Origin of the sequence: Pseudomonas sp. TNT2022 ID1044, from assembly GCF_028656895.1 — a bacterium.
Taxonomy (GTDB): Bacteria; Pseudomonadota; Gammaproteobacteria; order Pseudomonadales; family Pseudomonadaceae; genus Aquipseudomonas; species Aquipseudomonas reinekei.
In genome coordinates, this window is sequence record NZ_JAMDHB010000017.1 from 285,085 (window position 1) to 341,260 (window position 56,176).

The 56,176-nt window shown below is 58.6% G+C and carries 53 protein-coding genes, 3 tRNA genes and 1 riboswitch (2 of these 57 running past the window's edge); of the genes, 34 read left to right on the forward strand and 22 right to left on the reverse strand.

Going from position 1 to position 56,176, the window contains the following annotated elements:
• On the reverse strand, nt 1-514 hold the 5' end (the start) of the coding sequence (gene alaC / locus M5G20_RS20705; RefSeq protein WP_053155458.1) for an alanine transaminase. 704 nt of this gene lie to the left of the window's left edge; the window shows 514 of its 1,218 coding nt (coding positions 1-514); its start codon is at nt 512-514; the stop codon falls past the left edge of the window.
• 139 nt (nt 515-653) lie between these two features.
• Between alaC and M5G20_RS20710 the strand changes: the two genes are divergently transcribed.
• The 3 genes from M5G20_RS20710 (at nt 654) to M5G20_RS20720 (ending at nt 2,457) form a co-directional block, all read left to right on the forward strand.
• Complete coding sequence (locus M5G20_RS20710; RefSeq protein WP_273920593.1) at nt 654-1,316, forward strand: LysE family translocator; 663 nt, start codon at nt 654-656, stop codon at nt 1,314-1,316.
• A 67-nt stretch (nt 1,317-1,383) separates the two neighbouring features.
• Nucleotides 1,384-1,869 carry a GyrI-like domain-containing protein gene (locus tag M5G20_RS20715; RefSeq protein ID WP_273920594.1) on the forward strand — a complete coding sequence of 162 codons (486 nt, stop codon included), beginning with the start codon at nt 1,384-1,386 and terminating at the stop codon, nt 1,867-1,869.
• A gap of 99 nt (nt 1,870-1,968) precedes the next feature.
• Nucleotides 1,969-2,457 (forward strand): GNAT family N-acetyltransferase, encoded by a 489-nt coding sequence (locus M5G20_RS20720; protein WP_273920596.1) that lies wholly within the window; start codon nt 1,969-1,971, stop codon nt 2,455-2,457.
• Nucleotides 2,458-2,461: 4 nt separating this feature from the next.
• Here M5G20_RS20720 and M5G20_RS20725 read toward each other — a convergent pair whose 3' ends face one another.
• Nucleotides 2,462-2,968 carry a GNAT family N-acetyltransferase gene (locus tag M5G20_RS20725; protein WP_273920597.1) on the reverse strand — a complete coding sequence of 169 codons (507 nt, stop codon included), beginning with the start codon at nt 2,966-2,968 and terminating at the stop codon, nt 2,462-2,464.
• A gap of 141 nt (nt 2,969-3,109) precedes the next feature.
• Between M5G20_RS20725 and M5G20_RS20730 the strand changes: the two genes are divergently transcribed.
• The 3 genes from M5G20_RS20730 to M5G20_RS20740 all read left to right on the forward strand — a co-directional run bounded on the left by M5G20_RS20730 (nt 3,110) and on the right by M5G20_RS20740 (nt 5,191).
• Nucleotides 3,110-3,535, forward strand: coding sequence for a YybH family protein (locus M5G20_RS20730; protein WP_273920598.1), 426 nt, complete (start codon nt 3,110-3,112; stop codon nt 3,533-3,535).
• A gap of 72 nt (nt 3,536-3,607) precedes the next feature.
• Nucleotides 3,608-3,952 (forward strand): YciI family protein, encoded by a 345-nt coding sequence (locus tag M5G20_RS20735; protein ID WP_273920599.1) that lies wholly within the window; start codon nt 3,608-3,610, stop codon nt 3,950-3,952.
• 3 nt (nt 3,953-3,955) lie between these two features.
• Complete coding sequence (locus M5G20_RS20740) at nt 3,956-5,191, forward strand: RNA polymerase sigma factor (protein WP_273920648.1); 1,236 nt, start codon at nt 3,956-3,958, stop codon at nt 5,189-5,191.
• Nucleotides 5,192-5,368: 177 nt separating this feature from the next.
• Here M5G20_RS20740 and M5G20_RS20745 read toward each other — a convergent pair whose 3' ends face one another.
• The gene (locus tag M5G20_RS20745; RefSeq protein WP_273920600.1) at nt 5,369-6,223 is read right to left on the reverse strand and encodes a LysR family transcriptional regulator; all 855 of its coding nucleotides are present in this window, start codon (nt 6,221-6,223) and stop codon (nt 5,369-5,371) included.
• Between the two features lie 90 nt (nt 6,224-6,313).
• Between M5G20_RS20745 and M5G20_RS20750 the strand changes: the two genes are divergently transcribed.
• A complete protein-coding gene (locus M5G20_RS20750) occupies nt 6,314-6,748 on the forward strand; it encodes a multidrug/biocide efflux PACE transporter (protein WP_150733933.1) in 435 nt (144 codons plus the stop codon).
• A gap of 53 nt (nt 6,749-6,801) precedes the next feature.
• Here the strand turns inward: M5G20_RS20750 and M5G20_RS20755 are convergent, their stop codons facing one another.
• Nucleotides 6,802-7,560, reverse strand: a complete 759-nt coding sequence (locus M5G20_RS20755) for an SDR family NAD(P)-dependent oxidoreductase (RefSeq protein WP_273920601.1) — start codon at nt 7,558-7,560, stop codon at nt 6,802-6,804.
• Nucleotides 7,561-7,681: 121 nt separating this feature from the next.
• Here M5G20_RS20755 and M5G20_RS20760 point away from each other — a divergent pair, with 121 nt between their 5' ends.
• Nucleotides 7,682-8,578: a LysR family transcriptional regulator gene (locus tag M5G20_RS20760; protein ID WP_273920602.1), complete on the forward strand. Its 897-nt coding sequence runs from the start codon at nt 7,682-7,684 to the stop codon at nt 8,576-8,578.
• Between the two features lie 13 nt (nt 8,579-8,591).
• On the opposite strand, the gene M5G20_RS20765 is transcribed toward M5G20_RS20760, so the two are convergent.
• Nucleotides 8,592-9,614 carry a transporter gene (locus M5G20_RS20765; protein ID WP_273920603.1) on the reverse strand — a complete coding sequence of 341 codons (1,023 nt, stop codon included), beginning with the start codon at nt 9,612-9,614 and terminating at the stop codon, nt 8,592-8,594.
• A 272-nt stretch (nt 9,615-9,886) separates the two neighbouring features.
• Between M5G20_RS20765 and M5G20_RS20770 the strand changes: the two genes are divergently transcribed.
• Nucleotides 9,887-11,512 carry a methyl-accepting chemotaxis protein gene (locus M5G20_RS20770; RefSeq protein WP_273920604.1) on the forward strand — a complete coding sequence of 542 codons (1,626 nt, stop codon included), beginning with the start codon at nt 9,887-9,889 and terminating at the stop codon, nt 11,510-11,512.
• A 98-nt stretch (nt 11,513-11,610) separates the two neighbouring features.
• On the opposite strand, the gene M5G20_RS20775 is transcribed toward M5G20_RS20770, so the two are convergent.
• Both M5G20_RS20775 and M5G20_RS20780 read right to left on the reverse strand, forming a co-directional pair.
• Entirely contained in the window at nt 11,611-11,916 is a 306-nt protein-coding gene (locus tag M5G20_RS20775; RefSeq protein ID WP_130905159.1) for a PepSY domain-containing protein, read from the reverse strand.
• A gap of 166 nt (nt 11,917-12,082) precedes the next feature.
• Nucleotides 12,083-13,210: a glycerophosphodiester phosphodiesterase gene (locus M5G20_RS20780; protein WP_273920605.1), complete on the reverse strand. Its 1,128-nt coding sequence runs from the start codon at nt 13,208-13,210 to the stop codon at nt 12,083-12,085.
• A gap of 218 nt (nt 13,211-13,428) precedes the next feature.
• Between M5G20_RS20780 and M5G20_RS20785 the strand changes: the two genes are divergently transcribed.
• Entirely contained in the window at nt 13,429-13,755 is a 327-nt protein-coding gene (locus tag M5G20_RS20785) for a DUF2025 family protein (protein ID WP_273920606.1), read from the forward strand.
• An 85-nt stretch (nt 13,756-13,840) separates the two neighbouring features.
• On the opposite strand, the gene M5G20_RS20790 is transcribed toward M5G20_RS20785, so the two are convergent.
• Nucleotides 13,841-14,164: an antibiotic biosynthesis monooxygenase family protein gene (locus M5G20_RS20790; RefSeq protein ID WP_273920607.1), complete on the reverse strand. Its 324-nt coding sequence runs from the start codon at nt 14,162-14,164 to the stop codon at nt 13,841-13,843.
• Nucleotides 14,161-14,868, reverse strand: a complete 708-nt coding sequence (locus M5G20_RS20795; RefSeq protein WP_273920608.1) for a CTP synthase C-terminal region-related (seleno)protein — start codon at nt 14,866-14,868, stop codon at nt 14,161-14,163. Before M5G20_RS20795 ends, M5G20_RS20790 begins: the two co-directional genes overlap by 4 nt.
• 15 nt (nt 14,869-14,883) lie before the next feature.
• Between M5G20_RS20795 and M5G20_RS20800 the strand changes: the two genes are divergently transcribed.
• On the forward strand, nt 14,884-15,825 hold the full coding sequence (locus M5G20_RS20800) for a LysR family transcriptional regulator (RefSeq protein ID WP_273920649.1): 942 nt from the start codon (nt 14,884-14,886) through the stop codon (nt 15,823-15,825).
• 136 nt (nt 15,826-15,961) lie between these two features.
• Here M5G20_RS20800 and M5G20_RS20805 read toward each other — a convergent pair whose 3' ends face one another.
• Nucleotides 15,962-16,570 (reverse strand): TetR/AcrR family transcriptional regulator, encoded by a 609-nt coding sequence (locus M5G20_RS20805; RefSeq protein WP_273920610.1) that lies wholly within the window; start codon nt 16,568-16,570, stop codon nt 15,962-15,964.
• A 205-nt stretch (nt 16,571-16,775) separates the two neighbouring features.
• Between M5G20_RS20805 and M5G20_RS20810 the strand changes: the two genes are divergently transcribed.
• Nucleotides 16,776-17,834, forward strand: coding sequence for an MBL fold metallo-hydrolase (locus M5G20_RS20810; RefSeq protein ID WP_273920611.1), 1,059 nt, complete (start codon nt 16,776-16,778; stop codon nt 17,832-17,834).
• 47 nt (nt 17,835-17,881) lie between these two features.
• Here M5G20_RS20810 and M5G20_RS20815 read toward each other — a convergent pair whose 3' ends face one another.
• The 9 genes from M5G20_RS20815 to M5G20_RS20855 form a co-directional block, all read right to left on the reverse strand.
• Nucleotides 17,882-18,199 carry an XRE family transcriptional regulator gene (locus tag M5G20_RS20815; protein ID WP_273920613.1) on the reverse strand — a complete coding sequence of 106 codons (318 nt, stop codon included), beginning with the start codon at nt 18,197-18,199 and terminating at the stop codon, nt 17,882-17,884.
• A gap of 121 nt (nt 18,200-18,320) precedes the next feature.
• Nucleotides 18,321-19,292 carry a hypothetical protein gene (locus M5G20_RS20820; protein ID WP_273920614.1) on the reverse strand — a complete coding sequence of 324 codons (972 nt, stop codon included), beginning with the start codon at nt 19,290-19,292 and terminating at the stop codon, nt 18,321-18,323.
• A gap of 243 nt (nt 19,293-19,535) precedes the next feature.
• A complete protein-coding gene (locus M5G20_RS20825) occupies nt 19,536-19,790 on the reverse strand; it encodes a colicin E3-like toxin immunity protein (protein WP_273920615.1) in 255 nt (84 codons plus the stop codon).
• A 13-nt stretch (nt 19,791-19,803) separates the two neighbouring features.
• Nucleotides 19,804-20,055: a pyocin S6 family toxin immunity protein gene (locus M5G20_RS20830; RefSeq protein ID WP_273920616.1), complete on the reverse strand. Its 252-nt coding sequence runs from the start codon at nt 20,053-20,055 to the stop codon at nt 19,804-19,806.
• 10 nt (nt 20,056-20,065) lie between these two features.
• Nucleotides 20,066-21,259 (reverse strand): S-type pyocin domain-containing protein, encoded by a 1,194-nt coding sequence (locus M5G20_RS20835; protein ID WP_273920617.1) that lies wholly within the window; start codon nt 21,257-21,259, stop codon nt 20,066-20,068.
• Between the two features lie 175 nt (nt 21,260-21,434).
• The gene (locus M5G20_RS20840; RefSeq protein WP_273920618.1) at nt 21,435-22,148 is read right to left on the reverse strand and encodes an HNH endonuclease; all 714 of its coding nucleotides are present in this window, start codon (nt 22,146-22,148) and stop codon (nt 21,435-21,437) included.
• Between the two features lie 116 nt (nt 22,149-22,264).
• Nucleotides 22,265-22,828 (reverse strand): BRO-N domain-containing protein, encoded by a 564-nt coding sequence (locus tag M5G20_RS20845; RefSeq protein WP_443218314.1) that lies wholly within the window; start codon nt 22,826-22,828, stop codon nt 22,265-22,267.
• Between the two features lie 357 nt (nt 22,829-23,185).
• Nucleotides 23,186-24,433, reverse strand: coding sequence for a ribonucleotide-diphosphate reductase subunit beta (locus M5G20_RS20850; protein WP_150733622.1), 1,248 nt, complete (start codon nt 24,431-24,433; stop codon nt 23,186-23,188).
• A 547-nt stretch (nt 24,434-24,980) separates the two neighbouring features.
• Nucleotides 24,981-25,244, reverse strand: a complete 264-nt coding sequence (locus M5G20_RS20855; protein WP_273920619.1) for a DUF2790 domain-containing protein — start codon at nt 25,242-25,244, stop codon at nt 24,981-24,983.
• A 452-nt stretch (nt 25,245-25,696) separates the two neighbouring features.
• Between M5G20_RS20855 and acs the strand changes: the two genes are divergently transcribed.
• The 7 genes from acs to argR all read left to right on the forward strand — a co-directional run bounded on the left by acs (nt 25,697) and on the right by argR (nt 33,722).
• Nucleotides 25,697-27,652 (forward strand): acetate--CoA ligase, encoded by a 1,956-nt coding sequence (gene acs / locus M5G20_RS20860; RefSeq protein WP_273920620.1) that lies wholly within the window; start codon nt 25,697-25,699, stop codon nt 27,650-27,652.
• Nucleotides 27,653-28,334: 682 nt separating this feature from the next.
• Nucleotides 28,335-29,111 carry an ABC transporter substrate-binding protein gene (locus tag M5G20_RS20865; RefSeq protein ID WP_150733618.1) on the forward strand — a complete coding sequence of 259 codons (777 nt, stop codon included), beginning with the start codon at nt 28,335-28,337 and terminating at the stop codon, nt 29,109-29,111.
• A 92-nt stretch (nt 29,112-29,203) separates the two neighbouring features.
• The gene (locus tag M5G20_RS20870) at nt 29,204-29,893 is read left to right on the forward strand and encodes an ABC transporter permease (protein WP_075945348.1); all 690 of its coding nucleotides are present in this window, start codon (nt 29,204-29,206) and stop codon (nt 29,891-29,893) included.
• Nucleotides 29,890-30,588, forward strand: a complete 699-nt coding sequence (locus tag M5G20_RS20875) for an ABC transporter permease (RefSeq protein ID WP_273920621.1) — start codon at nt 29,890-29,892, stop codon at nt 30,586-30,588. The genes M5G20_RS20870 and M5G20_RS20875 overlap by 4 nt, the downstream gene beginning before the upstream one ends.
• Before the next feature lies 1 nt (nt 30,589).
• Nucleotides 30,590-31,702, forward strand: coding sequence for a M14 family metallopeptidase (locus tag M5G20_RS20880; protein ID WP_273920623.1), 1,113 nt, complete (start codon nt 30,590-30,592; stop codon nt 31,700-31,702).
• A gap of 27 nt (nt 31,703-31,729) precedes the next feature.
• Nucleotides 31,730-32,494, forward strand: a complete 765-nt coding sequence (locus M5G20_RS20885; RefSeq protein WP_007971015.1) for an ABC transporter ATP-binding protein — start codon at nt 31,730-31,732, stop codon at nt 32,492-32,494.
• Between the two features lie 247 nt (nt 32,495-32,741).
• Entirely contained in the window at nt 32,742-33,722 is a 981-nt protein-coding gene (argR, locus tag M5G20_RS20890; protein WP_273920627.1) for a transcriptional regulator ArgR, read from the forward strand.
• A 25-nt stretch (nt 33,723-33,747) separates the two neighbouring features.
• Here argR and M5G20_RS20895 read toward each other — a convergent pair whose 3' ends face one another.
• Entirely contained in the window at nt 33,748-38,772 is a 5,025-nt protein-coding gene (locus M5G20_RS20895; RefSeq protein WP_273920628.1) for a dermonecrotic toxin domain-containing protein, read from the reverse strand.
• A gap of 312 nt (nt 38,773-39,084) precedes the next feature.
• Here M5G20_RS20895 and M5G20_RS20900 point away from each other — a divergent pair, with 312 nt between their 5' ends.
• The 7 genes from M5G20_RS20900 to astE all read left to right on the forward strand — a co-directional run bounded on the left by M5G20_RS20900 (nt 39,085) and on the right by astE (nt 46,998).
• Nucleotides 39,085-40,305 carry an aspartate aminotransferase family protein gene (locus tag M5G20_RS20900; RefSeq protein ID WP_273920630.1) on the forward strand — a complete coding sequence of 407 codons (1,221 nt, stop codon included), beginning with the start codon at nt 39,085-39,087 and terminating at the stop codon, nt 40,303-40,305.
• 222 nt (nt 40,306-40,527) lie between these two features.
• Nucleotides 40,528-41,547: an arginine/ornithine succinyltransferase subunit alpha gene (gene aruF, locus M5G20_RS20905; protein WP_273920631.1), complete on the forward strand. Its 1,020-nt coding sequence runs from the start codon at nt 40,528-40,530 to the stop codon at nt 41,545-41,547.
• 73 nt (nt 41,548-41,620) lie between these two features.
• On the forward strand, nt 41,621-42,646 hold the full coding sequence (gene astA / locus M5G20_RS20910) for an arginine N-succinyltransferase (RefSeq protein WP_273920632.1): 1,026 nt from the start codon (nt 41,621-41,623) through the stop codon (nt 42,644-42,646).
• Nucleotides 42,643-44,112, forward strand: a complete 1,470-nt coding sequence (gene astD, locus M5G20_RS20915; RefSeq protein WP_273920651.1) for a succinylglutamate-semialdehyde dehydrogenase — start codon at nt 42,643-42,645, stop codon at nt 44,110-44,112. Before astA ends, astD begins: the two co-directional genes overlap by 4 nt.
• Before the next feature lie 164 nt (nt 44,113-44,276).
• Nucleotides 44,277-45,623: an N-succinylarginine dihydrolase gene (gene astB, locus M5G20_RS20920; protein ID WP_273920633.1), complete on the forward strand. Its 1,347-nt coding sequence runs from the start codon at nt 44,277-44,279 to the stop codon at nt 45,621-45,623.
• Between the two features lie 61 nt (nt 45,624-45,684).
• Nucleotides 45,685-45,975, forward strand: coding sequence for a hypothetical protein (locus M5G20_RS20925; protein WP_046042326.1), 291 nt, complete (start codon nt 45,685-45,687; stop codon nt 45,973-45,975).
• Between the two features lie 12 nt (nt 45,976-45,987).
• Nucleotides 45,988-46,998: a succinylglutamate desuccinylase gene (gene astE, locus M5G20_RS20930; RefSeq protein WP_273920635.1), complete on the forward strand. Its 1,011-nt coding sequence runs from the start codon at nt 45,988-45,990 to the stop codon at nt 46,996-46,998.
• A 110-nt stretch (nt 46,999-47,108) separates the two neighbouring features.
• On the opposite strand, the gene M5G20_RS20935 is transcribed toward astE, so the two are convergent.
• Complete coding sequence (locus tag M5G20_RS20935; protein WP_273920636.1) at nt 47,109-47,621, reverse strand: 6,7-dimethyl-8-ribityllumazine synthase; 513 nt, start codon at nt 47,619-47,621, stop codon at nt 47,109-47,111.
• A 102-nt stretch (nt 47,622-47,723) separates the two neighbouring features.
• Nucleotides 47,724-47,893: riboswitch (FMN riboswitch) on the reverse strand.
• A 196-nt stretch (nt 47,894-48,089) separates the two neighbouring features.
• On the opposite strand from M5G20_RS20935, the gene ltaE reads away from it, so the two are divergent.
• The 7 genes from ltaE to M5G20_RS20970 all read left to right on the forward strand — a co-directional run bounded on the left by ltaE (nt 48,090) and on the right by M5G20_RS20970 (nt 54,055).
• Nucleotides 48,090-49,094, forward strand: coding sequence for a low-specificity L-threonine aldolase (gene ltaE / locus M5G20_RS20940; protein WP_273920637.1), 1,005 nt, complete (start codon nt 48,090-48,092; stop codon nt 49,092-49,094).
• Nucleotides 49,095-49,240: 146 nt separating this feature from the next.
• Complete coding sequence (gene alaS, locus M5G20_RS20945) at nt 49,241-51,859, forward strand: alanine--tRNA ligase (RefSeq protein WP_273920639.1); 2,619 nt, start codon at nt 49,241-49,243, stop codon at nt 51,857-51,859.
• A gap of 91 nt (nt 51,860-51,950) precedes the next feature.
• Entirely contained in the window at nt 51,951-53,192 is a 1,242-nt protein-coding gene (locus M5G20_RS20950; protein ID WP_273920640.1) for an aspartate kinase, read from the forward strand.
• Nucleotides 53,193-53,380: 188 nt separating this feature from the next.
• The gene (gene csrA / locus M5G20_RS20955) at nt 53,381-53,569 is read left to right on the forward strand and encodes a carbon storage regulator CsrA (protein WP_002554426.1); all 189 of its coding nucleotides are present in this window, start codon (nt 53,381-53,383) and stop codon (nt 53,567-53,569) included.
• Nucleotides 53,570-53,631: 62 nt separating this feature from the next.
• Nucleotides 53,632-53,722 (forward strand) — tRNA-Ser (locus M5G20_RS20960).
• 108 nt (nt 53,723-53,830) lie between these two features.
• Nucleotides 53,831-53,907: transfer RNA gene (locus M5G20_RS20965), tRNA-Arg, on the forward strand.
• A 71-nt stretch (nt 53,908-53,978) separates the two neighbouring features.
• Nucleotides 53,979-54,055: transfer RNA gene (locus tag M5G20_RS20970), tRNA-Arg, on the forward strand.
• Between the two features lie 19 nt (nt 54,056-54,074).
• Here the strand turns inward: M5G20_RS20970 and M5G20_RS20975 are convergent.
• Nucleotides 54,075-54,596 (reverse strand): cell envelope protein SmpA, encoded by a 522-nt coding sequence (locus M5G20_RS20975; protein WP_273920642.1) that lies wholly within the window; start codon nt 54,594-54,596, stop codon nt 54,075-54,077.
• A gap of 319 nt (nt 54,597-54,915) precedes the next feature.
• On the opposite strand from M5G20_RS20975, the gene mgtE reads away from it, so the two are divergent.
• On the forward strand, nt 54,916-56,176 hold the 5' portion of the coding sequence (gene mgtE, locus M5G20_RS20980; protein ID WP_150733604.1) for a magnesium transporter. The gene runs 182 nt beyond the window's last position; the window shows 1,261 of its 1,443 coding nt (coding positions 1-1,261); the start codon lies at nt 54,916-54,918; its stop codon lies off the right edge, out of view.

Consider the following 56,176-nt stretch of genomic DNA (forward strand, 5'->3'; position numbering starts at 1 on the left):
GTTTAGGGATCGAGCCACGAATGGCCCGCTCCAGTTCCGCGAAGAAATCCACGCCCGGGACCAGCGGCACCGATCGCACCTGGGCGCCGGCAATCACGGCACCGTAAATGTGAATCGGATAGCTCGGGTTTGGCACCAGCACCGTGTCGCCCTGATCCAGAGTCGCCAGCATCAAGTGCGCCAGGCCTTCCTTGGAACCAATGGTGACAATGGCTTCGCTTTCCGGGTCGATGTCGACCTCGTAGCGTTCCTTGTACCAGTTGGAAATCGCCCGACGCAGGCGCGGAATCCCCTTGGACGTCGAGTAACCGTGGGTGTCTTCGCGCTGGGCGACCTGGACGAGTTTTTCGACGATGTGCGGCGGCGTGGCGCCGTCGGGGTTGCCCATGCTCAAGTCGATGATGTCTTCGCCACGACGTCGGGCGGCCATCTTCAGCTCGGCCGTGATGTTGAAAACGTAAGGGGGGAGTCGATCTATGCGCGCAAAGCGGCGCGGCGAACCTTGTTCGGCCATTGTTGCCTCGGATAACGTAAGCGCCCGGAACCGTCCGAGCGACGCTGGTCACTGCGGTGACCTGTGGCGGAATGTAAGGGCAGCTGTGGCAGACTGTCCAGCCTCAAAATAAACAATTTTTTCCGAAGGATAGGGTTAGATGGAATTCACCAGTGGCTTCTTGCTGAGCCTTTCGCTGTGCCTGGACATCGGCGTGGCCAACATTGCGATGATCACCCTGGCGATGCAGCGCGGCTATTTTCAAGGCTTTGCGCTGGGATTGGGCACCTGCGTCGGCGACCTGATCTACGCCGTGCTGGCCCTGGCGGGCATGACCGTGTTGCTGCAATACGAAACCGTGCGCTGGGTGTTGTGGATCGGTGGCTCGGCGCTGCTGGTGTACTTCGCGGCGAAGATGATTTATTCGGCGATCCACCATGAAGCGCTGCTGGCGGAGACGGCAGAAGTCGGGCACAACTCCCATCGCAAAGAGTTCTTTCGCGGGATCTTCCTGGCCATGTCGTCGCCCAGTGCGATTCTCTGGTTCGCTGCGGTGGGGGGCACGTTGATCGCCCGTTCCGGTGGCGGTGACGCCCTCAGTTCCGCGCTGTTTCTCGGCGGTTTTCTCTGCGCGGGGATCCTCTGGTGTGTCGGCCTGTGCTTTGCCGCAAGCCACGGCGGCAAGTTGCTCGGCGACAAATTGCTGCGCTACTCCTACATGGCATCGGCGGCGATCTTCTGCTATTTCGCGGTGTATGTGATTCTATCGGGCTACAACGAGTTTGTTGGCACAGGCGCCGCCGAGCAGTTGCACGCACTCTAACCGGGCGAACCGGGTTTGGCTTCTATACTCCCAGCCGAACCCACTTTTTAGCTTCAGGAGTCGAGTCATGGATGAGCAAACACGCGTCGAAGTGTCCGAACCCCGTTTTGAGCACGGGCATTTCCTGCTGATTGCCGGGCTGGGTGGCCGATTTACCCAGGATACAACCCAAGGCATTCCCGCACTCTGGGAGAAATTCATTCCGGAGATGGGCAGGATTCCTGGTCAAAAAAGCGAAGTAACCTACGGCATCTGTTGCAATCCGGATGGCAAAGGGGGATTCGAGTACATCGCCGGCGTCGAGATCGACAAGCTCGACGACCTGCCAGACAAGTACCGTTGGATCGAGATTCAGGCTCAGCATTACGCGGTGTTCGAGCACAAAGGTTCGCTGGATCAGTTGCCCGCGACCTTTCAGTACATCTGGAAAACCTGGTTGCCGCAGTCCGGTAAAGAGGCGGCGGACGCCCCGGAGTTCGAACGCTACAGCGAAGATTTCAACCCGAAGCTCAACACCGGCAAGCTGGAAATCTGGCTGCCGATCAAGGCGTAATCCAGGCATCGAGCGGCGGATCGGGAGATTCGCCACTCGATGTCACGTTGCTGCTGATTTAACATTCCCCAACCAATTCTTCGCTGACCCCGAGCTGCCATGAACACCGTTATCCGCAATGTCACACCGGCCGACCTGGACCGCTGCTACGCCATCGAAACCGTTGCCTACGAAGGTGACGAAGCCGCGACCCGCGAGAAAATCGCCACCCGCATCGCCACCTGGCCCGAAGGTTTCATCGTTGCCGAAGTGGACGGCGTGGTGGCCGGTTTCATCAATTCGGGTGCGGCGTTTCAGGTGGAAATGTCGGACGAAGCGTTCAAGGAATTGATCGGCCACGACCCGGACGGGCCGAACGTGGTGATCATGTCGGTGGTGGTGCACCCGGATTATCAAGGGCAGGGGTTGGCGAAACGTTTGATGGGCGAATTCATCGAGCGCATGCGTGCGCTGGGCAAAACCAGCATCCACCTGATGTGCAAGGAACGGCACATTCCGCTGTATGCCGGTTTCGGTTTTGCCTACATCAAGCCATCAGCGTCTGACCATGGTGGCATGGCGTGGCATGAGATGGTGCTCAATTTCTGAATCACTACAAAACCTTGTGGGTAGCCTGGAAAATCATCCCCATCCGCCGCTCATACCCAATCCGCCCCTTGTACGCCTCGCCACTGTCGACAAAGCCAAATTTGGCATACAAGCCAATGGCCGATTCATTGTCCGCATCCACCGACAATTCCAACCCGCGAATCTCCGGCCAGGCCAAGCGCGCCGCCTCGGGCAGCGCTTTGAGGCAGGCCTTGCCATAACCTTTGCCTTGGGACCGTTGGTCGACTTGCAGCGCATGCAAGGTGGCGCTGTGTTCATTGGCCCAGGCCGGAAGCGCAGGTGGGCGCTTGAGCAGCAGGAAGGCCACGGGAATGTCTTCGGCCAGCAGGGCAAATCCTTTGACGCCCGGGCCGGGCTTGGACAACAAGGTGTGCAAAGCACCGTGGATGTCACCGGAGAACTTTATTTGCTCGGGATGTACTTCAATGGCTTCGACCTGCAGGCGTTGCTGCGCATTCAGGCTTTCATACGGCACGAGTCGGGCTGTCACTGGAGTGTCCTTTTTCCATCATCTATTGAGTCTCGGATTCTAGCGATTCCGGCGATCTGGATTATTTTTATTTCACCTGTCGATTCACCGGATCGCCAGACGACTAAGGGTGTCTTCCCATAAAAACCACGGAGAACCACCATGAACTCGCAAACCCAGATCCAGAACCTGATCGACAGCTATCGCCAGGCCGTCATGTCCAAGGACGTGGAAAAAGTCATGGCGCTGTATGCCGATGACATCGTCTCCTTCGATGCGGTCAAGGCGTTGCAATTCAAGGGCAAGCCGGCCTACCGCGCCCATTGGCAGGAATGCATGCAAATGTGCCCCGGCCCGCACATCTTCGAGTTCCACGAGGTGACCATCGAACCGTCCCAGGAAATCGCTTTCGCTCACTGGCTGGCGCATTGTGGTGGCACCAACGAGAAAGGCGAAACCCAGGCCTGCTGGATGCGCGTCTCGCAGTGCTACCGTCAGGCAGCCGGGTCGTGGCAGATCGTTCATGAGCACTGGTCGGCGCCGTTCGACATGCAGACCGGCGCACCGCTGTTCGACCTCAAGCCCTGAAGTTTTTTATCGCAAACAGCGCCAAAGTGCCGATCCACGGCCATCGTTGATCCGTTCGATAAGGAGAGCGTGATGAAGTATTTATGCCTGGTCTACAGCGATGAGCAGTTACTGCATTCGCTGCCGGAAAGCCCGCACGATTCTGAGTGCATGGCTTATGCCGAGTCGGTCCAGGGCAGCGGCCGGATGGTCGCCGCCGAGGCGCTGGAATCCGTGCAGACCGCCACCACGGTGCGCATGCGCAACGGCAAAATGTCGATCACCGACGGCCCGTTCGCCGAAACCAAGGAGCAATTGGCCGGGTTCTATCTGATCGATGCCAAGGACCTCAACGAAGCGATCCAGGTCGCCGGGAACATCCCGGCGGCGCGGGTCGGCAGCGTTGAAGTGCGCCCCGTGCGCCAGCTGAATCCTTGAATGATGGTGGTTGCGGCGGTCAAGGCGCGGGTCGAGCAGGTTTATCGTGAAGAGTCGCGGCGCATTCTGGCGACCTTGATTCGCTTGCTCGGCGACTTCGACCTCGCCGAAGAGGCCTTGCACGAGGCGTTCTTCGTCGCGGTCGAGCGCTGGCAACAGGACGGCGTGCCGGACAACCCGCGTACCTGGCTGGTGTCCACCGGGCGGTTCAAGGCCATCGACGTGCTGCGTCGACGTGCGCGGTTCAATGCTTCGCGGCCATTGTTGCTGGCGCAACTGGAAGCGCTGGAGCAGGCGGACTGGAGTGACGAAGACGTGGAAGACGATCGCTTGCGGCTGATCTTCACCTGTTGTCACCCTGCATTGGCGGCGGATGCCCAGGTGCCGCTGACCCTGCGGGAAGTCTGCGACCTGACCACGGAAGAAATCGCCCGGGCCTTTCTCTCGGCGCCGGCGACCATCGCCCAACGCATTGTGCGTGCCAAGGCAAAAATCCGTGACGCAAAAATTCCCTATCAAGTGCCCTCACTGGCAGAACTGCCCGAACGCCTCGACAGCGTGCTGCGGGTGATTTATCTGGTGTTCAATGAGGGTTACTCCGCGTCCATCGGCGCACAAGTGACCCGCGAAGACCTGACGCGCGAGGCGATTCGTCTCGGCCGGCTATTGATGGAGTTGCTGCCGGAACCGGAGGTCATGGGCTTGCTGGCCATGATGCTGTTGCACGAGTCGCGGCGGGTGGCCAGAACCAGCGCGAACGGCGAGTTGATTTTGCTGGATGAGCAGGATCGAACGCTGTGGGACGGCGAGATGATTGCCGAAGGTTGCACGCTGGTGGAGCGGGCGTTGAGCAGTCGTCGATTCGGTCCGTATTGCCTGCAAGCGGCGATTGCCGCGGTGCATGCCGAAGCGCCGTCGGTGGATGAAACCGATTGGGAGCAGATCGTCGGGCTGTATGACGTGTTGCTGCGGGCGGTGCCTTCGCCGGTGATCGAGTTGAACCGGGCAGCGGCGATTTCCAGGCGCGATGGGCCGATGGCGGGGTTGATTCTGGTGGAGGCGATTCTGGCGCGCGGTGATCTGCTGGATTACCACCTGGCGCATTCGGCGCGGGCGGAGTTTTGTCGGCAGTTGGGGCGGGTGGAACAGGCGCGGGAGGCGTATGAGCGGGCCCTGGCATTGACGCAGCAAGCGCCGGAGCGGCGGTTTATCGAAGGCCGGCTCAAGGCGTTAAGTTGATGTGATCTTGCGGGCCTCATCGCTAGCAGGCTCGCACACAGTGGGTCGGTGTCCCTCGATACCACGTGTCCAATTGTAAGGACTGCATTTCAGCACCGCCGTTAACCGATTTGATTGGCCACACGCGGTCCAACTGTGGGAGCGAGCCTGCTCGCGATGAGGCTTGTCGCCGCGCCACTATTCCAGCATCTTCCCCAATAACCAACTCCCCGCCGGCCCTGGTGGATGCAGCCGCGACCACAGCGCATCCACCGACACCGTTTTCGGCCAGCCACGCACCTGCAGCTCTTGCAAGGTCCCCGGCCCGAAACGCGCCACCAGCCAGCGTGGCAGCGGCGCCCAGCCAAAACCGCCCTGAGCCATTTCCAGCAGCATCAAATAACTCGGCGCCGACCAGACGCGCCCCTTCGCCCGGTTCTCATATGGATTGACGATGGTCGCCAGGCGCAATTCGCGGTGTTGCTGCAGCACCTCCTGATCAATCCGAGCCAGCGTGGCCAACGGATGCTGCGGCGACACGAACAGGGCGATTTCCGTGCGTTCGTCCACCGTCGAATTGACCAGATCCGGTGGATAGCTGTCCTGCATTTCCGCAAAGGCAATCTGCGCCCGCCCGCTTTGCACCAGCGCCACCAAGTCATCGCATTCGGCGATCAGGCATTCGAGCTCCAGGTCGGGATAACGCTGCTCGAACGCGCTGAGCGACGCTTCGAAGCGGTCGGACTGATAAGTGTCGGAAAGGGCCACAGTCAGTTTCGCCTCGACCCCTTGGGAGAGTTGGCTGGCGGTCATTTCCAGACGACTGGTGGCGGCCAGAATCTCCTCGGCCCGTTGCAGCACCACGCGCCCGGCCGGCGTCAGCCCGGGTTTGCGGCTGCTGCGGTCGAACAATGTCAGGTTGAGGTCGATTTCCAGGCTGGCCACTGCCGCGCTGATGGTCGACTGACTACGGCCCAGCTTGCGCCCGGCGGCGGAAAAAGAACCCTGGGTGGCGGCTTCGACAAACGCCAGCAGCACTTCATGCGAGGCCATGAACTATCGCCTTGATCGATGGTTATTGGTTATGAAGTATCGGTCGGACGGCGGATCATGGCAACCATCGTCACCCAAGGGAGTCACGCCATGAGCGCCAACAAATCCATCACTGAACGTATCTTCCAGGCCATCGGCTTCGAATTGCTGGCCATTCTGATCTGTACCCCGTTGCTGGCCTGGATCATGGACAAACCGATGCTGGAAATGGGCGCCGTCACCGTGGTCATCGCCGTCTTGGCGCTGGCCTGGAACGTGGTCTTCAACGGCCTGTTCGACCGGGTGCTCAAGCGTTTCGCCATTGCCCACAACGCCTGGGTCCGTGTGGTGCACGCGATGTTGTTCGAAGGCGGACTGGTTGCCCTTGGCGTGCCGTTGATTGCCTGGTGGCTGAACGTCAGCCTGTGGCAAGCGTTCCTGCTGGATATCGGGGTGCTGCTGTTTTTCCTGCCGTACACCTACGTTTATCACTGGGCGTATGACGTGGTGCGCGAGCGGGTGCTGTTGAACCGGGTGGTTTGTTGAGGTGTGGAGAGGGAGCAAGCTCCCTCTCCACAGGTTTGGTAGCTGGCTGCGACTTATAAGAACATCCCCCCCGACGCTTCAATCCGCTGCCCATTAATCCACTGGCTCCCCGGTGCGACCAGCAAGGCAATCGCAGCGCCAATATCGTCAGGCCGACCGGCGCGACCCAGCGCCGTGTTGCCCGCCACCATCTTGTTCACCTCGGCGTTATCACGCACGGCGCCGCCACCGAAATCGGTTTCGATCGCACCGGGGGCAAGGATATTCACGCTGATGTTGCGTGCACCCAGCTCCTTGGCCTGGTAACGCGTCAGCACTTCCATCGCACCTTTCATCGCTGCATAGGCGCCGTAGCCCGGCAGACTGAAACGAGCCAGACCGCTGGAAATATTGATGATGCGTCCGCCGTCATTGAGCAATGGCAGCAGTGTTTGCGTGAGGAAAAACGGTCCCTTGAAATGAATATTCACCAGCAGGTCGAACTGTTCGACGGTGGTGTCGACGAAATTCGCATGCATGCCGATCCCCGCGTTGTTGATCAGGAAGTCGAAATGCTCGCGATCGAACTGGTCGCGCAAGACAGTCGCCAGTTCAGTGGCGAACACGGCGAACTGCTCACTCTTGCCGACGTCGAGTTGCAGCATGGCCGCACGGCCACCGAGGCTTTCAATTTCGGCGACCAACGCCTGGGCCTCATCGGCGCGGCTGTTGTAGGTGCCGATGATGTCGACGCCCTGGGCGACCAGATGCAAGGCAGCGTTCTTGCCAAGGCCACGGCTGGCGCCGGTGATGAGTGCGATTTTACGGGTCATGGGACTTCCTCAAGTGCAGTGGACAGTGGGTGTGAGGAAGTTTATTTATCCGCTACAGAGTGATAAATATGCGCAAACCGGAATCACTGGTCGGTTAAGTCGAACAATAAAGGTCAGGCACATGAACAAGCTGGAACTGCTGCGCACCTTCGTCCGGGTCAGCGAGATGTCGAGTTTCACCCTCGCCGGGGAAAGCCTGGGTCTGCCCCGATCGACGGTGTCCGAGCATGTGCAGGCACTGGAAGCCTTGCTGGGTACGCGCCTGTTGCAGCGCACCACGCGCAAGGTCCAGGCGACCCAGGACGGTTTGGTGCTGTACGAGCGCAGCAAGGACCTGCTGTCGCACATGGATGAAATCGAAGGCCTGTTCCGTCAGGACGAAGCCACCTTGGTGGGGCGCATTCGGGTCGATATGCCGAACATTCTGGCCCGGCGCGTGGTGATGCCGCGCCTGCCGGAGTTCACGGCGCGTCACCCGCTGCTTGAGCTGGAAATCAGCAGCACCGACCGGCGGGTAGACCTGCTCGGTGAGGGTTTCGATTGTGTGGTGCGGGTGGGGGCGCAACCGGATCAATCGGTGGTTGCGCGGCATCTGTGCGACTTCGCCATGGTCAACTGCGCCAGCCCCGGGTATGTGCAGCGCTACGGCATGCCGCAGACGCTGGAAGATCTGGCGCAGCATCGGCTGGTGCATTACGTCGGCGTGCTGGGCGCGCGTTCGGAAGGTTTTGTCTATGAGGTCGATGGCAAGGTGCAGCGGCTGCCGATGGCCGGAAGCATCACGGTCAATAGCACCGACGCGTACGAGTCGGCGTGCCTGGGTGGTTTCGGTCTGATCCAGGCGCCGCGAATGGGCATGCGCAAACATCTGCTGGGTGGGGAATTGGTCGAGGTGTTGCCGCAGTTCAACGCGCCGTCCATGGAGGTGTCACTGCTCTCTGCCCGCCAGCGGCATTTGCCGCTGCGGGTGAGGGCGTTCATGGATTGGTTGGGGCAAGTGGTTCAGTCAGCCTCATAACCTGTGGGAACGTTCAATAATCCTGCCGCTTGCGAAACGCCCAACGCCCGGCAATCACGGTAAACGTCGCCACCAGCGCCACCAGAATCCAGAACCCTTCCGGGTCCTGGGAAAGCGGCACTCCGCCCACGTTCATGCCGAAAAAACCGGCAATGATGTTGATCGGCAAAGCCAGCACCGTCACCACCGTCAGGGTGAACAGCGTGCGGTTGCTCTGTTCGTTGAGGTTGGCGGCGATTTCTTCTTGCAGCAGCTTGATGCGCTCACCGAGCGCCGTCAGGTCGTTGATGATCAGCGCGAACTCCTCGGTGGATTTGCGCAGCTCCTTGACGTCTTCCTTTTGCAACCACGGCGGCGGGCGATTGAGCAGGCGCAGCAACGACCCCGGTTCCAGTGCCAGCAAGCGTTGCAGGCGCACCAGCACCCGGCGGTTGGCGCCCAGTTCGGCGCGGTTGGTCGACAGGCGCGAGGAGAGCAATTCATCCTCGATCTGATCCACGCTCTGGCTGGTCTTGCGCACGATCTGCGTCAGCACTTCACCCTGATCGCGCAGCAAATGCACCAGCAATTCCAGCGGCGAACGAAAGCACTCGCCGGCCTTCACCGAGGAGCGCAGTTTGTCCACCGAATGCAGCGGTTGCAGGCGCGCGCTGATGATCAATCGACTGCGCGCACACACCCACAGCGTCGAGATATCCGACGAGACCATGCTGCTGAGGTTGAACACCACATCGTTAACCACCGCCAGCAACGCCGAGTCGACATGCTCGATGCGCGTCGACCGAGAGCCTTCATGCAAGGCTTCGAAAAACTCGTCGGGCAATTCCAGATGGTTTTTCATCCAGCGCTCGCACGCGGCGTGGGCGAGGTTCAGGTGCAGCCAGAGAAATTGCTCGTCGTCTTCCGGTTGTTGCAGGCAGCGCAAAGCCCTGGCCGAGTCGATTTCCTGGCCGCGCTCGCCGGGGCGAAAACTGAAACCGTAAAGCAGGCCGAACAGATCCGGATCGCGATGGCTTTGATCGATGCTGTGGTTCATGAGAGCTCGCAAAGAGAGGCGCCTGTCGCGGGTTTTACAGGTTCACGTGAGCCGCATCATCGCAAGGCTGGATGACGATTTTGTGACAGTTGTGTAGCGCAAACGATTGCTCTGCCGGTGGTCGGATTTGACTCAAGAACCGCTCTGGCACGCCGATTACGCATGGGTTAAGTTGCGCGCCCCTGGCCAAAAGCCAAGGTCGTGGACAGGGATGTCCGGACACCTTTCACGCCTACCGGGGCGTGTCTCATTCCTGCCATGAGTACCTTCCGATGTTTTTGCAAAAGTCCCTGAGAGCGCAAATTCTCGCCCTGTTGAGCGGTAGCCTGTTGGCGATGTTGTTGATCGCCCTGGCTTGCTTTCATTTCCTCTCCAGCGGCGTTCAACGCTACGCCAGCCTGATCGAAGGGCCATTGCACACTTCGCAATTGATCGACGAAGCCAACCTGCAATTCAAGGTGCAGGTGCAGGAATGGAAAAACGTCCTGCTGCGCGGCAAGCAACCGGCGGACCTTAACAAGTACTGGTCGCAGTTCGAAGACCGTCAGCGCGATGTGCAAAACATCCTTGGCGAACTGGCAGGGAAAAAGGGCATCGAGCCGTCACTCAAGACCCGTATCGAACGCTTGCGTGACGAACATCGACAGTTGGGCGCCGCTTACCAGAAGGGCCGTGATGCCTTCGTGGCGGCCGGTGGCGAACCGGCGGCGGGGGATGCCGCTGTCAAAGGCGTCGACCGTGCGACCAGCGAGCAGATGAGCGAACTGGTCAGCGAACTGCGCAAGCAGGGAGCCGAGCAATCGACGCTGATCAGTGCCAGTGCCGATCGCACCGTGCTGCTGGGGCTGATCGTCATGCTCGCCTCAGGGCTGTTGATCGGCCTGCTGAGTCTGTGGCTGGTCAACCGCAACCTGGTCCAGCCGATTCGCCAACTGATCGAATACGTCGCGCAACTCAGCCAGGGCCGCTTCGCCCAGCGTGTCGCCAGCCATCGCCAGGACGAACTGGGCAAGCTGGCGATGGCCGCCAACACCCTGCGTGACTTTCTCGCCGAAACCTTCAGCCGTTTGCAGCGCAGTGCGTCGGACCTGGACAGTGCCAGCGGTGAGCTGAACTCGATCGCCACCTTGATGGCCGGCGGCACCAACGAGCAATTCAACCGAACCGATCAGGTGGCCACGGCGATGAACGAAATGTCCGCCACCGCCCAGGAAGTCGCCCGCCACGCGGCCGATGCGGCGCGGGCGGCAGACGATGCCGATCAGTCCGCGCAGCAGGGCGAAAAAGTCATGCAGGGCACCATCCGCACCATCACGCAAATGCGTGGCGAAATCGCCAACACCGCCACGGTCATCCGCCAACTGGAAACCGACAGCGGGCGCATCGGCAAGGTGCTGGAAGTGATTCGCGGCATCGCCGAACAGACCAACCTGCTGGCGCTCAACGCGGCCATCGAAGCGGCACGCGCCGGTGAAGCCGGGCGCGGTTTTGCGGTGGTGGCCGACGAAGTTCGCAGCCTGGCCCAGCGCACGGCGGCGTCGATCATCGAGATCAACCAGATCATTCAAACCGTGCAGACCGGCTCGATCGATGCGGCGCAGGCGATTGAAAGCGGTCAGGCGCGCAGCGATGAGAGCGTCGAGCAAGTCACCCAGGCCGGCGCCATGCTTGAACGCATCACCCTCGCCGTGGAAGCCATCCGTGACATGAACCGCCAGATCGCCACCGCCGCCGAAGAGCAGACCTCGGTCGCCGAAGACATTTCGCGCAACCTCACCGAAATCACCAGCATCGCCAGCACCAACCTGGACAACGTGCAGCGCACGGAAGCGGCGAGCAACAACTTGCACGGCTTGTCGGGGGAATTGAACGAGGTGACGGCGCGCCTGAGCGCCTGACGAAAACCCCTGTGTACCGATTGGCTTAGGCGCGATCTAGAACCCAGACGCAAAAAAGCCGCACGATCGTTAAATCGTGCGGCTTTTTGCGGTGTGCATCAGTCGTCTTTTTTGTTCTTCAGGACTTCGCCGGTAGCGGCGTTCAAATCCACGTCCCATTCAACGTTTTTCGCGTCGCGCAATTCGACTTCGTACTCGTAACCGTTGAAGTGGTTGTCGAGGTCACTGTCGGTAATCGTGGCACCCGGATGCAGTTTCAGAACGATCTGGTTCAGTTCTTCCAGTGGCTTGATCTTGCCATCCTTGACCAACTGAGGAATCTGGTCGACAGGCACATCAGCCTGGGCCAAACCAGCGGTGAGTGTCAGAGCAGCAGCGGTGAACAGGGCAGTCAAAGTTTTCATGAGCTTCTTTCCTTGGGTGAGCTGTTTAAGTGGGATCAGGTTAGCTTTTGTAACTTAATCCACCCTTAAAATTCCCTTTGCCTCGACATTCGCCAGGGCAATGCAAAATCTGTGGGAGCGAGCCATATCGCGATTGGGTCGACTCGGTGCTGTGCCAGACGCCCATTCAATACCCATTATTCTTCAATACCTGATCAACACTCGCCGCCGCCGGGCGTTTATAGAACTTCAACAACTCGCTGGCGCGGTTGGTGAAAATGCCATCGACGCCCGCATCCATCGCCTTCTGAACATCCACCGCCTCGTCGATGGTGTAGACGTGCACCAGCAAACCCTGATCGTGGGTGTACTGGTTCATCCACGGTTGCACGAGGTCGGCATAACTCTGATCGCCGCCCTTGGTCAGCGCCGCCGAAGGACCGGTGCCGATCGCGCCCTGGGCCTTGGCGTAGTCGACCCAGCGCTGGAATTCGGCTTTGTCTTTCGGCTGCTGCCTGGCGTAGTAAGCGGCCTTATCCTGCTCGCCGGACTCGGCAAACGTCACTTTGGATTTCGGCTCGATATTGCCTTCGCCCACCCACAGCAGGAGGATTTTCGGTACTTGCGGCATTTCCTTTTGCAGCAGTTCGAGGCTGCTCTTCTCGAAGGTTTGCAGGATCACCTTGCCTCTGCCCTGGCCGACCGCCAGCTCGCTCTTTGCCAGTTTCGATCCGGCCGGGCTTAGCCAGCCACGGTCATGGAGTTTGTCCTTGAGGTCGCGCTCGATGCCGGGAAACTGCTTTGGCTCCTTGGTTTCGATGTACAGGCCTGGCTTGTGCAGCGGGTTGCCCTGGGCGATGTCGATGATCTCATCGAGGGTCAGAATTTTCAGGCCCGCGTAGGAAGGACGCGCGCGCTCCGGATAAGCCGTGTTGAACCAACTGCCCGCATCCAGGGTTTTCAGTTCGGCCATGGTGAACGCATTGGCGGGGCTGTCCTTGCGCTCCGGGAATTTACTGGCGACATCGGTGGTGCGTTGCAGGTTGTCGTCGTGCAGGGCGAACAGCACGCCATCCTTGCTGCGTTGCAAGTCCAACTCCAGGTAATCGGCGCCGAGGTCCCGGGCCAGTTTGTACGCAGCAACGGTGGATTCCGGTGCATCGAACGAAGCGCCACGGTGGGCGATCACCGCCGGGTGCGGGATGCCCGAGCGTGCGGCCAGCGCAGCGGGGCCGGGCTCGCTCGCGGCGTGGGCCTGACCGAGGCCGAGTAACAGACTCAGCAGCAAGGCGCTTTGGGTGAGGGTTGCAGGCATGCTCGAGATCCTTTCGCGATGGGTTCAAAGACGTCCCTTTTAACAACTGAGCGTTGCCAACGCTATCGCGAGACCGACATAAACGTGTTTAAAGCTGATATTCGTCAGCGCTTCAGTGCACTCGTTTGCAGTAGGCTTGGCTGCAATTTCCCCGGCAGAGGGAACCCGTCATCGCCCGCCTTGTGTGTAAACCAACGATCACCCTTGTGAGGTTTACCATGCGCATCACATCCCAGCTCATCTGCCAGGCCGCCGACCAACTCAAAGGCTTCGTCGGCCTCAACCGCAAGACCGGCCACTACATCGTGCGTTTCAGCGAAGACTCTTTTGGCATGGACGTGGCGGACGACGGCATCATTCCCGCCAGTGAATTCGTCTGGGCCCCCGGCCCCGAGCAGGCCATGATCCTCAAGCGCGAGTTGATTCAGTTGTTGCTGGATCAGAATATCGACGACCGGATCAACATTACCGAGCCGTTAAGGGTGTACATGCAGCGGCGGGAAGTACCGGAGATTTTGGCGGTGAGGCAATCGGTGCAGGGTTGAGTTTTTTGCGGTGATTCGACTGGCCCCATCGCCAGCAGGCTCGCTCCCATCGATCTATTGTGTGAGCGAGATAACGGCGCATCAATTACCGTTCGAACTCATAAGCCCGCTCAACCCGGCATACCCGCGTATGGCAATGGGCATACCAGGTCGAGCGCCCCCGTTCCCGAATCGCGCTGTGCTCGGGATGCTGTTTCCACGCCAGGATCGCCACCTCACTGGCCCAGTACGACACGGTAATCCCCAACCCGTCATCGCCCCGTGCCGACTCCACTCCGAGGAATCCCGGCTGTTGGCGGGCCAGTTCGATCATGCGCTCGGCCGCTTCGGCGTAACCCTGGTCACCCTCGGTGCGCAGTGAGGTGAAGATCACGGCGAAGTAAGGGGCTGGCGGGGAGTTGGCGATCATGATGGCTGCCCCGCGGAGGCCTGGATGAATGCCCGTATCAGGGGCGGCAAGGTGCCCTTGAGCGCGGCGCGTTCGGGTTGGAACAAGGTGGCGACAAAGAACGGATGACCCCGCAGTTCCAGCGCTCGCAAGCCGTGGGCCGAGTCCTGCCCGACGCTGTGAAGGTCATGCCTGAGCAGTGCTCGTTCGAACTCAGGATTCACACCGTAGTTACAGCGGTAGCCTTCACGTATTTCAGAAGTTTCGTACGCCTTGGCGATCAACGAACTCTCAAGTAAATGAATGCTGTCGATGGCTTCCACTAGCGAGCAGGCCAGCGGCGTGAGCAACACCCGCGCAGCGTTGGGCGATGTCTCGCCATGTTCGGCATCCGTCCAGCCCAGCACGTTGCGCGCATATTCCAGCACCGCGTGTTGAAAGCCGCCGCAGGTGCCGAGGAAAGGCAGCCCTTGTTCGCGGGCATAACGAATCGCCCGTAATGCGCCGTCCATGTTGCGGTAGGGGCTGGCGGGCACGCACCAGAAACCGTCGTAGCCATCGAGCGGCGTGTCTGCGTGGATGCTGTCAGTCGCCAGCCAATGCCCTTGCACGTTGTGGCCGCTGTGCTCGGCAGCCATGTCCAGAGCCACGGGAATGGCCTGGTGAGCGGTGACGTGCGGGTCATAGTCGCCGATCAGGGCGATGCGGATAACGCGGTTTTCCATGAGCAACCTCGGCGCTTGTTGATTCCTGGCGCTCACTATAAATTGGCGTTCACGCACTCAATATGGGCGTTTTCCCAAGTGATCAATGCAGCGGCGCACTATCGACTGGACTACCCGGACCTTGCCCTGATTCTTGCGCTGGTGCGCGGCGGCTCTCTGGCTCGGGCGTCGCAACTGTTGAGGGTGGACGTCTCGACGGTGTTTCGTGCCGTGCGTCGACTGGAAGCCGCGCTCGGTCAGCAACTCTTCGAGAAAAGCCGCGCCGGGTACCTGCCCACCTCCTTGGCGCAAACCTTGGCCGAACAGGCTGAACGTGCCGAACATGCGCTGGAAGCGGCGCGCATCGGCGTGGAGCAGGGCGGCGAAGTCATCAGCGGCACCGTGCGCCTGACCTGTACCGATTCGGTCCTGCAAGGTTTACTGTTGCCGGCGCTGGCGCAATTCATGCCGAACTATCCGGCGCTGACGATCGAACTCAGTACTTCCAACGACTTTGCCAACCTCAGCCGTCGCGATGCCGACATCGCCCTGCGCCTGACCCGCACCCCGCCCGAGCATTTGGTGGGGCGGCGACTCGGGAATATTTCCTACCGCCTGTGCGCCAGCGCCGGTTATTTGAAGTCAGTCGACACTCACGATCTGGCCTCACTCACCTGGATTGCTCCGGACGACTTCCTGGTCGATCACCCCACGGTGGTCTGGCGCCGCCAAGCGCTGCCGGGCGTGACGCCGGGTTATCGCTGCAACAGCATGCTGTCGGTTACGGAGCTGGTGCGCGCCGGATTGGGTGTGGCGGCATTGCCGGACTTTTTGATCGGTGATGGATTACAGCCATTGGGCGAGCCGCTACACGGTTACGACACTGCGCTATGGCTGCTGACGCGACCGGATTGCCGCGCCTTGCGCTCGGTGGTGACACTGTTTGATGAGTTGGGGCAGGCACTGAAACTGTCGTGAGGGTGCTCAGGGCTCAGGTTGGTCCTTTCGCACGAAGTGTTGATGCATCCCCGTCGTCAGTTTCATTCTGAAACACATTGCGGTGCGTGATTTGCAGCTACCTACTGTTCGACAGGTCCGCCGAATGTGTCATTTATTACAGCTGATAACAGGCCAGGAACATGTCTAGCGCGGACTCCACAACGGCGGCTTGCTCCGCGGCAGACAAACCTGGCCGGCCCATGGATATCTGCGGCCAGAATGCAAAGGATTTGAGCAGACCCTGGATCTGTTGCGCGGCAAAATCAGGAGCAACCTCTCTCAAACGACCATCGGCCTGGGCAGCACGAATCCACACAGTCACGCCTTCTTCACGCTCGCCCATGCGGGCAACCATGCTCTGCGCGCGTTCAGGAGAATGGATGGTGGCTGCGATCGCCACTCGCGCCAGGTCGAGAAAATTGTCATCGGCGAGCATCTGCAGTTTCGCCGCCAGCAGCTGGCGCAACTGATCTCGCAGAGGCAAATCGGCGCGATAGGGCGTTTCCTGCTCTGCCGTTACGCGAATCCATAATTGATTGAGGATTTCGGCGAACAGCTCTTCCTTGCTGGGGAAGTGGTTGTACACCGTGCGCTTCGACACGCCAGCAGTCGCAGCGATTTTGTCCATGCTGGTGATGTCGAAACCGTGGGCACGAAATTCGGCAATCGCCGCCTGAATGATGGCTTCGCGTTTTCGGTCGGTGAGTCGCTGTGGAGCTGTCATAAATACGCTTCGGCAGGAAATTACACTCAGCAGTTTACTTGTGATCGGCTTTGATGCAACCTTGGAACTACACTGTGCAGTGTAATGTTTTGTTAATGCTGCATCGTCAAAAATAGAGTTTCGGCTAATGCGTGCGTGCAACGGCCATACATCGTCCCAAAGTGGAACATCGTGAGACGTGCGGTTTTCCTGGAGTCATTCAGTCATGGCCAATTCAACTTCCCCGGTGGATAACGCTTCCACGCCTCAAGCGTCGCTTCAGGTGGAAGGGCTCTTCCGAAACCATGCCCCCGTAAAGCGTGGAGGTTTTCGCAAAACCTTGCGCATCCTGTGGAACGTTATCTTCCACAAACCGCAAAACACCCGCCCGAGCGCCCCGGTGCCTGTGCAGCCTCTGACACAAGCGGCACTGTTGGCAGCGCCGAACCACAGCGTCTACCGCCTCGGCCATTCCACGGTGTTGCTGAAGTTGCGTGACAAGTTCTGGATCACCGACCCGGTCTTCGCCGAACGCGCCTCACCCGTGCAATGGGCCGGCCCCAAGCGATTTCACCAGCCACCGATCAGCCTGGAAGAGCTGCCGCCGATTGAAGCAGTGATCCTTTCCCACGATCACTACGACCACCTTGATCAACAGGCTGTGCTTAAACTTGCCAACAAAACCAGATACTTCCTCACCCCGTTGGGCGTGGGCGACACCCTGATCAAGTGGGGCATCGACGCCAGCAAAATCCGGCAACTGGATTGGTGGCAGGGCACCGAAGTCGATGGGATACAGTTCATCGCCACCCCGTCGCAACACTTCTCCGGCCGCGGCCTGTTCGACAGCAACAGCACCCTCTGGGCCTCGTGGGTGATGATCGACGACGCCACCCGCATCTTCTTCAGCGGCGACAGCGGTTATTTCAATGGCTTCAAACGCATCGGCGAACAATACGGCCCGTTCGACCTGACCCTCATGGAAACCGGCGCCTACAACGTCGAGTGGCCCCTCGTGCACATGCAACCGGAGCAAACCCTGCAAGCCCACATCGACCTCAAGGGCCGCTGGCTACTACCGATTCACAACGGCACCTTCGACCTGTCGATGCACGCCTGGTACGAACCCTTCGACCGCATCCTCGCCCTGGCTTGGGAGCGCAGCGTTTCGATCACCACGCCGCAGATGGGCGAGGCGTTCAACCTGATGCATCCGCAACGCGGGGAAGCGTGGTGGTTGGCGGTGGAAGGGGAAAGTGAGCAGGTGACTGTGCAGAGCGCGTGATGCACTTCAATCGGGCCGCTTACTGTTAAGCGGCCCGAGCAAAGTTCTTATTCAACCATCGCAAAATCCGCCCGCCCCACCGGGTTAGGCGTAGAACCTCTCAAATTCATCCCGCGCCCCGGCGCGAACCCTGGGAAGAACACCAACCCCTCCGACTCAAACCGATAAGCCAATGCCAACCGAGTGACATCCAGCACGTCCTGTTGCGCTTCGAACCGATCAATCGCCTCAACAGAAACCGAAGCTTCCCGCGACAACTCTTCCACACTCCACCCCAGCATCGCTCGGGCCTGGGCGCAGTGGGCCGGGGTGAATTGGAAGAGGGCGATACGTTCCAGGGTGATTTTCATCGCTTGAGAGGCCATGGGTGTTCTCCGGGCTCGAGAGTGTTGATCCAAAATATACTGTGTTTTTGTACAGTTGTTTTGGGCCCGAATCAAATGCAATTTTTGATTTGTCTTTTTGGCCGGACGAACGGCGCTGAGCTTATTTATCCGCCAACCCCGGCGCCTCCCGCACAATAAAGTGATCCAGATTTTCAATATTGGCGCTGAACACCCCGAACGTCTGCTCGGGGTTTTTCTTGCTCGGCACCTGCTTTAACTCCGGCGTCACGCCATAAAAGAAGCAGTACAACTCACGTCCACTCTCAATGGCATGCTTGATCTCCTCCAGGAACGCCTTGCGCTTGCGGTAGGTGTCGATCAGCTTTTTGCTGAGGTAAACATTGACCGAATACGGCTTCTTCTCGAACCACACCTTCTTCTCGAAATCGATGCGAAAGCTCTGGGTGTAGTCCTTGATCTCTTTGATCTTGCCCCAGTAAATCAGCCCCCTGTTGTCCTGCAGGTACTCGATTTTTTTGAAGAAGGATCCGTAAGGCGCGGTGTGCTCGCCGATCTTCAGCGGCATGCGCTTGAGCAGATCCTTGTCGTCGAAGTTCGACACGAAACATTCGACGGGGTGGGCGAAGATGCTGGTTTTGTCCGGCGCAGAATCGCGGCTTGGTTGCTCGACGCTGGCGGCGGAAGAGGGCGCCAAAGGCTCATCCCTTTGCATATCGGAGGACGCCGCAGCGCTGGACGGCTTACGCACATACTCACGCCGAGTCAGTAACAGCTCTGAAGGAAAATGCTCCTCACGACTGTCATCCGTTTCCGCCCCGTCCGCCTCCACACCCGATGCCGGCGTCTTCAGGCTGACATAAGGACAACCCTCGACATGCCGCGTACTCGGCAGGTTCTTGAAGTGCGGCGTGCGCACGTAATTCACGTTCTTGGCGTTGAACGTGCCCAACTCATTTGCGGCGTCGAATGCCAAACGACAGGCATCGTTGGGACACTGGAAATGCTCTTTCGCGGAATCGAACGCCATGGTCTCGTCGAAATTCAAATCGCGTACGTCATAGATCGACAGCTTGGCGTCGAGGCTGAGGCAGTAGGCGAGGTCGAATTTCATGACGGGCTCGGGTCCGTGAGGGGAAGGGTATTAATAGCCGGAGGCGAGTCGAGTTGCACTCATTGTCTTCAACACACCGCAAATCCATGGCAAGTCACCCAACCTCTGCGAGCCTGCTCACGATTCCCATCAACGACGCAGTATCCAAGTCGAGCACCGACTCTGTGGCGAGGGAGCTTGCTCCCGCTGGGCTGCGGAGCAGCCCCAAGACCATCGGATCTGGGGCCTGGCAATCATCCTGATTTACCATTTGTCCCGATAGATAAACGCCACTTGGTAGTCATAGGTAGACAAGCGAATGACATGGAGGAAATGGGGTTGAAGCGTATTGACCCAGTGCGGACCAACGTCAAACCCACCGTTGTTTATATTGTTTTCGATTGGCATACCAAGCGCCTCGATCACAGAGCCATCATCGCCAAAATCTTGAGACAGCTCCTCCCCTTCGCCTAGCTCGGTTTCCTTGTCGTACCATTCAAGTCTTATTTTCAACCCCATAGCTCACCCTGTTTCATTGCTTGGCACAAGTTCCTATGAAGTACTCCAAGCCCGCAGGAAATCTAACGCCTAAAATTTCGGACAGTGCCGTTACTTGAGACTCGTTCAAAAGTAACTCGCCTGGTTCCATTTCAGCGAGTGGCTTGGATTCAATGAGTTGAGCGACTTTTTCATTGAGTTCACTGCCATCAATGTCCAGTTCGAATTGTAAAGAATCGTCCTTCTTATCGTCCGGATAAAAGCCAGTGATTAATAGGTAGCGCATGTTTTACTCCTTAATTTCTTGAGGTTTTCCTACCCGGTTTCGCTGGTTTTGTTTGCTCGCCGGTAATGTGATTGTATTCACCAAGGTGAATCCCCAGTTTGTCGTATTTTTCCACGGCATTACTTTTGTAGTCCCACTCATAAATTCGTCCTTTACGGTCAACCCAACGGGCGCGCTTCCTTCCACCTCCTTGAACAGATGACTTTGATTTTGCTCGAACTGCATCGGGGAAAGCGGGTAGCGTTTTCGGGTGGTCATAATACGAATGATCCCCCATTTGACTGACAACGATATAAACCGGCCTAACCCCCGACCCCACCGGAAACACAAGAATGAAATCCTTGTACTCAGGCGGATAAACCGGATTCACAATGATGCTGTCAGCCCGTTTCGTCGGTGGGTAAACCCAGATATGCGGCGCCTGCGGAGCAGCTTCCAGTTTGGGGATGCCGAGAATGTCGGAGCCATCGACGGCCGGGGTCCATATCAGTTCGATGCCTTCTCCCAGGTCTGCGACGTATAGGCTGTCGCGCAAACTGATCTGCACGACGTCGACCATTTCCCAATCGCGGTTCTTGCCGGTGTAGAAACCGTAACCCTTGAGGGTGCCGTCGGCTTGCTGTTCGATATGCAGGCGCACGCGAGTGCGGGCCTGATTGAGGGTGCGGAGCTGGTCTTCGGTGTAGAGGGCGCTGTCGCCGAGGCTGGGCGCCCAGAAAATCGCGACCAGACCGCCCAGAGCAGCAGCGACAGCAGGCCCGACGGTACCTATTGCCGGGACGACAAGAGAGGGAACGCGTAGCGCCAGTTGGCCGATGCCAAGGGCAACGGTACTCCCACTGATCGTTTGCAGATTCAGCAAACCGCCATCGTCTGCCTCGCGAGCCCCGAGCCAGGCGATTTCGCCGTAGTCCTTCAGGCTGTCGGTCGGCACCATTCCCGAGGGATTGGAGTAGTTGATGACCGCGTCCGGCAACTTGCAGGACTTGGCGAAGACGCATCCGACTTGAACCGGTTTCTGTTCAACCTCGGCAACTTTACGCTTGCGCAGGTATTCGTCTTGCCTGGCGAGCATGGCCTCGTAGGCGTTTTGCCGAGCATCACGCTCTGCCAGTTCGCTGGGTGTCATGAAACGGTAAGTGACGTGATGGCCGTCACCGGAAGGCGGGTTTTTAACCCTGGGAATGTCTTTGCTGCCAGCCACTGACTGTCCTTGTGCGTTCGTCCATCGGCAGCCCTGTAGAAGGGCTGCGCGACGTTAGCGAACGGGACAGAGTGTGGCAGTAGGATGGTTCTTGAATGATGCTAGGAATTGTCTCTGTTTTTCAGGATTGTGGAGAGGAGGCTTTTTCCATCACTACGGATTTTTCAGTGCGTGCTTATTCGGGCTTCAAACGCTTCACTTTTGTATAAAGCAAAGCTGTGAACTCATCCCGATCACTCGAATGATGGCACCGTCGATGGCAGTTCGGACATAGCGCTACAGCGTTGCTCGGACGGTCTGAACCTTCCTGTGCCAAATGCTTGACGTGGTGAACCTCAAGAAACGGGTTTCCCGACTTTTCAAACGGGGCAGGTTGGCCACACCCCTCGCATTTACCTTCAGCTTGTTGGCGAACCCACGCTCTCACTTCAGGATCGCGGACATACGACTTTCCGCTGGACTGAGTCTGCTGTGGTTTCTCAATCCCCTTCGGCACGACTTTAATCGGTTGGCGCTCAAGCTTTGCAGCTCGCTGCTCTAGCGTCGCCTCGTCCGCTGTCGGGGCGAAGTCTTCGGGAGTCAAAGGGCTAGGAACATTGAGTGCTTCACGAATGCTCTTCGTAACATTAGCACCGACATTCTTGGCAGGCTTGTAGCCTTTGATAGGTGTTCGACCCAACTCGACCATAACCGTAGAAATGTTCTGCATACGAAACTCAACAGAACCTTTAGTGCGACCTGCCAAAGCACCTTCGCGTAGTACGCGATTTTCATGAGCCTTATTGATCGCCTGCCCGGCCTGCTCGCGAGACAGCATGCTGAGATAGGCATCGACCGCAGCCTGAATCTCTGCCGCACTCCAATCGCCGTTGCTCTTTTCCGTATCCATACTATCGCCGAGGGTTAAATACCCTCGGACGATACTGAGTGGCAACTACGACTGTCTACGAAAATTCCTACACAAAGAAGCGAGGATTCTTGCAGGCGGTCCTACAGGCACGGCACCTAACCCATCGAATGCTTCGACGACTGAAACACCCGCGCGACTTTTCGCCACCATGACCTCAATACTGTCTCCCGCCGCTGCGATTGATCATTCAACAGATACGGCATGTCCCGCAGCCGAATCCAACCTTCATCCTGCCAATGCAGCATGCTCAACGACATCTCTGGCCAATCCAACAAGCTCAACATCGGCCGATCCAAATTTTCCGTTTGCTCCGCATCGCGCAAGGCTGGCACCACCTGATGGGTCAACCACTCACGCAGCAAGCGATTCCCCGGAACGTAGTGATACACCAGCAGCGCATAGACACCGGACTCGCTGAGCATCAGCTGTTTTTCTGGTTGCCGAAAATATTCAATCCACAAAAAACGACGCTGATCTTTGTCGAGTTTGCTGACCATCCGATCACTCAAATGGACACCCATCAAGCGGCCGACATCGCGGGCACAGAACCATGGTTGGTCTTCGAGGAGGAGAGCGTGAAGGAAGAGGTTGTGGCGGGTGAAAGTTGTCGGGATATAGGGATCAGTGATGACTGATCGGTGTGGAGTTTCTGTAGGCATTTCCTTTACCTCTACGTATGAAATTAATGAGGGCCTGAACCCGACGTAGAGGGCTTTAGAATTCCCAACGGCCTGTTCCTCTCACGGAGTTCCGCATTTATGGCTGATACCAGCATGCGTTCTGTGCGAGGGATAGCTTCTACGTTGGGCGTTTCTTAGGCACCTGCAATAGAGCTTAGGAGTGCTTCTATTGATGATCAATGCGGAAGGAGCTGGAATTGTTGTAGGAGGTTTTGCGGCTACTGGAAATGCGTGTGAGAGTTTTCCTACGGTTTCCATAGAAAAGCCCCGATCAGATCGGGGCTCTTTAGTTCCGATTTGCCGATTCAAGTCGTCAAATCGCGGCGAACTCTAGAATCAATCCCAGCTCAAAGCCCCACCAGTCTGATACTCAATAACCCGAGTCTCAAAGAAGTTCTTCTCCTTCTTCAAGTCCATGATCTCGCTCATCCAAGGGAACGGGTTAGTCGTCCCTGGGTACTCTTCCTTCAGACCAATCTGCGACAGACGACGGTTAGCGATGAACTTCAGGTAGTCCTCCATCATCGCCGCGTTCATGCCCAGCACGCCGCGAGGCATGGTGTCACGAGCGTATTCGATCTCCAGCTGAGTACCCTGCAGAATCATCTGGGTTGCTTCTTCCTTCATTTCGGCATCCCACAGGTGTGGGTTTTCGATTTTGATCTGGTTGATCACGTCGATGCCGAAGTTCAGGTGCATGGATTCGTCGCGCAGGATGTACTGGAACTGCTCGGCGACGCCGGTCATTTTGTTGCGGCGGCCCATGGAGAGGATCTGGGTGAAGCCGCAGTAGAAGAAGATGCCTTCCAGAACGCAGTAGTAGGCGATCAGGTTGCGCAGCAACTCTTTGTCGGTTTCGACGGTGCCGGTTTCGAACTTCGGATCGGAGATCGAACGGGTGTATTTCAGGCCCCAGGTGGCTTTTTTCGCGACCGATGGGATCTCGTGGTACATGTTGAAGATTTCGCCTTCATCCATGGCCAGCGATTCGATGCAGTACTGGTAGGCGTGGGTGTGGATCGCCTCTTCGAACGCCTGGCGCAGGATGTACTGGCGGCATTCCGGGTTGGTGATCAGGCGGTACACGGCCAGGACCAGGTTGTTGGCAACCAGGGAGTCGGCGGTGGAGAAGAAGCCGAGGTTGCGCATCACGATGCGGCGCTCGTCGTCGGTCAGGCCTTCCGGGTTTTTCCAGAGGGCGATGTCGGCGGTCATGTTGACTTCTTGCGGCATCCAGTGGTTTGCGCAGCCGTCCAGGTACTTCTGCCAGGCCCAGTCGTACTTGAAGGGCACGAGTTGGTTGAGGTCGGCGCGGCAGTTGATCATGCGCTTTTCGTCAACGGCGACACGGGCGGAGGCGCCTTCGAGTTCGGCGAGGCCTTCGGCGACGTCGAGGGAGTTCAGGGCAGCCTTGGCGCGGGCAACGGCGGCGGAGTCAGTAGCGGTCACGGCACGGGCTTCAAGGGCGGCGGCACCGCCAGCGCTGTCGAGACGGTCCATATTGGCTTCGGTGGCGTGGCCAGCGTTAGCGCTCTTGACTGCTACTTCCGTGTCTTCTTTGTCGAATTCGTCCCAGCTCAGCATGACGTGTCGTCTCCTGCGTGAGGGCCAGATTGCCCGTGTGAAATTGATTAGTCGGTATTTCACACGGCCGTACTGGCCGCGTTGGATCTAAAGGAATCGTTTTTTGCACCAGCCAAGGCAGGCAATAAAACAGAATTTTGTACGGGGTTCCGAGAGCCTCTGATGGGCGCAATCAGCATCGAATGCTGCTGCGGGGCTTCAGACTGGCTATTCATCCCTGTAAGGGGATATTGCAGGCCCGTTTAAGGCCGCATTATAGGGAAATTTTTACGGTCGTGGTGGGGCGAATCCGCGCATGGAGCGGACGAGAGGGCAGGTTTTTCGGTCAGAGCGAGGGTTTACAGGGCTTTGGCGGGTGCAGATTTTTTTTCGTGAATTTTGCTCGATTCCGGATTTGTTCAAAAAGTAGTCAAAAAATGGCGTTTTTTACTACATCTTGTGTTTCGGAGTGCTTTTCGACGATTGCAAACACAACTGAGCCCGACCGGAGCCGGGCTGAAATCGTCCATCGGCAAACGCTTGGATGAGCCGATCCGGTGCAGTTGAATCAGCCGCTGGAGCAGCCGTTGCCCATGACGCTGTAACGCAGGATATGCCGCTGACCTTTAGAGTCGTCGTATTCCATTTTCGCCGGGACAACTTCACAGACATTGGGGACTTCGCTCATGGATACAACTTTGGCGATGTCCAGGTGCATCGAGTAAGTGTATTCCTCGATAGCCGGTTGCTGCTGCGCGACATCAGTCTGAACCTCGTCTGCCATGGCGGTTGCGCACAGACTGCTGAGGGCCAGAACCCATAAAGCTTTCATCTGAAATTTACCTTTCTGAGGTCGAGTGGGGTCACGCAACCTTTATGGGGTTGCGTGTGGATCTAACGACTTGGATTTGGGTTAACTGCCTTCGTGGGGGCTGTAACTTGGTTAACTCAGGTTGCCGTGTTGGCGAAGCGAATTTTAGGCGTGGGGGTTACAATCATACAGGCGTGCTTTTGATAAACACCTTTGACAGTTTTCGTAACAATCATTGAAAACCACCTGTGGGCGCCGGCTTGCTGGTGATATTGGCGACGCGGTGTGTCAGGTGGGCCGTCATCGCTGGCACGCCTGCTCCTGCAGGGTTCGGGGGCGACAGGAAGTCGCTGGAGTCCGTATTCACGACATTTTGTAGGGCCTTGTTACTACCATCGTCGAATGGTTCTATAGGCCCGGCCCGGGCTACAACGGGGCCATACAAAAACAACTATTCCACCGAGGTAAGAAAGATGAGTGCGGCTTCCCTGTATCCCGTTCGTCCCGAGGTTCTGGCCAACACGCTGACCGATGAGGCGACCTACAAGGCCATGTACCAGCAGTCCGTCGTCAACCCGGACGGCTTCTGGCGCGAGCAAGCCAAGCGCCTCGACTGGATCAAGCCTTTCACCACGGTGAAGCAGACTTCCTTCGACGATCACCATGTCGACATCAAATGGTTCGCCGACGGTACCCTGAACGTTTCCTACAACTGCCTCGACCGTCATCTGGCCGAGCGCGGCGATCAAATCGCGATCATCTGGGAAGGCGATGACCCTTCCGAGAGCCGCAACATCACCTACCGCGAACTGCACGAACAAGTCTGCAAATTCGCCAACGCCCTGCGTGGCCAGGACGTGCACCGCGGCGACGTGGTGACGATCTATATGCCGATGATTCCCGAAGCCGTGGTCGCCATGCTGGCCTGTACCCGGATCGGCGCGATTCACTCGGTGGTGTTCGGCGGTTTCTCGCCGGAAGCCTTGGCCGGTCGCATCATCGACTGCAAGTCGAAAGTGGTGATCACCGCCGACGAAGGCATTCGTGCCGGCAAGAAGATCCCGCTCAAGGCCAACGTCGATGACGCCCTGACCAACCCGGAAACCAGCAGCATCCAGAAAGTCATCGTGTGCCAGCGCACCGGTGGCGAGATCAAGTGGAACCAGCATCGCGACATCTGGTACGAAGACCTGATGAAAGTGGCGGGCACCGTGTGTGCGCCGAAAGAGATGGGCGCCGAAGAAGCGCTGTTCATCCTTTATACTTCGGGTTCCACCGGCAAGCCCAAGGGCGTGCAGCACACCACCGGCGGCTATCTGTTGTACGCCGCCATGACCCACGAGCGCGTATTCGACTACCGCCCGGGCGAAATCTACTGGTGCACCGCCGACGTCGGCTGGGTCACCGGCCACAGCTACATCGTCTACGGCCCACTCGCCAATGGTGCGACCACGTTGCTGTTCGAAGGCGTGCCGAACTATCCGGACATCACCCGGGTGGCGAAGATCGTCGACAAGCACAAGGTCAATATCCTCTACACCGCACCGACCGCGATCCGCGCGATGATGGCTTCGGGCACCGCCGCTGTTGAAGGCGCCGATGGCAGCAGCCTGCGCTTGCTCGGCTCGGTGGGTGAGCCAATCAACCCGGAAGCCTGGGACTGGTACTACAAGAATGTCGGCAAGTCCCGTTGCCCGATCGTCGATACCTGGTGGCAGACCGAAACCGGCGGCAACATGATGAGCCCGCTGCCGGGCGCTCACGCGCTCAAGCCGGGTTCTGCGGCACGTCCGTTCTTTGGTGTGGTGCCGGCCCTGGTGGACAACCTCGGCAACATTATCGAGGGCGAAGCCGAAGGCAACCTGGTGATTCTCGATTCGTGGCCAGGCCAGGCGCGTACGCTGTATGGCGACCATGATCGCTTCGTCGATACCTACTTCAAGACCTTCCGAGGCATGTATTTCACCGGTGACGGCGCCCGTCGCGATGCCGATGGTTACTACTGGATCACCGGTCGCGTGGACGACGTGCTCAACGTGTCCGGCCACCGTATGGGCACTGCCGAAATCGAAAGCGCGATGGTGGCGCACCCGAAAGTCGCCGAGGCCGCTGTGGTTGGCGTGCCGCACGACATCAAGGGGCAGGGCATTTATGTGTATGTCACCCTTAAAAATGGTGAAGAACCGAACGAGCAGTTGCGCCTGGAGTTGAAAAACTGGGTGCGCAAGGAGATCGGTCCGATCGCTTCGCCGGATGTCATCCAGTGGGCGCCGGGCCTGCCGAAAACCCGTTCGGGCAAGATCATGCGCCGTATTCTGCGCAAGATCGCGACGGCTGAATACGATGGGTTGGGCGATATCTCCACCCTGGCCGACCCGGGTGTGGTGCAGCATTTGATTGATACGCACAAGACGATGAATGTTGCGTAAGCGCTGATTCTGAGTCACAGAAAGCCCTGTCAGGTGTTGAGCCTGGCGGGGCTTTATTGTGGCTGAGGGTTTTGTGTTGGCTGGGCTGGCCTCATCGCTGGCAAGCCAGCTCCCACAAGGATTTGCGGTAATCCCAAAACCTGTGACAGCTAGCCTGCTAGCGATGGTGGTCTGTCAGGCAGTAATCAAGCATGGGCCAATAATTATCGGCTTCTCTGTGGGACGCTTCCTACTGTTACCCTCCGATCTTTCCGGTTACTGAATGTGTAACCGCATCGCGCCGATCCGGGGCATTGGGAAACGCCGTGCCCCGATTCAGGGCCTCACAACCACCCGCAAAAAATAAGACCCAACGCCAAGCTTGCCGGATTAGAAGGCTTTGCCAATAATAGGCCCGCAATTTGCAGCATGGATCGGTTCACTGTCTTTTGCTCCTGCATGATTTTGCAGGGCTGTCAACGTGCCCAAACGGGTTTCTCAGTGCATCTGTAATTAGTTGTCGCATTGAAGAAATATCGGCTTCGGGCCTGTCGTTAGAATGCCGATCACTCGCTCGTCGTTGCATGTGTTGAATTTCAACATCTGCTTCCCAGGACGCAGCACTGCTTTGCGGTTCCACTCATTCGCATATTGGGCTATTGCTCACTCTGCCGTTTCAGCCCTTTACCGATGGAGTCCCAACATGAAGAAACTCGTGCTGCTTGGCGCCCTGGCACTTGCCTCCGTGCTGTCCCTGCCGACCTTCGCCGACGAAAAACCCCTGAAGATCGGTATCGAAGCGGCTTACCCTCCGTTCGCTTCGAAGGCACCGGATGGCAGCATTGTTGGTTTTGACTACGACATCGGCAACGCCCTGTGCGAAGAGATGAAGGTCAAGTGTGTGTGGGTCGAGCAAGAGTTCGACGGTCTGATCCCGGCACTGAAAGTGCGCAAGATCGACGCGATCCTGTCGTCCATGTCGATTACTGAAGACCGCAAGAAGTCCGTGGACTTCACCAACAAGTACTACAACACCCCGGCCCGCCTGGTCATGAAGGAAGGCACTCAGGTCAGCGAAGGCCTGACCGAGCTCAAGGGCAAGAACATCGGCGTGCAGCGTGGTTCGATCCACGAGCGTTTCGCCCGCGAAGTCCTGGCCCCGCTGGGTGCCGAGATCAAGCCTTACGGTTCGCAGAATGAAATTTACCTCGACGTGTCCGCCGGCCGCCTCGACGGCACCGTGGCAGACGCTACCCTGTTGAATGACGGCTTCCTGAAAACCGACGCCGGTAAAGGCTTCGCTTTCGTTGGCCCGGCGTTCACCGACGTCAAATACTTCGGCGACGGCGTGGGTATCGCCGTTCGCAAGGGTGACGCGCTGAAAGACAAGATCAACACCGCGATCGCTGCCATCCGTGAGAACGGCAAGTACAAGCAAATCCAGGACAAGTACTTCGACTTCGACATTTACGGCAAGTAAATACGTCGCAACGACAAGTCCGAAATGGCGCAAGCAACAGGATCTCTGAGGTTTGCGCCATTTTTTCATCCCAACTTTCGAGGACCTGAATCATGTTGAAAGGCTACGGGGCTGTCATCCTCGATGGCGCTTGGCTGACGCTTCAGCTCGCCTTGTCGTCCATGGCCCTGGCCATTGTTCTGGGCCTGATCGGCGTGGCACTGCGACTGTCGCCGGTGCGCTGGCTGGCCTGGCTGGGCGATCTGTATTCCACCGTGATTCGCGGTATTCCCGACCTGGTGCTGATCCTGCTGATCTTCTACGGCGGTCAGGACCTGCTCAACCGCGTCGCGCCGATGCTCGGCTTTGACGACTACATCGACCTCAATCCGTTGGCCGCCGGTATCGGCACCCTGGGTTTCATCTTCGGTGCGTACCTGTCGGAAACCTTCCGCGGCGCGTTCATGGCGATCCCCAAGGGACAGGCCGAAGCGGGCATGGCCTATGGCATGAGCAGTTTTCAGGTGTTCTTCCGGGTGTTGGTGCCACAGATGATTCGCCTGGCGATTCCTGGCTTCACCAACAACTGGCTGGTATTGACCAAGGCCACCGCGTTGATTTCGGTGGTGGGCCTGCAAGACATGATGTTCAAGGCCAAGCAGGCGGCAGACGCCACCCGCGAACCTTTCACCTTCTTCCTCGCAGTGGCGGCGATGTACCTGGTGATTACCAGTGTCTCGTTGCTGGCATTGCGTCACCTTGAGAAGCGCTACTCGGTAGGCGTAAGGGCGGCTGATCTATGATCTTCGACTACAACGTCATTTGGGAGGCCATGCCGCTGTATCTCGGCGGCCTGGTGACCACCCTCAAATTACTCGGGCTGTCGCTGTTTTTCGGCCTGCTGTGTGCGTTGCCGCTGGGCTTGATGCGCGTCTCGAAGAATCCGGTCGTCAACATGTCGGCCTGGCTCTACACCTACGTGATCCGTGGCACGCCGATGCTGGTGCAGCTGTTCCTGATCTACTACGGTCTGGCGCAGTTCGAGGCGGTACGCGAGAGCTTCCTCTGGCCATGGCTGTCCAGTGCCACGTTCTGCGCGTGCCTGGCGTTCGCCATCAACACCAGCGCCTACACCGCCGAAATCATCGCCGGCAGCCTGCGCGCCACGCCGAACGGCGAGATCGAAGCCGCCAAGGCCATGGGTATGTCGCGCTTCAAGATGTACAAACGCATCCTGTTGCCATCGGCCCTGCGCCGGGCGCTGCCGCAGTACAGCAACGAAGTGATCATGATGCTGCAGACCACCAGTCTGGCCTCCATCGTGACCCTGATCGACATCACCGGCGCCGCGCGCACGGTCAACGCCCAGTTCTACCTGCCGTTCGAGGCGTACATTACGGCGGGTGCGTTCTACCTGTGCCTGACCTTCATCCTGGTGAAACTGTTCAAACTGGCCGAGCGCCGCTGGTTGGGCTACCTGGCCCCGCGGAAGCACTGATATGGAACGCATCGACCATGCATTGCCGTGGAGCCATTTGGGCAGCGAGCGCCAGATTTCGGTGTTCCGTTTCGGCAGTGGCGAACGCAAGGCCTACATCCAGGCCAGCCTTCACGCCGATGAACTGCCGGGCATGCGCACCGCCTGGGCGCTGAAAAAACGCCTGGCCGAACTTGAATCCCAAGGCCTGTTGAACGGCGTGATCGAACTGGTGCCAGTGGCCAATCCACTGGGCCTCGGTCAACTGCTGCAAGGCAATCATCAAGGGCGTTTCGAGGCAGGCAGCGGCAAGAATTTCAATCGCGATTTCGTCGAGCTGAGCGCGCCGGTCGCCTCTGCATTGGCCGACAGCCTGAGTGATGATGCGCACGCCAATATCCGATTGATCCGTCAGGCAATGGCAGATCATCTCGCTGCATTGCCACCGGCCAGCAGCCAGTTGCAGGGCATGCAACGCATTTTGCTCAGTCATGCTTGCACCGCGGATGTGGTGCTGGATTTGCATTGCGATGCCGAAGCGGCGCTGCACATGTACGCCTTGCCGCAGCACTGGCCGCAGTGGCGTTCGCTGGCTGCACACCTGAACGTGCGTGTGGGTTTGCTGGCGGAAGATTCCGGCGGCAGCTCCTTCGACGAAGCCTGTTCGCTGCCGTGGTTGCGCTTGTCGCGTCTGTTTCCGGATGCGCAGATTCCACTGGCGTGCCTGGCGACGACCCTTGAACTGGGTGGTCAGGCCGACACCGGCCGTGCTGAAACCGAAGCGTATGCCGAAGGCATTCTGGCGTTCCTCGCCGAGCAAGGGCTGATCAGCGGCGACTGGCCGGAACCTGCACAGAAAGCGTGCGAAGGCCTGCCGTTCGAAGGCACTGAATTGTTGTTCGCGCCGCATCCCGGCGTGGTGAGTTTCCTGCGTCAACCCGGCGAATGGGTTGAGGCGGGCGATGAGATTTTTGAAGTGATCGATCCGCTGGCGGATCGGGTCAGCACGGTATGTGCTGGTACGTCCGGGGTGCTGTTTGCCATTGAGCGGCTGCGTTATGCCCAACCCGGTTTCTGGCTGGCCAAGGTGGCGGGGCGCGAAGCGCTGCGTCACGGGCGCTTGCTCAACGACTGACTGACTGTTTTTGTGAGAACCGACCGCATGTACAAACTTGAAGTCCAAGACCTGCATAAACGCTATGGCAGTCACGAAGTGCTCAAGGGCGTGTCCCTGAAAGCGGCGGCTGGCGATGTGATCAGCATCATCGGCTCCAGTGGCTCCGGCAAAAGTACTTTCCTGCGTTGCATCAACCTGCTGGAGCAGCCGCACGCGGGCAAGATCCTGCTCAACAATGAAGAGTTGAAGCTGGTGGCAAACAAGGACGGCGCGTTGAAAGCCGCCGACCCGAAACAGCTGCAACGCATGCGTTCGCGCCTGTCGATGGTGTTCCAGCATTTCAACCTGTGGTCGCACATGACTGCGCTGGAAAACATCATGGAAGCACCGGTGCATGTGCTGGGCGTTTCCAAGGCCGAAGCCCGTGAAAAGGCCGAGCACTACCTGAACAAGGTCGGCGTGGCCCATCGTAAAGATGCTTACCCGGGCCACATGTCCGGCGGCGAACAGCAGCGCGTGGCGATTGCCCGTGCGCTGGCGATGGAACCGGAAGTGATGCTGTTCGACGAACCGACCTCGGCCCTCGACCCGGAGCTGGTCGGCGACGTGCTGAAGGTCATGCAAGCCCTGGCTCAGGAAGGCCGGACCATGGTCGTGGTGACCCACGAAATGGGCTTTGCCCGCGAAGTGTCGAACCAGTTGGTGTTCCTGCACAAAGGTGTGGTCGAAGAAAGCGGCAACCCGCGCGAAGTGCTGGTGAACCCGCAATCCGAACGCTTGCAGCAATTCCTGTCCGGCAGCCTGAAGTAATCAAGACTGCCGTTGTGCACCGCGATAGTGCATGCTTCGCGGTCTAGAGACTGACCCGATCCCTTGTAGGAGCCGGCTTGCTGGCGATAGCAGTCGGTCAGCTTGCATATCTGGCACAGACAGTCCGCTATCGCCAGCAAGCCGGCTCCTACAGGTTTGATCGTTGCAGGTTTTGAGATTTGCGTTCATTTACGGGCTAGCATTGGCCCATGCCTTCATCACCGTTCTTCGTTTCGGATTGCCCGCCATGACTGCCCATCGAATTGGTTTCCTGATTTGGCCCAGCACTAAAGCACTGACGCTTGCGCTGGCTGAGGAGGCCTTGCGCGTTGCCCAGCGTGTGCATCCGGACGTCGTTTACGAACTGTCGTTCCTGCAGGCCGAACCACCGGTCGAAGGCGAGTGGCAATTGCCCGGTGAAGCCTGGCCCGGCAAGCTCGAGAACTTCCAGAAACTGTTCCTGCTCGCTGACGAGCCGCCGACCACCCTGGCGCCGGCGCTCAGCAGTGCGCTCAAACAGCTGGTGCGTGCCGGTTGCGTGATCGGCGGTCTGTCGGCCGGTGTCTACCCGTTGGCGCAACTCGGTTTGCTCGATGGCTATCGCGCCGCCGTGCACTGGCGCTGGCAGGACGATTTCGCCGAGCGTTTTCCGAAGGTCATCGCCACCAGCCACCTGTTCGACTGGGATCGCGATCGCCTGACCGCGTGCGGCGGCATGTCGGTGCTCGATTTGCTGTTGGCGGTATTGGCTCGTGACCACGGTGCGGAACTGGCCGGCGCGGTCTCGGAAGAACTGGTGGTCGAACGCATTCGCGAGGGTGGCGAACGCCAGCGCATCCCGTTGCAGAACCGCCTCGGTTCCAGCCATCCGAAGCTCACCCAAGCGGTGTTGCTGATGGAAGCCAACATTGAAGAGCCACTGACCACCGACGAAATTGCCCAGCACGTGTGCGTGTCCCGTCGCCAGCTGGAGCGGATTTTCAAGCAATACCTCAACCGTGTGCCGAGCCAGTACTACCTGGAGCTGCGCTTGAACAAGGCCCGGCAAATGTTGATGCAAACCAGCAAGTCGATCATCCAGATCGGCCTGTCGTGCGGCTTCTCCTCGGGGCCACACTTCTCCAGCGCCTATCGTAATTTCTTCGGTGCCACACCGCGCGAAGACCGCAACCAGCGGCGCAGCAGCAGTCCGTTCGAGTTGTCGTCGGTGCCGTCGGAACGCAGTTAAATCCGCGCTCCGATGTCGGCGCCATTCACTCGTCCACGTCAGAACCCCCAGAACTCGACACTTCCAATTCCGCCTGATCGATCACCGCTTCGACGCCAAAGTCGATGCTTGTCTGCTGGAAATAGGCGATTAACCGTTGAATGCTTTCTTCGGACAGGGGATTGCCGCGCAAATTGATCGCCTCGGCGATATCTCGGGGCATTTCCATGATGTCGGCCGCAATGTGGGTGATTTGGTTTGAACGCAGGTCAACGGTTTCCATCTCCGTGAACTGGAATAGCCCTGGTGGAAGCTCGGTGATGCCGGTTTCGTTTAATAACAGCGTTTTGAGCAGGGGCATCTGGCTCAGATCCGGCGTCAGACCGAGCGGGTTTTCGCTAAGGTCGAGGTAGTCGAGCCGCGTCATTTGAGCGAGATCCAGTACCGCTTGCGGGGTCAGGGTCAGCTGGCAATCGCTCAGGGCCAAAGTGGTCAGTTCACCCATTCGGAAAGTGGCTTCGGGGATGTTCCCCAGTCGGTAGTTGCGAATGGTCAGTCCATTCAGGCGCGGAAAGCGTTCCAGAAAACGTCCCACCCCAGACAGGCCGCTATCGCTCTGCAGATATAGCTGCGCTACGTGGCTGAAGTCCGTACGCAGGGTGGGCAAATCACCGGTGATGATCAAAGGAAGATCCAGCTCGTACCTCGCCTGCGGTTCAGGGTTCAACGGAGCCAGATTGGATTGTCGACGCCAGCAACTTTCTACCCTTGCTTTGAATTCATCCCGGATTGAATGTTCGTCCAGCAGCTGTTGCGCGTTGAAGGGTTCGCCGGTGACCGGATGCACGGCGGGTACATCGGCGGCCCACGCAGCCAGGTCATTCGTCAGGGTGGTGAGCTCGCCTTCCAGGCGCGAAATCTCAGCCCTGCCATCGATCAGAGTGCCGGGTAACTGGTAGATGAACTCAGTCGCTTGTTCCTGATCCATGTCAGGGTACAAGGCCTGCACTCGATGGATGTCCGGCTGTTCGGCAAGCACACCCAAGTCCTGATGAGTGCGATTGAAATGACTTTTTATACGCTCTCGGGCCGCGGCGGAGAGTGGATTGCCGCCCAGGTCGATGCCGTCCCGGGTGGTTTTGGGCAGGTCGAAAAGAGCGGCGGGCAATTCGCTGATGTGATTGTTATTGAGCAGCGCGGTTCTAAGTCGGGGGCGACTCAGCAGGCCGTTGGGTATCGCGTTAATGCCGGTTTCCGAGAAAACGACGTAGTTCAGATGCGGAAGATTTTCCACATCAGGCATCAGTCCCAGCGGATTCTTATACAGATCCAGCAACACCAGTTGGTCAAGTGCCGAGAGGGTTGCATGGCTTTGTAGATTCAGGGTGATCGCGCAATTTCGGAGAATCAATTGGCGTAGACCAGGTGACTTCACGACGATCTCGGGAATTTCATTGAGCTGAAAGTTGCGTAAAGCCAGGCGATGCAAATCTGAAAAGCGGTTTAAAAACTCATGCACACCGCGTGTGGCGACATGACCATCGAGGGAGACGCTCTTCAATCGACTGAAGTCGACGTTCAACACCGGGAGTTCGCCGATGATCGGTTGCGTAAAGCGAAACTCCAGGGGCCTTGTTTCCTGGCCGAGTTGTGAAGCCTGTTCACGCCATACACCCAGGAGTTGGTCCGCGAAATGCTGGCGTGCCTGGCGCTGAATGACCAATTGCTCCTCGCTGAGTCTGGTCTGGGTGTCCGGAATGAGTTGGGGTATTTCGCTGCGCCAGCGCTGCAGTGTATTGCTGACGCTGGCGTGCTCGGCGATCAGTCTGCTCAATTCCGCGCGCGGTCCAGCGGGTTGGCGTTGCAGGCGTTCGACGAAGGCTTGCAACTCTGCGGGGGGCAGTTGTGGCAGCAATTGGTGCGCGTACGCTTGCAAGGGGGGCGCGCCGAATGGCTTGCGGTGAAAGCCATCTGTGCCCCCGAGCAAACGCATGAGGCTGGGGTCATAGGTCGGTTTGAGATTCGGCTGTTGTGCCAACAACGATCCCGATTCTTCACGACTGAGGGCATGCCTGATGATCTGTCGTTTCAGTTTTTCTCCCTCGCCAACAGCCAGGTTAAGTTCGGCGCGTTCAGCATCCGGCAAGGCATTTAGCAAGCTGGCATACAGAGTGCTCAAGCCGCTGAGTTCGTTACCTGACTCGTCGTACGCCTGGTACGAGCCCTTTTCGCTGAGAACCAGCACCTTGCGGACCTTGGCGTCGACGCTGCCAATATGGTCGATCAGGGGGCCTTGGTGGGTGTAATGACGAATTTCCAGGCGAATCTGTCCTGTCCAGCCCGGTAGTTTTTCCAGGGAGTGCAGCACCAGTCGATCGGTGTCGAGGTTGTTTTCGGTCGACGTCAGTTCCAGCCCTTCATAGGCGCGTGTGACACGCACCTGCAGATTCGCCTCTTGGCTCAAACCCGCGAGTCGCGGGGAAACGCGTGCTTGCTTGAGCTGTTGCAATTCCTCGTCGTTAGCCGTGCCCATGAGTCTTTCTGCGACGCTGGTGGGCAAGCCCGGTTCTGCGTCGATGAGGGTTTGTACCGCTGGAAGAGCTCCGCGTTCAAGTTTGCGGTAACGCTGCTCGAACAGGCTCTGGCGTTTGCGCTGCGCCAGTTGCGTCAGTGTCTGGCGCAGGCTGCGCGTACGACTTTCGAGGCCAGGTGAAGGCAGGCCAAACTCTTCGCCCAGCATCGCGCTTGCTTCTTCGTCCGATAGGGCGAGCAGCAAGGTTTTGAGCAGGTCGCCGCTATTGAGGCGTGTCACATCGATTGGCAGCCGGGGGACATCCGGCGCGGGGCTTTGCCAAAGTGTCTGGCCTTGCGCATCTGTCAGTCGTACACCTCGGGTTTGCGGCCAGAAGCCGTAGGTGTTGAGCAATTCGAGCTGGGTAACAGGGTCGGCCTTCAGATAAATGTCCGGTTGGTTGCTGCCGATTTGCTCGATGAAGGTTTGAATGTCCTGATCGATCTTGAAGCGCTTGATCGTGTCGGCCAAAAGCGGCGGCACGGGTCCGACATTCATATGCATCTTGCGCAAGACGTTTTCGTGAATGCCGCTGATGGTTAGCATGCGTTCGCGTTCGATCTCGGAAAAGCGCTGCATGTCTGGCCCGATTCGTCGGAGCAGGGTGGCCTGGTCCCAGCTCAGTGGCTGGTCCAGTTCGGTTTGCCAGGCGCCGGCGGCATTGTGTTTGAGCACGGGTTTATAGGCATCAGCGCGGGTAGGGTGGTCGATGCGACGCTCACCCGTTACCGGGTCCGCGCTGACGGCGTAGCATTTGTTTTCCAGGCGGAGCAACACTTTGTCCTGGTGCCGATGCAGCCCCAAGGCATCAGGTTTCGAGTCAGCAGGAAGTACAGCAAGATCTTCGTAGACGCTGAGGTCCGGCTGCCAGTACCGGGTTTCGCCGTTCGGTCGTTTCACTGAGTTGAAACGGTCGATGAACTCAACGATGTCCTTGGGCAGCGCCGCGCGAAACTCCCCGGCCGCAATCACACCGCCCGCCGCCAGGGTGCCCAATTGCACGGCGGACTCAACGACGCCCATCAAGTGCCCGAATGCCTCGCGGCTCTGGCCTTCGGCCCAGTCGACGACGCTCTCGAAGGTTTCGTCGAGCAACTGGTAAGCCATGTAGGCAAGCATTAACTCACCCAGGAACGGTACGAACGGCAGGGCGATGAAGGCCGCGATGTTCAGCAGGGTCGAGGCGATATCGGTGAAGGAGTCCCAGAGTGCCCAGCGGGCTTTCTGGTCGACCGTTGCGGTGGATACCGCGATGACCCGAGCGTCGTTGAGTATTTTGTTGAGGGTGGATTGATACAGATGATCCCAAAGGTCCCCCTTGATCGGCGTTGAGGCGATGCGCAGGTCGACGCGCGGGTTGGGCGACTCGCGCCAGGTCGGGCGCGCATCGCCTGGCTGAACCGGTTGCCAGGTGATGGGTGCGAGTTGGGAGGTTAATTGGGCGAAGAAGTGCCCGCGATCCTCATGATTGATGAAGCGGCTGAAAAACTGTTGATAGTCGGGGGTGCGCAGACGTCGGCCCAACTCTTCGGCAAAGGCGTCGGACGAGGGGTATTCCTTGATCGGATGTTCGGGGTCGTCAGGAATGTACGCCACTACCCTGGCTGTTTCCCGTGCGCTTTCCAGGTCCGGTGCAAACAACAGGATGCCGGTCAGGCGAGCATTCATGATCGTCAGCTCATGACAGCCCCAGGGCTGGCCGCGCAAACGTAGATACGGCAAGTTGTCCAGCAGGCCAGTAATCAGCGGGTGGACATCACTGCCCAGCAGCTTTTGCATCTGCGCCATCTGCAACGCGGCGGTCAGCGCGGTTTTCTGGCTGTCATGGATTTTCGGTCGCAGTAGCGCCGAGGCCACTGGGTTACTAATGCCAAGATTGTCCTCCAGGTACTCTTTATAGCGCTTGCCGATGTCCAGCTCCCGGCTCAGGTGGGTGAATGCTGTGATGGACATCTTTTCCAGGACTTGCGGCAAGGTCTGAAATTGCCCGTTGGCGGAAGGCGGCGTGATGTAAGTCGAAACGGGTTCGAAAGCGTCGGTTTCGGTTTCGGCGCTTTCGAAGTTGTGCAACACCGCATCCAGCAATGACACCGTCCAGATGCGTGCCGCCCCTGATTTCAGGCGCAACCAGGGGATGTGGGCGGGGATGTACAGGCGAAGGCAGGTGTTGCGAACGTCCAGGTCCAGGCCGAAACGGGTCTTGAGCTCAGCTTTGAGCAGAGGTTCTGCGAACTCGGCCGGATTCTGCAGATTCGCCATCATCTGATCGACCCGGTTCTGGCTTGTTACATGGCGGGAGATCAGTTTGCCCAGTTCCGCATGCTGATGGGCCGGGGCGCTCTTGAGGCTGGCCGGCATGCCTGGCGTGCTGTTGCTCAGCGCTTGACGCCGTTGTGATGTCGCCTGGCGCAACCAGAGCGGAACGACATTGATCAAGTGCTGATAGTGCGCGTCCGACCTGAATACATCGGAAGCCAGGGTGGTCTGTGAGTTCGTCATAGGGTCAAGGTGATCTTTGAGGTTTGATAAGGCCTCTAGGAAAGCGCGCGAACCCGGATCAAGTGCGGTACATATTTACCGCACTCGTCGAATCAGCTTCGGTTACAACGGAGCAAGCCTGCCGCAAACGCTCTGCGCCAGTTAAACTGCGCCTTTGCGACCCTATATGTCGCATTGCCGTAAACCCGGGAAAATCCGGGGTTTGCGCTATAAGAAGTTGTCGCTTGGCGGCAAGGCCGGGCTGAAAACTGTCCTTACAATCCCCTCATCGCTCGCCAGTTTCAGGCGAGTGTTCCTTTTCAGGAGACTCCGATGTCCGTTGAGCACGCTGCGGTACAACGCGCCGATTTCGACCAGGTAATGGTTCCCAACTACGCGCCTGCCGCTTTCATTCCAGTGCGTGGTGCCGGTTCCCGCGTTTGGGACCAGTCTGGTCGCGAGCTGATCGACTTCGCCGGCGGGATTGCCGTAAACGTATTGGGCCACGCGCACCCGGCGCTGGTCGGTGCCTTGACCGAGCAGGCGAACAAGCTGTGGCACGTGTCCAACGTGTTCACCAATGAGCCGGCCCTGCGCCTGGCTCATAAGCTGATCGACGCCACGTTTGCCGACCGCGCGTTCTTCTGCAACTCCGGCGCCGAAGCCAACGAGGCCGCGTTCAAGCTGGCCCGTCGTGTCGGTTTCGACCGTTTCGGCAGCGAGAAATACGAAATCATCGCCGCACTCAACAGCTTCCACGGCCGTACGCTATTCACCGTGAACGTCGGTGGCCAGTCGAAGTACTCCGACGGCTTCGGTCCGAAGATCACCGGCATCACCCATGTGCCTTATAACGATCTGGCCGCGCTGAAAGCCGCCATTTCCGACAAGACCTGTGCTGTTGTCCTGGAGCCGATCCAGGGTGAGAGCGGTGTGATCCCGGCTGAACTCGAATACCTGCAAGGCGCGCGCGACCTCTGCACCGCGAACAACGCGCTGCTGATCTTCGACGAAGTGCAAACCGGCATGGGCCGTACTGGCCACCTGTTCGCCTACCAGCATTACGGCGTGGTCCCGGACATCCTGACCAGCGCCAAGAGCCTGGGCGGCGGTTTCCCGATCGCGGCTATGCTGACCACTGAAGACCTGGCCAAACACCTGGTCGTCGGTACCCACGGCACCACTTACGGCGGCAACCCGCTGGCGTGCGCCGTTGCGGAAGCCGTGATCGACGTGATCAACACCCCTGAAGTGCTGGCCGGCGTTAACGCCAAGCACGACAAGTTCAAGGCACGCCTTGAGCAGATCGGCGAGAAATATGGCCTGTTCACCCAGGTCCGCGGTATGGGTCTGCTGATCGGTTGCGTGCTGAGCGATGCCTGGAAAGGCAAGGCCAAGGACATTTTCAACGCCGCCGAGCGAGAAGGCCTGATGGTCCTGCAAGCCGGCCCGGACGTGGTGCGCTTCGCCCCGAGCCTGGTGGTGGAAGACGCCGATATCGATGCCGGTCTTGACCGCTTCGAACGCGCCGCTGCAAAACTGACGCAAGCCTGATAGACCCTTCGACGCCTGACCTTTCAGGCGTCGAACCCAATTTTTGTGCCGGACCCATCCTGACGCAACACCCCTGTAGGAGCCGGCTTGCTGGCGATGAGGCCCTTAAGCCTTGCGGCGATCAACCTGCCGCCATCGCCAGCAAGCCGGCTCCTACAAAGGGTGTTTCAAGTTGAATCCGGTGTTTTTTCCTATAAGAGTTTTACGATAAGGAGTGACACCATGCTGGTGATGCGCCCCGCGCAAATGGCTGATCTGGGCGAGGTACAGCGTCTGGCTGCGGATAGCCCGATTGGTGTCACTTCCTTGCCGGATGACGTTGAACGCTTGAGCGACAAGATCGCCGCGAGCGAAGCCTCGTTTGCTGCCGAAGTGAGTTTCAACGGTGAGGAAAGTTATTTCTTCGTCCTCGAAGACAGCAGCACCGGCAAGCTGGTCGGTTGCTCGGCCATCGTGGCATCGGCCGGTTACTCCGAGCCGTTCTACAGCTTCCGCAACGAAACGTTCGTGCACGCCTCCCGCGAGTTGAAGATCCACAACAAGATCCACGTGCTCTCGCAGTGCCACGACCTGACCGGCAACAGCTTGCTGACCAGTTTCTATGTGCAGCGCGAGCTGGTGGGTTCGCCTTGGGCCGAACTCAACTCCCGTGGCCGCTTGCTGTTCGTCGCCAGCCATCCCGAGCGTTTTGCCGATTCCGTGGTGACCGAGATCGTCGGTTACAGCGATGAAAACGGCGACTCGCCATTCTGGGATGCCATCGGTCGCAACTTCTTCGACCTCAACTACGCCGAGGCTGAACGCCTGTGTGGCTTGAAGAGCCGTACGTTCCTCGCCGAACTGATGCCGCACTACCCGATCTATGTGCCGCTGCTGCCGGACTCCGCGCAAGAAGCGATGGGCCAGGTGCACCCTCGGGCGCAGATCACCTTCGACATCCTGATGCGCGAAGGCTTCGAGACCGATCACTACATCGACATCTTCGATGGTGGCCCGACCCTGCATGCCCGTGTCTCGGGGATCCGTTCGATCGCCCAGAGCCGCGTGGTGCCGGTGAAAATCGGTGAGCCGGCCAAAGGTGTCGGGCGTCAGTACCTGGTGGCCAACGCCCAGTTGCAGGATTACCGCGCGGTATTGCTCGAACTCGATTACGCGCCGGGCAAACCCGTGACCCTGGATCTGGAAGCCGCCGAAGCCCTGGGCGTAGGCGAGGGTGCGAGCGTGCGCCTGGTGGCGGTTTAACGCCTGCGTTAAAGAATGCTTAGAAAGCAGCGAGTTTCACGGGTGGCGCAAGCGGCCCGTTTGAGGAGATAGCATGATCGTTCGTCCCGTACGCAGCAGCGATTTACCCGCACTGATCGACCTGGCCCGTAGCACCGGCACCGGCCTGACCACTTTGCCGGCCAACGAAGAACGTCTGGCCCATCGGGTCGGCTGGGCCGAGAAGACTTTCCGCGGCGAAGCCGGGCGGGGCGATGCGGACTACCTGTTCGTGCTCGAAGATGACGAGGGTCGCGTGGTGGGTATTTCCGCCATCGCCGGCGCCGTCGGTCTGCGCGAGCCCTGGTACAACTTCCGCGTCGGTCTGACGGTCAGCGCTTCGCAAGAGCTGAACATCTACCGCGAGATCCCGACGCTGTTCCTGGCCAACGACCTGACCGGCAACTCCGAGTTGTGCTCGTTGTTCCTCCACGCCGATTTCCGTAGTGGCCTCAACGGTCGCATGTTGTCCAAGGCGCGGATGCTGTTCATCGCCGAGTTCCCGCAATTGTTCGGCAACAAGATCATTGCCGAGATGCGCGGCGTGTCCGACGAAGCCGGGCGTTCGCCATTCTGGGAAAGCCTGGGCCGGCACTTCTTCAAAATGGAATTCAGCCAGGCTGACTACCTGACCGGCGTGGGCAACAAGGCGTTCATCGCCGAACTGATGCCGAAATTCCCCCTGTACACCTGCTTCCTGTCGCCGGATGCGCGCAATGTGATCGGCCAAGTGCACCCGGACACCGAGCCGGCGCTGTCGATGCTCAAGAGCGAAGGTTTCAGCTATCAGGGTTACGTCGACATCTTCGACGCCGGCCCGGCCATCGAATGCGAAACCGGCAAGATCCGCGCCGTGCGCGACAGCCAGGCACTGGTGCTGGCCGTTGGCACGCCGGGTGACGACGCCACGCCGTTCATCATTCACAACCGCAAACGCGAAGACTGCCGGATCACGGCTGCACCCGCACGTCTCGCCGCCGGCACTCTGGTGGTCGATCCGCAGACCGCCAAACGTCTTCAACTCAACGCTGGCGATCAAGTGCGCGCCGTGGCGTTGTCTGCTGCTCGGGAGTCGAAATAATGAAGTCGCTATACATTGCAGGTGAATGGCTGGCAGGCCAGGGCGAAGTCGTTGAGTCGCTCAATCCGGTGACCCAGCAAGTGCTGTGGTCCGGCACGGGTGCCACCGTTGATCAAGTGGAATCAGCCGTGCAAGCCGCACGTCAGGCGTTCCCGGGTTGGGCGCGTCGGACGCTGGAAGAGCGTATCTCGGTGCTCGAAGCCTTTGCCGCCGCGTTGAAAAACAACGCCGACGAACTCGCTCGCACCATCGGTGAAGAAACCGGCAAACCCCTGTGGGAAGCCGCGACCGAAGTCACCAGCATGGTCAACAAGATCGCGATCTCGGTGCAGAGCTACCGCGAGCGCACCGGCGAGAAGAGCGGCCCGCTGGGCGACGCCACCGCCGTATTGCGCCACAAGCCCCACGGTGTGGTGGCTGTATTCGGTCCTTACAATTTCCCTGGTCACTTGCCGAACGGTCACATCGTGCCGGCGCTGCTGGCCGGTAACAGTGTGCTGTTCAAACCAAGCGAACTGACGCCGAAAGTCGCCGAGCTGACGGTCAAGTGCTGGATCGACGCCGGTCTGCCTGCAGGCGTGTTGAACCTGCTGCAAGGCGCCCGCGAAACCGGGATCGCCCTGGCGGCGAACCCGGGCATCGACGGTCTGTTCTTCACCGGTTCCAGCCGCACCGGCAACCACCTGCACCAGCAATTCGCCGGTCGTCCGGACAAGATTCTCGCGCTGGAAATGGGCGGCAACAATCCGCTGGTGGTTGATCAGGTCGCTGACCTGGATGCCGCGGTGTACACCATCATTCAATCGGCGTTCATTTCCGCCGGTCAACGCTGCACCTGTGCTCGCCGTTTGCTGGTGCCGCAAGGCGCCTGGGGCGACTCGTTGCTGGCGCGCCTGGTGGCGGTCAGTTCGACGATTGAAGTCGGGGCTTTCGATCAACAGCCGGCGCCGTTCATGGGCTCGGTGGTGTCCCTCGGTGCTGCGAAAGCGTTGATGGATGCGCAGGAACATCTGCTGGCCAATGGTGCCGTGGCGCTGTTGCCGATGACGCAGCCACAGGCTCAATCCGCGCTGCTGACCCCCGGCATTATCGACGTGACCGCCGTCGCCGATCGTCCTGACGAAGAGCTGTTTGGTCCGCTGCTGCAAGTGATCCGCTACGCTGATTTTGAAGCGGCGATTGCCGAAGCCAACGACACGGCGTTCGGGCTGGCGGCTGGCTTGCTGTCGGATTCCGAAGCGCGCTACCAGCAATTCTGGCTGGAAAGCCGTGCCGGTATCGTCAACTGGAACAAGCAACTGACCGGTGCCGCGAGCAGCGCCCCGTTCGGCGGCGTTGGCGCCTCGGGCAACCACCGCGCCAGCGCCTACTACGCGGCGGACTATTGCGCGTACCCGGTGGCCTCGCTGGAAACGCCGAGCCTGGTGTTGCCTGCGGCCCTCACGCCTGGCGTGAAAATGGCGTGATTTCAATCGCTGGCAAGCCAGCTCCCACAGGTCCTGCGTCGAACACAAAATATGTGAACACCGCTGAATCTGTGGGAGCGGGCTTGCCCGCGATGGCCGCGCCGCGGTCGTACTGAACAGTTACTTGATGCTTATAAAAAACAGATTCTCGTGGAGCCTCGCTGATGAAATCCTATGAAGTCAATTTTGACGGTCTAGTGGGGCCGACCCATAACTACGGCGGCCTGTCCTACGGCAACGTCGCGTCCCAGAGCAACAGCCAGCAATCTTCCAATCCGAAAGAAGCTGCGCTGCAGGGCCTGGCGAAGATGAAAGCGCTGATGGAGATGGGTTTCCAGCAAGGCGTTCTGGCACCGCAGGAACGCCCGGACGTGGCCGCGCTGCGTCGCCTGGGCTTCAGCGGCACCGATGCGCAAGTGATCGAACGCGCCGCTAAAGAAGCCATGCCATTGCTGGTTGCCAGCTGCTCGGCGTCAAGCATGTGGGTGGCCAACGCCGCCACGGTCAGCCCGAGCGCCGATACCGCGGACGGCCGCGTGCATTTCACCGCCGCCAACCTCAACTGCAAATACCATCGCAGCATCGAACACCCGACCACCAGCCGCGTGCTGGGGGCCATGTTCGCCGACCCGAAACACTTCGCTCACCACGCCGCGTTGCCGGCCGTGGCGCAGTTCGGCGACGAAGGCGCGGCCAACCACACCCGCTTCTGCCGTGAGTACGGCGAAGCCGGCGTCGAGTTCTTCGTGTTCGGCCGCAGCGCGTTCGATACCCGCTACCCGGCACCGCAGAAATACCCGGCGCGCCAGACCCTTGAAGCGTCCCAGGCCGTTGCGCGTTTGCACGGCTTGAGCAATGACGGTGTGGTCTATGCCCAGCAAAACCCGTCAGTGATCGATCAGGGCGTGTTCCACAATGATGTGATTGCCGTGGGTAACGGTGAAGTGCTGTTCTATCACGAGGACGCCTTCCTCGACACCGAACAGATGCTCGCTGAGCTGCAAAGCAAACTCGCCAAAGTCGGTGGGAAATTTCAGTCCGTGTGCGTTCCGCGTTCCGCGGTAACCGTGGAAGACGCGGTTCGGTCCTACCTGTTCAATAGCCAATTGCTGTCGCGTCCTGACGGCTCCATGCTCTTGATCGTCCCGGAAGAATGCCGTGGCAACGAGCGTGTCTGGCAGTATTTGCAGGGTTTGACCAGCTCCGGCGGCCTGATTCGTGAGGTGAAAGTTTTCGATCTCAAGCAAAGCATGCAAAACGGCGGTGGCCCTGCTTGCCTGAGGCTGCGCGTCGCGCTCAACGAAACCGAACTGGCGGCCGTCAACCCAGGCGTTATCATGACGGCGCCGTTGTACGGCACTCTGACCGAATGGGTCGAGAAGCACTACCGCGACCGCATGACCGAAAACGATCTGGCGGACCCGCAATTGCTGCTTGAGTGCCGGACGGCACTGGATGAACTGACGCAAATCCTTAAACTGGGCGCGGTTTATCCATTCCAGATCAATTGATCGACGGCGCGTTGTTGTGCACGACAGCGCGCTGCTTCATCTCAACCGAGAGCGTAAAAACATGAGCGATACCCTGCAGCTGATCCTTGAAGACACCGACGGTACGCAACTGGAAACCTCCTGCACCCGCGTCGCGGTCCTGTGGCAAGGCAAAGAGCTGTGGATCCAGCAAGACGGCCGAGGCCAACTGCTGATCGGTGTGGACGTCGAAGAAGGCGACGCCGAATACGCCAACCTGCTGTTGCGCCCATTGGCGACTAATCTGGTAAGTCTGCAACTGGAAATGGAACCGGCTGAACTCGGCGACGACGAGGATCACGTGCACGGCCCGGATTGCAATCACGACCACTAAGGAAACCGCTCTATGCTCGCCCTCGGCAAACTGCTTGAACTGACCCTCGCCGGCCGTGAACCGGCGGAGAAGACTCAACTGACTGTCGAAGGCGTGCGCATGCGCTGGTTGAGCGAAGGGGCGCTCGAAGTCCGGCCACCTGAAGCGCGCGACAACGGCCTGGACCTGCTGCTGTCAGCGGGGATCCATGGCAACGAAACAGCGCCGATCGAGTTGCTCGATCGCCTGTTGCACGACATTGCCCGCGGCGACCTGAAGCCGCGCGCACGTATTCTGTTCCTGTTCGGCAACCCCGAAGCGATTCGCAAAGGCGAGCGTTTCGTCGAGCAGGACGTCAATCGGCTGTTCAACGGTCGTCACGAACAAAGCAGCGGCTCTGAAGCACTGCGCGCTTGTGAGCTTGAGCGGCTGGCGGCGAGTTTCTTCAGCCTGCCGGATCGCCAGCGTCTGCACTACGACCTGCACACCGCCATTCGTGGTTCGAAAATCGAGCAATTCGCCTTGTACCCGTGGAAGGAAGATCGCCAGCATTCGCGTCAGGAACTCGCTCGCTTGCGCGCATCGGGTATGGAGGCGGTACTGCTGCAAAACAAACCGTCCATCGTTTTCAGTTCCTACACCTACGACAAGCTCGGGGCCGAAGCCTTCACGCTGGAGTTGGGCAAGGCGCGGCCGTTCGGGCAGAACGACGGGGTCAATGTGTCGTTGCTGGAGACCCGCCTCAAACAAATCATTGAAGGCACCGAACCGGAATTGACCGAAGCATCACTGGACGGTTTGCAACTGTTCAGTGTGGCGCGGGAAATCATCAAGCACAGCGACAGCTTCCGCCTGAACCTGCCGGTGGATATCGAGAATTTTTCGGAACTGGAAGTGGGTTACCTGCTGGCGGAAGACATCGCCAACACCCGCTGGATCATCGAAGAAGAGGGCGCCCGGATCATCTTCCCGAACCCCAAGGTGAAGAACGGCCTGCGCGCCGGCATCCTGATCGTGCCGACCACCGACGAAAACCTGGCCTGACACTCAGCCTCAGCAGGAGCCGGCTTGCTGGCGATTGCGTACTGCCAGTTAACGAACCGTTGACTGACCCAACGCTATCGCCAGCGAGCCGGCTCCTACAGGTTTTGTGCTTAGACGGCTACCGCACGCGGCTCGGTGCGACGCAACGCACGAATCTTGCTCAGCGTATCCGCGCAGGCCTTCGCCGCTTCCTGGCCTTTGTGCACGAAGTGATCGAAGAAGAACTTATGATGCAGTTCTTCGCCGGCATGGAAGTGGTGCGGGGTCAGGGACACAGAGAACACCGGTACTTCGGTTTCCAGTTGAACCTGCATCAAACCGCTGACCACTGACTGGGCGACGAACTCGTGACGGTAGATACCGCCGTCCACAACGAGGGCTGCGGCGACGATGCCGGCATAACGACCGGTCTTGGCCAGCAACTTGGCGTGCAGAGGCATTTCAAAGGCACCGCCGACTTCGAAAAAGTCGATGTCGGATTCCTGATAACCCAGGGCAATCATTTCAGCGACGAAGCCTTTACGGCTCTGATCAACGATTTCCTTGTGCCAGCAGGCCTGGATGAACGCGACGCGCTCGCCCTGATGGTTTTTGCTTTTGCTGTCGATTGCGGTGGGTTGCATGTTCTGACTCCTGTTTGAGAAAAAAACAGGGCATATGAATCGAATGGGATTTAAGGGTATGCACGCCGGCACGAATGCCTGCGGACAGTCCTTTGGCGCCAATCCCGTTCTCTCTTCATCCGGACTATGACCGTCGGCCCCGGGATCACACCGGGTCTGCTGACCTTGCCGCCAATCACCGCCGAAGCGTGTTGTCGCCAAGCGCTCGCGGGCTATGCGCATTGCGCGCAATTACCGCCGGTGGGGAGTTGCACCCCGCCCTGAGAACGTTTTTGCCACCAGAAAGTCTGGCGGCGCAGCGTTTTTAACACATATTTCCTACAAGCGCATTGATGCTTTCAGATGATTGTGATCGAGTATTTCGCTGTATTAATGGGCATTATCCTTGCGCAAGGGTTGAATATTCATCGGCCTGACCGCAGTAATTCTTTCTGAAAGGGATTCCCCCTGCTTACCGAGGCCAGATTCATGAGCGTTATCGATCTTCGCAGCGACACCGTCACCCAACCTACCGCCGGCATGCTCGACGCGATGGCCACCGCCGCCACGGGGGATGACGTTTATGGTGAAGATCCGACGGTCAATCATCTGGAAGCGGAGCTGGCCAACCGACTCGGTTTTGCCGCAGCGCTGTTTGTGCCGACCGGCACCATGAGCAATCTGTTGGGTTTGATGGCCCATTGCGAACGCGGCGACGAATACATCGTCGGCCAGCAGGCGCATACCTATAAGTACGAAGGTGGCGGCGCGGCCGTGCTGGGCTCGATCCAGCCGCAGCCACTGGAAGTGCAGGCCGATGGCTCGCTGGACCTGGCGCAGGTCGCCGCCGCGATCAAACCGGACGATTTCCACTTTGCCCGCACCCGCCTTCTGGCGCTGGAAAACACCATGCAGGGCAAAGTCCTGCCTCTGGAGTACCTGGCCCGGGCGCGCAGTTTTACCCGTGAACACGGGCTGCAACTTCACCTGGACGGCGCGCGGCTGTACAACGCAGCGGTCAAGCTCGGGGTTGATGCCCGGGAAATCACCCAGCATTTCGATTCCGTCTCCGTCTGCCTTTCCAAGGGGTTGGGCGCGCCGGTCGGTTCGGTGCTGTGCGGCTCGGCCGAGTTGATCGGCAAAGCGCGGCGTCTGCGCAAAATGGTTGGCGGCGGCATGCGCCAGGCCGGGATTCTGGCGGCGGCGGGCCTGTACGCACTGGACAATAACGTTCAACGGCTGGCTGACGACCACGCTAATGCGCAACTGCTGGCCGAAGGTTTGCGCGCGGCGGGTTATGAAGTCGAGCCGGTTCAGACCAACATGGTGTACGTCTCTATGGGTGACAAGGCCGAGGCGATCAAGGCCTTCGCTGCTGAGCGAGGTATCAAACTCAGTGCCGCCGCTCGTCTGCGCATGGTCACGCACATGGACGTCAGCCGGGGGCAAATCGAGCAGGTCGTCGCGACATTCGTCGACTTTTCGCGCAAGTGATAGCGTTAGCGCTCCAATTGACTGTTTCTATCGTATAAACACGCTGTACCCCGCGCGCAGGGCCGATATAATGCGGCCCTTTGCCGTCGCTTCGTCTGTTGACGTTTCGAACAGGCCTTTGGCCGCAGCCTCCGTGGAAGAACCTAATGAAAAGCGCAGAAATCCGTGAAGCCTTCCTTCGCTTCTTCGAAGAGCAAGGCCACACCCGTGTAGCCTCCAGCTCTTTGATTCCGGGCAACGACCCAACCCTGCTGTTCACTAACGCGGGGATGAACCAGTTCAAGGACTGCTTCCTGGGCCAGGAAAAACGTGCGTACACCCGCGCGACCAGCAGCCAGAAATGCGTGCGTGCCGGTGGCAAGAACAGCGACCTGGAAAACGTCGGTTATACCGCTCGTCACCACACCTTCTTCGAGATGCTGGGTAACTTCAGTTTCGGTGACTATTTCAAGCACGATGCGATTACCTTCGCCTGGACCTTCCTGACTGGCGTTCTGAAACTGCCAAAGGAAAAACTCTGGGTCACCGTCTATGCCTCCGACGACGAAGCGTATGACATCTGGACCAAAGAGATCGGTGTGCCGGTCGAGCGCATGATTCGCATCGGCGACAACAAGGGCGCGCCATACGCCTCCGACAACTTCTGGACCATGGGCGATACCGGTCCTTGCGGCCCATGCACCGAGATTTTCTACGATCACGGCGACCACATCTGGGGCGGCCCACCGGGCTCGCCGGAAGAAGACGGCGACCGTTATATCGAGATCTGGAACAACGTGTTCATGCAGTTCAACCGCACCGCCGATGGCGTGTTGCATCCGCTGCCAGCGCCGTCGGTCGACACCGGCATGGGCCTGGAACGGATCAGTGCGGTGATGCAGCACGTCAACTCCAACTACGAAATCGACCTGTTCAAGAATCTGCTGAGTGCCTCGGCCGAGGCGATCGGCTGCGAAAATGGCGATCAGTCTTCGCTGAAAGTGGTTTCCGACCACATCCGCTCGTGCGGTTTCCTGATCGCGGACGGCGTGCTGCCGTCCAACGAAGGTCGCGGTTACGTACTGCGCCGGATCATCCGTCGCGCCTGCCGTCACGGTAACAAGCTGGGCGCCACCGGTAGCTTCTTCTACAAGATCGTCGCGGCACTGGTCGCCGAGATGGGCGAAGCCTTCCCGGAATTGAAGAAGCAGCAGAGCAACATCGAACGCGTGCTCAAGGCCGAAGAAGAGCAGTTCTCCAAGACACTGGAGCACGGCCTGAAGATTCTCGAGCAGGATTTGCTGGAGCTCAAAGGCACCGTGGTGCCAGGCGACGTGGTGTTCAAACTCTACGACACCTACGGTTTCCCGATGGACCTCACCGCCGACATCGCGCGCGAGCGCAACCTGACCGTCGACGAAGCCGGTTTCGAGCGTGAGATGGAAGCCCAGCGTGTTCGCGCGCGTTCGGCCAGCTCGTTCGGCCTGGACTACAACACGCTGGTCAAGGTTGATGTGGCCACCGAGTTCACCGGTTACGCAGACACCAGTGGTTCGGCGAAAATCGTCGCTATCTATAAAGATGGCCAGTCGGTCGACGTCTTGAATGAAGGCGAAGAGGCGGTGATTGTTCTCAACCAGACGCCGTTCTACGCTGAATCCGGCGGCCAGATCGGCGATTGCGGCTATCTCCAGGCGGGTAATGCGCGTTTCGACGTACGTGACACCACCAAGACCGGCGGTGCGTTCCTGCACCACGGCGTTCTGGATTCCGGCAGCCTGACCATCGGCGCTCCAGTGGAAACCCACGTGGATGCCGAGGTGCGTCACGCGACTTCGTTGAACCATTCGGCCACCCACTTGCTGCACGCAGCATTGCGTCAGGTACTGGGCGAGCACGTTCAGCAGAAAGGTTCGTTGGTCGATAGCCAGCGCCTGCGTTTCGACTTCAGCCACTTCGAAGCGATCAAGCCTGAACAGCTCAAAGCGCTGGAAGATATCGTCAACGCCGAGATCCGCAAGAACTCCGCCGTTGAAACCGAAGAAACCGACATCGAAACCGCCAAGCAGAAGGGCGCCATGGCGCTGTTCGGCGAGAAGTACGGCGACAACGTGCGCGTGCTGAGCATGGGTGGCGACTTCTCCGTCGAACTGTGTGGCGGTATCCACGCCAACCGCACCGGCGACATCGGCCTGCTGAAGATCATCAGCGAAGGCGGTGTGGCGTCGGGTGTGCGTCGTATCGAGGCGGTTACCGGCGCTGCGGCACTGGCTTACTTGAACGCGGCGGAAGAACAACTCAAGGAAGCGGCCAACCTGGTCAAGGGCAGCCGCGACAACCTGATCGACAAGCTGTCGGCTGTGCTGGAGCGCAACCGTCTGCTGGAGAAGCAACTCGAGCAGTTGCAGGCCAAGGCAGCCAGCGCGGCGGGCGATGATCTGTCGGCGTCCGCTCTGGATGTCAAAGGCGTGAAGGTACTTTCCGTGCGTCTCGACGGTCAGGACGGCAAGGCGCTGCTGGCGCTGGTCGATCAGCTGAAAAACAAACTCGGCCGCGCAGTGATCCTGCTCGGCAGTGTCCATGAGGAAAAGGTCGTTCTGGTTGCAGGCGTAACCAAAGACCTGACTGGCCAACTCAAAGCCGGTGATTTGATGAAGCAAGCCGCTGCGGCAGTGGGCGGGAAGGGCGGTGGTCGTCCGGACATGGCGCAAGGCGGCGGCACAGACGCCGGCGCTCTGGACGCAGCACTGGCGCTGACCGTTCCGTTTGTTGAGCAGGGTTTATAAGGCAGCGCCTCCGGCCCGCAGTCTAGTGGCGGGCCGGAACGCTGTTTGAGTGATTATTTGGGCGCCCTTCACGGGCAGAGGCGGCTTTGAAATGGCTTTGATCGTACAGAAATTTGGAGGCACCTCGGTCGGCACTGTCGAGAGAATCGAGCAGGTCGCCGACAAGGTTAAGAAATTCCGCGAAGCCGGCGATGACCTGGTGGTTGTGCTGTCTGCAATGAGCGGCGAAACCAACCGTCTGATCGATCTGGCCAAGCAAATCAGTGGCGAAGATCAGCCGGTTCCCCGTGAGCTGGATGTGATCGTTTCCACCGGTGAGCAGGTGACGATTGCCCTGTTGGCCATGGCGTTGATCAAGCGCGGTGTGCCGGCGGTGTCCTACACCGGTAACCAGGTTCGGATCCTGACGGACAGTGCGCACAATAAAGCGCGTATCTTGCAGATTGATGACCAGAAGATTCGCGGTGACCTGAAGGCCGGTCGTGTGGTGGTTGTCGCTGGTTTCCAGGGCGTCGACGAGCACGGCAATATCACCACGCTCGGTCGTGGTGGTTCCGATACCACCGGCGTGGCGCTGGCGGCGGCCCTGAAGGCTGACGAATGCCAGATCTACACCGACGTGGATGGCGTCTACACAACCGATCCGCGCGTTGTGTCCGTGGCCCAGCGTCTGGACAAGATCACCTTTGAAGAGATGCTGGAAATGGCCAGCCTCGGTTCCAAGGTGCTGCAGATCCGGGCGGTGGAATTCGCCGGCAAGTACAACGTTCCGCTGCGCGTACTGCACAGCTTCAAGGAGGGTCCGGGCACCCTCATTACTATTGATGAAGAGGAAACCATGGAACAGCCGATCATTTCCGGCATCGCTTTCAACCGCGATGAAGCCAAGCTGACCATCCGTGGCGTGCCAGACACCCCGGGCGTTGCATTCAAGATTCTCGGTCCGATCAGTGCCGCGAACATCGAAGTGGACATGATCGTGCAGAACGTTGCGCACGATAACACCACCGACTTCACCTTCACCGTACACCGCAACGACTACCAGGCGGCGCAAGCCGTGCTGGAAAAGACCGCTGCCGAGATCGGTGCCCGTGAAGTCATCGGCGACACCAAGATCGCCAAGGTGTCGATCGTCGGCGTTGGCATGCGCTCCCACGCGGGCGTCGCCAGCCGGATGTTCGAGGCGCTGGCCAAAGAAAGCATCAACATCCAGATGATCTCGACTTCGGAAATCAAAGTCTCCGTAGTGATCGAAGAGAAATACCTGGAACTGGCTGTGCGCGCTCTGCACACGGCTTTCGAACTGGACGCACCGGCCCGCCAGGGCGAGTGATGCGTTTGCCAAAAGGCGCGGTCTGACCGCGCCTTTTGTTTTTTTGAATGGCGTGGCCCCGAGACTGTTCTTTTGCTCGTGCTAGTCAATACTCAGGCATGTAGGTCGCAACCGATTTGGGTTGTAGGTCGAGTGCCTGTTTTTTTGCAGACTGTTGTCCCTGAAATGTAAGGCGTGAGGAGAAAGGTATGTTGATTCTGACTCGTCGGTGCGCAGAAAGCCTGATTATTGGTGATGGCGAAATCACCGTGACCGTGCTCGGCGTCAAAGGAAATCAAGTGCGTATTGGTGTGAACGCCCCTAAAGAGGTAGCGGTACACCGTGAGGAAATCTACCTGCGCATCAAGAAAGAGAAGGACGAAGAACCAAGCCATTAATTTTTATCGTTTTTTATGTTTGCAAACGGGGAAAAGGTTGGTTAAGATACGCCCCGTGTTGCGGAGAGCTGGCCGAGTGGCCGAAGGCGCTCCCCTGCTAAGGGAGTACACCTCAAAAGGGTGTCGGGGGTTCGAATCCCCCGTTCTCCGCCATTATTTGCGTAGTACGTTGTAATCTGGCTTCTTCGGTAAGTTGTTGAAATTACTAGAAAAAAGCGCTTTACAAACAGATTCAACGGCCTATAATGCGCGGCAACAAATGCACTCGTAGCTCAGCTGGATAGAGTACTCGGCTACGAACCGAGCGGTCACAGGTTCGAATCCTGTCGAGTGCACCATTTAAGAGTTGTTTGCAGTAATGTGAATAGCTTGGCTTCAACCAGTTGTGATCTGGTATAAAAACACAAATGCACTCGTAGCTCAGCTGGATAGAGTACTCGGCTACGAACCGAGCGGTCACAGGTTCGAATCCTGTCGAGTGCACCATACAACAGAAAGCCCGCATTTAATGCGGGCTTTTTGCCGTCTGGGATTTGGCTTTTCCTTTCGTACATCCTCTTTCATCGAATTCGATATGCGCGCTACGGCCTCGCTTGGTTTCATAGCGATAGCTTGTACTCGAATTGCGAATACTGATCTTGTCTGGCTTGCCTAGCGCGCTTTCGACATCCTGCTGGCTCATGCCGGCGACCACCCGTTGATTGATGATTGCTTCGCGTCGCTCTCGGGCGCTGATCAGATTTCCGCATCCGTCTTCGCTCTTGCCGACAATGGTAGGTTCACTTCTTTTGATATTCCTGTCCGGGATCTGGCGGGTCTCAGGCCCCGGCATGAGGGTGATGGGGTCATTGTTCGGTGTGTACGTGCGAACATCCTGTATCGAGCGGCTTTCGTCGGGAGAGCAGCTATGGGTGGTGAAAGTAATGTGCCCGTTGGTTGCTTCGCACCTATGAATGGTGGTGGCAATTGCCCAGGGCGATCGGCAGAGCAGAGTGATCAATAAGAAATAGCGCAGGTAAGCTGGCATCAAGCGTCCTCCATGACGATTTCTTTTCAGCGTAGACGTCACCTTTTGCTCGAGGAGTGTGTTTTCTTTTCAGGATGCGTCGTCTAGTTTGAAGGATTAGGAGAGTGCTCAAGATTGTCTTGCAAGCGCTTGTTTCAGCCGCGATTTTTTAACATTTCAAACCGTCAAGCGGTGTATCATTGCGCCCGTCAGCCCCGCCGGGGCTTTTGGAATACTTCCATGGACTTACCCAGTAGTTACTTAACACCCCGTTTTTCCAATCATGAATTGACTGATTGATCCTTCCGGCGCGCCCCGCTGCTGGGAGTGGAGTTCGCCTATGTCTGAAGTTGAAGTAAAGAAAACACAAGAAAGCTTGCAGGACCGCCTCGCTCAAGTTGTTGAGCTGTTGCAGCGTCAGCGAGTGGTTGAAGACCTGACTCACCGCCAGGAAGGCCCGAATCACGATCGGGTCGAAAATCTGGTTCACCGGCAGAATCTCGTCGAGTTGCAACGCAAACTCGATGACCTGCACTCCGCCGACGTTGCCTACATCCTTGAAGCTCTGCCGCTGGACGATCGTCTGACGCTTTGGCAACTGGTTAAAGCAGATCGCGACGGCGACATTCTTCTCGAAGTATCTGATTCGGTACGTGAAACCCTGATCGCCGACATGGACGATCATGAGCTCCTGGCTGCGGCCAAGGACATGGACGCCGACGAACTTGCTGACCTGGCTTCCGAGTTGCCACGAGACGTCGTCCATGAGCTGATGGAGACCCTGGACAACCAGCAGCGCGAGCGTGTGCGTTCCGCCCTTTCCTATGATGAGGAGCAGGTCGGCGCACTGATGGACTTCGAGATGGTGACGATCCGTGAGGACGTCAGTCTCGAAGTGGTGCTGCGTTACCTGCGTCGGCTCAAAGAACTGCCAGGCCACACCGACAAGCTGTTTGTTGTTGATTACGACGGTGTCCTCAAGGGCGTTTTGCCGATCAAGCGTTTGCTGGTCAACGATCCGGACAAGCAGGTTTCCGAGGTCATGGCGAGTGATCCGGTAAGCTTTCACCCGGATGAGGATGCTTACGATGCTGCCCAGGCGTTTGAGCGTTATGACTTGATTTCAGCGCCCGTCGTAGACAAGAACGGCAAGCTGATTGGCCGACTGACCATCGACGAGATGGTCGACCTGATTCGTGAAGAGAGCGAAAGCGAAGTTCTCAACATGGCGGGTCTGCGTGAAGAAGAAGATATTTTTGCGTCAGTCTGGAAGTCCCTGCGTAACCGTTGGGCCTGGCTGGCAGTTAACTTGATCACCGCTTTCGTTGCATCCCGAGTGATCGGCCTGTTCGAGGGTTCCATCGAGAAGTTGGTAGCACTGGCGGCATTGATGCCGATTGTGGCGGGCATTGGTGGTAATTCTGGGAATCAGACCATCACCATGATTGTTCGCGCCATGGCGTTGGACCAGGTGAGTACCGGCAATACTTCGCGGCTGATGCGCAAGGAGCTGGCGGTTGCACTGATCAATGGCGTGGTCTGGGGTGGGGTCATTGGCGTTGTCGCTTATCTGCTTTATGGCAGTTGGTCTTTGGGGGTGG

Excerpts from the sequence above, each read along its gene's own strand:
- M5G20_RS20710 (WP_273920593.1), top strand. The coding sequence starts at position 654 with ATGGAATTCACCAGTGGCTTCTTGCTGAGCCTTTCGCTGTGCCTGGAC.
- M5G20_RS20715 (WP_273920594.1), top strand. The coding sequence starts at position 1,384 with ATGGATGAGCAAACACGCGTCGAAGTGTCCGAACCCCGTTTTGAGCAC.
- M5G20_RS20720 (WP_273920596.1), top strand. The coding sequence starts at position 1,969 with ATGAACACCGTTATCCGCAATGTCACACCGGCCGACCTGGACCGCTGC.
- M5G20_RS20730 (WP_273920598.1), top strand. The coding sequence starts at position 3,110 with ATGAACTCGCAAACCCAGATCCAGAACCTGATCGACAGCTATCGCCAG.
- M5G20_RS20735 (WP_273920599.1), top strand. The coding sequence starts at position 3,608 with ATGAAGTATTTATGCCTGGTCTACAGCGATGAGCAGTTACTGCATTCG.
- M5G20_RS20740 (WP_273920648.1), top strand. The coding sequence starts at position 3,956 with ATGGTGGTTGCGGCGGTCAAGGCGCGGGTCGAGCAGGTTTATCGTGAA.
- M5G20_RS20745 (WP_273920600.1), bottom strand. The coding sequence starts at position 6,223 with ATGGCCTCGCATGAAGTGCTGCTGGCGTTTGTCGAAGCCGCCACCCAG.
- M5G20_RS20750 (WP_150733933.1), top strand. The coding sequence starts at position 6,314 with ATGAGCGCCAACAAATCCATCACTGAACGTATCTTCCAGGCCATCGGC.
- M5G20_RS20755 (WP_273920601.1), bottom strand. The coding sequence starts at position 7,560 with ATGACCCGTAAAATCGCACTCATCACCGGCGCCAGCCGTGGCCTTGGC.
- M5G20_RS20760 (WP_273920602.1), top strand. The coding sequence starts at position 7,682 with ATGAACAAGCTGGAACTGCTGCGCACCTTCGTCCGGGTCAGCGAGATG.
- M5G20_RS20765 (WP_273920603.1), bottom strand. The coding sequence starts at position 9,614 with ATGAACCACAGCATCGATCAAAGCCATCGCGATCCGGATCTGTTCGGC.
- M5G20_RS20770 (WP_273920604.1), top strand. The coding sequence starts at position 9,887 with ATGTTTTTGCAAAAGTCCCTGAGAGCGCAAATTCTCGCCCTGTTGAGC.
- M5G20_RS20775 (WP_130905159.1), bottom strand. The coding sequence starts at position 11,916 with ATGAAAACTTTGACTGCCCTGTTCACCGCTGCTGCTCTGACACTCACC.
- M5G20_RS20780 (WP_273920605.1), bottom strand. The coding sequence starts at position 13,210 with ATGCCTGCAACCCTCACCCAAAGCGCCTTGCTGCTGAGTCTGTTACTC.
- M5G20_RS20785 (WP_273920606.1), top strand. The coding sequence starts at position 13,429 with ATGCGCATCACATCCCAGCTCATCTGCCAGGCCGCCGACCAACTCAAA.
- M5G20_RS20790 (WP_273920607.1), bottom strand. The coding sequence starts at position 14,164 with ATGATCGCCAACTCCCCGCCAGCCCCTTACTTCGCCGTGATCTTCACC.
- M5G20_RS20795 (WP_273920608.1), bottom strand. The coding sequence starts at position 14,868 with ATGGAAAACCGCGTTATCCGCATCGCCCTGATCGGCGACTATGACCCG.
- M5G20_RS20805 (WP_273920610.1), bottom strand. The coding sequence starts at position 16,570 with ATGACAGCTCCACAGCGACTCACCGACCGAAAACGCGAAGCCATCATT.
- M5G20_RS20810 (WP_273920611.1), top strand. The coding sequence starts at position 16,776 with ATGGCCAATTCAACTTCCCCGGTGGATAACGCTTCCACGCCTCAAGCG.
- M5G20_RS20815 (WP_273920613.1), bottom strand. The coding sequence starts at position 18,199 with ATGGCCTCTCAAGCGATGAAAATCACCCTGGAACGTATCGCCCTCTTC.
- M5G20_RS20820 (WP_273920614.1), bottom strand. The coding sequence starts at position 19,292 with ATGAAATTCGACCTCGCCTACTGCCTCAGCCTCGACGCCAAGCTGTCG.
- M5G20_RS20825 (WP_273920615.1), bottom strand. The coding sequence starts at position 19,790 with ATGGGGTTGAAAATAAGACTTGAATGGTACGACAAGGAAACCGAGCTA.
- M5G20_RS20830 (WP_273920616.1), bottom strand. The coding sequence starts at position 20,055 with ATGCGCTACCTATTAATCACTGGCTTTTATCCGGACGATAAGAAGGAC.
- M5G20_RS20840 (WP_273920618.1), bottom strand. The coding sequence starts at position 22,148 with ATGGATACGGAAAAGAGCAACGGCGATTGGAGTGCGGCAGAGATTCAG.
- M5G20_RS20845 (WP_443218314.1), bottom strand. The coding sequence starts at position 22,828 with ATGCCTACAGAAACTCCACACCGATCAGTCATCACTGATCCCTATATC.
- M5G20_RS20850 (WP_150733622.1), bottom strand. The coding sequence starts at position 24,433 with ATGCTGAGCTGGGACGAATTCGACAAAGAAGACACGGAAGTAGCAGTC.
- M5G20_RS20855 (WP_273920619.1), bottom strand. The coding sequence starts at position 25,244 with ATGAAAGCTTTATGGGTTCTGGCCCTCAGCAGTCTGTGCGCAACCGCC.
- acs (WP_273920620.1), top strand. The coding sequence starts at position 25,697 with ATGAGTGCGGCTTCCCTGTATCCCGTTCGTCCCGAGGTTCTGGCCAAC.
- M5G20_RS20865 (WP_150733618.1), top strand. The coding sequence starts at position 28,335 with ATGAAGAAACTCGTGCTGCTTGGCGCCCTGGCACTTGCCTCCGTGCTG.
- M5G20_RS20870 (WP_075945348.1), top strand. The coding sequence starts at position 29,204 with ATGTTGAAAGGCTACGGGGCTGTCATCCTCGATGGCGCTTGGCTGACG.
- M5G20_RS20875 (WP_273920621.1), top strand. The coding sequence starts at position 29,890 with ATGATCTTCGACTACAACGTCATTTGGGAGGCCATGCCGCTGTATCTC.
- M5G20_RS20880 (WP_273920623.1), top strand. The coding sequence starts at position 30,590 with ATGGAACGCATCGACCATGCATTGCCGTGGAGCCATTTGGGCAGCGAG.
- M5G20_RS20885 (WP_007971015.1), top strand. The coding sequence starts at position 31,730 with ATGTACAAACTTGAAGTCCAAGACCTGCATAAACGCTATGGCAGTCAC.
- argR (WP_273920627.1), top strand. The coding sequence starts at position 32,742 with ATGACTGCCCATCGAATTGGTTTCCTGATTTGGCCCAGCACTAAAGCA.
- M5G20_RS20895 (WP_273920628.1), bottom strand. The coding sequence starts at position 38,772 with ATGACGAACTCACAGACCACCCTGGCTTCCGATGTATTCAGGTCGGAC.
- M5G20_RS20900 (WP_273920630.1), top strand. The coding sequence starts at position 39,085 with ATGTCCGTTGAGCACGCTGCGGTACAACGCGCCGATTTCGACCAGGTA.
- aruF (WP_273920631.1), top strand. The coding sequence starts at position 40,528 with ATGCTGGTGATGCGCCCCGCGCAAATGGCTGATCTGGGCGAGGTACAG.
- astA (WP_273920632.1), top strand. The coding sequence starts at position 41,621 with ATGATCGTTCGTCCCGTACGCAGCAGCGATTTACCCGCACTGATCGAC.
- astB (WP_273920633.1), top strand. The coding sequence starts at position 44,277 with ATGAAATCCTATGAAGTCAATTTTGACGGTCTAGTGGGGCCGACCCAT.
- M5G20_RS20925 (WP_046042326.1), top strand. The coding sequence starts at position 45,685 with ATGAGCGATACCCTGCAGCTGATCCTTGAAGACACCGACGGTACGCAA.
- astE (WP_273920635.1), top strand. The coding sequence starts at position 45,988 with ATGCTCGCCCTCGGCAAACTGCTTGAACTGACCCTCGCCGGCCGTGAA.
- M5G20_RS20935 (WP_273920636.1), bottom strand. The coding sequence starts at position 47,621 with ATGCAACCCACCGCAATCGACAGCAAAAGCAAAAACCATCAGGGCGAG.
- ltaE (WP_273920637.1), top strand. The coding sequence starts at position 48,090 with ATGAGCGTTATCGATCTTCGCAGCGACACCGTCACCCAACCTACCGCC.
- alaS (WP_273920639.1), top strand. The coding sequence starts at position 49,241 with ATGAAAAGCGCAGAAATCCGTGAAGCCTTCCTTCGCTTCTTCGAAGAG.
- M5G20_RS20950 (WP_273920640.1), top strand. The coding sequence starts at position 51,951 with ATGGCTTTGATCGTACAGAAATTTGGAGGCACCTCGGTCGGCACTGTC.
- csrA (WP_002554426.1), top strand. The coding sequence starts at position 53,381 with ATGTTGATTCTGACTCGTCGGTGCGCAGAAAGCCTGATTATTGGTGAT.
- M5G20_RS20975 (WP_273920642.1), bottom strand. The coding sequence starts at position 54,596 with ATGCCAGCTTACCTGCGCTATTTCTTATTGATCACTCTGCTCTGCCGA.